40 protein-coding genes and 4 tRNA genes are annotated in these 47229 nt (G+C 42.1%); 31 read left to right on the top strand and 13 right to left on the bottom strand.

Features of this window, described 5'->3' with window-relative positions; all coding sequences use genetic code 11:
• Window positions 1-264: 264 nt before the first annotated feature.
• Window positions 265-1020: a carbon-nitrogen hydrolase family protein gene (locus AABS66_RS20400; protein ID WP_349416026.1), complete on the bottom strand. Its 756-nt coding sequence runs from the start codon at window positions 1018-1020 to the stop codon at window positions 265-267.
• 184 nt (window positions 1021-1204) lie between these two features.
• Here AABS66_RS20400 and rep point away from each other — a divergent pair, with 184 nt between their 5' ends.
• On the top strand, window positions 1205-3232 hold the full coding sequence (gene rep, locus AABS66_RS20395; RefSeq protein WP_206083062.1) for a DNA helicase Rep: 2028 nt from the start codon (window positions 1205-1207) through the stop codon (window positions 3230-3232).
• Window positions 3233-3278: 46 nt separating this feature from the next.
• On the opposite strand, the gene gppA is transcribed toward rep, so the two are convergent.
• Window positions 3279-4784: a guanosine-5'-triphosphate,3'-diphosphate diphosphatase gene (gene gppA, locus AABS66_RS20390; RefSeq protein WP_353168004.1), complete on the bottom strand. Its 1506-nt coding sequence runs from the start codon at window positions 4782-4784 to the stop codon at window positions 3279-3281.
• An 11-nt stretch (window positions 4785-4795) separates the two neighbouring features.
• Complete coding sequence (rhlB, locus tag AABS66_RS20385) at window positions 4796-6082, bottom strand: ATP-dependent RNA helicase RhlB (protein ID WP_430225410.1); 1287 nt, start codon at window positions 6080-6082, stop codon at window positions 4796-4798.
• Between the two features lie 118 nt (window positions 6083-6200).
• On the opposite strand from rhlB, the gene trxA reads away from it, so the two are divergent.
• The 19 genes from trxA (at window position 6201) to AABS66_RS20290 (ending at window position 24211) form a co-directional block, all read left to right on the top strand.
• Window positions 6201-6527, top strand: coding sequence for a thioredoxin TrxA (gene trxA, locus AABS66_RS20380; RefSeq protein ID WP_206083068.1), 327 nt, complete (start codon window positions 6201-6203; stop codon window positions 6525-6527).
• A 700-nt stretch (window positions 6528-7227) separates the two neighbouring features.
• Window positions 7228-8487, top strand: a complete 1260-nt coding sequence (rho, locus tag AABS66_RS20375) for a transcription termination factor Rho (RefSeq protein WP_430225409.1) — start codon at window positions 7228-7230, stop codon at window positions 8485-8487.
• 533 nt (window positions 8488-9020) lie between these two features.
• On the top strand, window positions 9021-10106 hold the full coding sequence (gene wecA / locus AABS66_RS20370; protein ID WP_206083072.1) for a UDP-N-acetylglucosamine--undecaprenyl-phosphate N-acetylglucosaminephosphotransferase: 1086 nt from the start codon (window positions 9021-9023) through the stop codon (window positions 10104-10106).
• Window positions 10107-10135: 29 nt separating this feature from the next.
• Window positions 10136-11194: an ECA polysaccharide chain length modulation protein gene (wzzE, locus tag AABS66_RS20365; protein WP_047755910.1), complete on the top strand. Its 1059-nt coding sequence runs from the start codon at window positions 10136-10138 to the stop codon at window positions 11192-11194.
• A 98-nt stretch (window positions 11195-11292) separates the two neighbouring features.
• Window positions 11293-12423, top strand: coding sequence for a non-hydrolyzing UDP-N-acetylglucosamine 2-epimerase (wecB, locus tag AABS66_RS20360; protein WP_206083074.1), 1131 nt, complete (start codon window positions 11293-11295; stop codon window positions 12421-12423).
• Window positions 12420-13682, top strand: a complete 1263-nt coding sequence (gene wecC / locus AABS66_RS20355; RefSeq protein WP_206083076.1) for a UDP-N-acetyl-D-mannosamine dehydrogenase — start codon at window positions 12420-12422, stop codon at window positions 13680-13682. Before wecB ends, wecC begins: the two co-directional genes overlap by 4 nt.
• Window positions 13679-14746, top strand: a complete 1068-nt coding sequence (gene rffG / locus AABS66_RS20350; protein ID WP_371007568.1) for a dTDP-glucose 4,6-dehydratase — start codon at window positions 13679-13681, stop codon at window positions 14744-14746. The genes wecC and rffG overlap by 4 nt, the downstream gene beginning before the upstream one ends.
• Window positions 14747-14754: 8 nt before the next feature.
• Window positions 14755-15636, top strand: coding sequence for a glucose-1-phosphate thymidylyltransferase RfbA (rfbA, locus tag AABS66_RS20345; RefSeq protein ID WP_272539559.1), 882 nt, complete (start codon window positions 14755-14757; stop codon window positions 15634-15636).
• Window positions 15614-16354 carry a dTDP-4-amino-4,6-dideoxy-D-galactose acyltransferase gene (rffC, locus tag AABS66_RS20340; protein ID WP_206083079.1) on the top strand — a complete coding sequence of 247 codons (741 nt, stop codon included), beginning with the start codon at window positions 15614-15616 and terminating at the stop codon, window positions 16352-16354. The genes rfbA and rffC overlap by 23 nt, the downstream gene beginning before the upstream one ends.
• On the top strand, window positions 16341-17471 hold the full coding sequence (rffA, locus tag AABS66_RS20335) for a dTDP-4-amino-4,6-dideoxygalactose transaminase (RefSeq protein WP_206083080.1): 1131 nt from the start codon (window positions 16341-16343) through the stop codon (window positions 17469-17471). The genes rffC and rffA overlap by 14 nt, the downstream gene beginning before the upstream one ends.
• Window positions 17471-18721: a lipid III flippase WzxE gene (gene wzxE, locus AABS66_RS20330; RefSeq protein ID WP_272573894.1), complete on the top strand. Its 1251-nt coding sequence runs from the start codon at window positions 17471-17473 to the stop codon at window positions 18719-18721. The genes rffA and wzxE overlap by 1 nt, the downstream gene beginning before the upstream one ends.
• Complete coding sequence (locus AABS66_RS20325) at window positions 18718-19800, top strand: TDP-N-acetylfucosamine:lipid II N-acetylfucosaminyltransferase (RefSeq protein WP_206083082.1); 1083 nt, start codon at window positions 18718-18720, stop codon at window positions 19798-19800. Before wzxE ends, AABS66_RS20325 begins: the two co-directional genes overlap by 4 nt.
• Complete coding sequence (wzyE, locus tag AABS66_RS20320) at window positions 19797-21152, top strand: ECA oligosaccharide polymerase (protein WP_206083083.1); 1356 nt, start codon at window positions 19797-19799, stop codon at window positions 21150-21152. The genes AABS66_RS20325 and wzyE overlap by 4 nt, the downstream gene beginning before the upstream one ends.
• Before the next feature lie 9 nt (window positions 21153-21161).
• The gene (gene wecG, locus AABS66_RS20315) at window positions 21162-21914 is read left to right on the top strand and encodes a lipopolysaccharide N-acetylmannosaminouronosyltransferase (RefSeq protein WP_430225408.1); all 753 of its coding nucleotides are present in this window, start codon (window positions 21162-21164) and stop codon (window positions 21912-21914) included.
• 312 nt (window positions 21915-22226) lie between these two features.
• Entirely contained in the window at window positions 22227-23603 is a 1377-nt protein-coding gene (gene thrP, locus AABS66_RS20310) for a bifunctional threonine/serine APC transporter ThrP (RefSeq protein WP_206083087.1), read from the top strand.
• Window positions 23604-23770: 167 nt separating this feature from the next.
• Window positions 23771-23847 (top strand) — tRNA-Arg (locus AABS66_RS20305).
• Between the two features lie 79 nt (window positions 23848-23926).
• Window positions 23927-24002, top strand: a tRNA-His gene (locus tag AABS66_RS20300).
• Between the two features lie 16 nt (window positions 24003-24018).
• Window positions 24019-24104, top strand: a tRNA-Leu gene (locus AABS66_RS20295).
• A gap of 30 nt (window positions 24105-24134) precedes the next feature.
• Window positions 24135-24211 (top strand) — tRNA-Pro (locus AABS66_RS20290).
• A 748-nt stretch (window positions 24212-24959) separates the two neighbouring features.
• Here AABS66_RS20290 and AABS66_RS20285 read toward each other — a convergent pair.
• The 5 genes from AABS66_RS20285 to hemC form a co-directional block, all read right to left on the bottom strand.
• On the bottom strand, window positions 24960-25187 hold the full coding sequence (locus tag AABS66_RS20285) for a hypothetical protein (RefSeq protein ID WP_206083089.1): 228 nt from the start codon (window positions 25185-25187) through the stop codon (window positions 24960-24962).
• Between the two features lie 289 nt (window positions 25188-25476).
• Window positions 25477-26670, bottom strand: a complete 1194-nt coding sequence (hemY, locus tag AABS66_RS20280; protein ID WP_430225407.1) for a protoheme IX biogenesis protein HemY — start codon at window positions 26668-26670, stop codon at window positions 25477-25479.
• A 2-nt stretch (window positions 26671-26672) separates the two neighbouring features.
• Window positions 26673-27929: a uroporphyrinogen-III C-methyltransferase gene (gene hemX, locus AABS66_RS20275; protein WP_206083092.1), complete on the bottom strand. Its 1257-nt coding sequence runs from the start codon at window positions 27927-27929 to the stop codon at window positions 26673-26675.
• A gap of 3 nt (window positions 27930-27932) precedes the next feature.
• A complete protein-coding gene (locus AABS66_RS20270; protein WP_206083094.1) occupies window positions 27933-28688 on the bottom strand; it encodes a uroporphyrinogen-III synthase in 756 nt (251 codons plus the stop codon).
• On the bottom strand, window positions 28685-29629 hold the full coding sequence (hemC, locus tag AABS66_RS20265; protein ID WP_206083097.1) for a hydroxymethylbilane synthase: 945 nt from the start codon (window positions 29627-29629) through the stop codon (window positions 28685-28687). The genes AABS66_RS20270 and hemC overlap by 4 nt, the downstream gene beginning before the upstream one ends.
• A gap of 594 nt (window positions 29630-30223) precedes the next feature.
• Between hemC and AABS66_RS20260 the strand changes: the two genes are divergently transcribed.
• Window positions 30224-32800: a class I adenylate cyclase gene (locus tag AABS66_RS20260; protein WP_206083099.1), complete on the top strand. Its 2577-nt coding sequence runs from the start codon at window positions 30224-30226 to the stop codon at window positions 32798-32800.
• Window positions 32801-32839: 39 nt separating this feature from the next.
• On the opposite strand, the gene cyaY is transcribed toward AABS66_RS20260, so the two are convergent.
• Entirely contained in the window at window positions 32840-33157 is a 318-nt protein-coding gene (gene cyaY, locus AABS66_RS20255; protein ID WP_206083101.1) for an iron donor protein CyaY, read from the bottom strand.
• A gap of 225 nt (window positions 33158-33382) precedes the next feature.
• On the opposite strand from cyaY, the gene lptM reads away from it, so the two are divergent.
• The 9 genes from lptM to AABS66_RS20210 all read left to right on the top strand — a co-directional run bounded on the left by lptM (window position 33383) and on the right by AABS66_RS20210 (window position 41324).
• On the top strand, window positions 33383-33568 hold the full coding sequence (gene lptM, locus AABS66_RS20250; RefSeq protein ID WP_206083103.1) for an LPS translocon maturation chaperone LptM: 186 nt from the start codon (window positions 33383-33385) through the stop codon (window positions 33566-33568).
• Window positions 33569-33589: 21 nt separating this feature from the next.
• A complete protein-coding gene (gene dapF / locus AABS66_RS20245) occupies window positions 33590-34414 on the top strand; it encodes a diaminopimelate epimerase (protein WP_206083105.1) in 825 nt (274 codons plus the stop codon).
• A gap of 24 nt (window positions 34415-34438) precedes the next feature.
• Window positions 34439-35143 (top strand): DUF484 family protein, encoded by a 705-nt coding sequence (locus tag AABS66_RS20240; RefSeq protein WP_206083107.1) that lies wholly within the window; start codon window positions 34439-34441, stop codon window positions 35141-35143.
• Complete coding sequence (xerC, locus tag AABS66_RS20235; RefSeq protein WP_206083777.1) at window positions 35125-36054, top strand: tyrosine recombinase XerC; 930 nt, start codon at window positions 35125-35127, stop codon at window positions 36052-36054. The genes AABS66_RS20240 and xerC overlap by 19 nt, the downstream gene beginning before the upstream one ends.
• A complete protein-coding gene (yigB, locus tag AABS66_RS20230; RefSeq protein ID WP_206083109.1) occupies window positions 36054-36770 on the top strand; it encodes a 5-amino-6-(5-phospho-D-ribitylamino)uracil phosphatase YigB in 717 nt (238 codons plus the stop codon). The genes xerC and yigB overlap by 1 nt, the downstream gene beginning before the upstream one ends.
• 59 nt (window positions 36771-36829) lie before the next feature.
• Window positions 36830-38992 (top strand): DNA helicase II, encoded by a 2163-nt coding sequence (gene uvrD, locus AABS66_RS20225; protein ID WP_206083111.1) that lies wholly within the window; start codon window positions 36830-36832, stop codon window positions 38990-38992.
• Between the two features lie 174 nt (window positions 38993-39166).
• Window positions 39167-39925: a hypothetical protein gene (locus tag AABS66_RS20220; protein WP_430225406.1), complete on the top strand. Its 759-nt coding sequence runs from the start codon at window positions 39167-39169 to the stop codon at window positions 39923-39925.
• Window positions 39926-40131: 206 nt separating this feature from the next.
• On the top strand, window positions 40132-40716 hold the full coding sequence (locus AABS66_RS20215; RefSeq protein ID WP_430225405.1) for a 2OG-Fe(II) oxygenase: 585 nt from the start codon (window positions 40132-40134) through the stop codon (window positions 40714-40716).
• A gap of 179 nt (window positions 40717-40895) precedes the next feature.
• Window positions 40896-41324, top strand: coding sequence for a hypothetical protein (locus tag AABS66_RS20210; protein WP_430225404.1), 429 nt, complete (start codon window positions 40896-40898; stop codon window positions 41322-41324).
• A 52-nt stretch (window positions 41325-41376) separates the two neighbouring features.
• Here AABS66_RS20210 and prfH read toward each other — a convergent pair whose 3' ends face one another.
• Window positions 41377-41985 (bottom strand): peptide chain release factor H, encoded by a 609-nt coding sequence (prfH, locus tag AABS66_RS20205; protein WP_206083118.1) that lies wholly within the window; start codon window positions 41983-41985, stop codon window positions 41377-41379.
• A 2-nt stretch (window positions 41986-41987) separates the two neighbouring features.
• Window positions 41988-43121: an RNA ligase RtcB family protein gene (locus tag AABS66_RS20200; protein WP_206083120.1), complete on the bottom strand. Its 1134-nt coding sequence runs from the start codon at window positions 43119-43121 to the stop codon at window positions 41988-41990.
• A 514-nt stretch (window positions 43122-43635) separates the two neighbouring features.
• On the opposite strand from AABS66_RS20200, the gene AABS66_RS20195 reads away from it, so the two are divergent.
• Complete coding sequence (locus tag AABS66_RS20195; protein ID WP_272539549.1) at window positions 43636-43779, top strand: Hok/Gef family protein; 144 nt, start codon at window positions 43636-43638, stop codon at window positions 43777-43779.
• Between the two features lie 161 nt (window positions 43780-43940).
• On the opposite strand, the gene AABS66_RS20190 is transcribed toward AABS66_RS20195, so the two are convergent.
• Both AABS66_RS20190 and AABS66_RS20185 read right to left on the bottom strand, forming a co-directional pair.
• Window positions 43941-45659, bottom strand: a complete 1719-nt coding sequence (locus AABS66_RS20190) for an amidohydrolase (RefSeq protein ID WP_430225403.1) — start codon at window positions 45657-45659, stop codon at window positions 43941-43943.
• A 102-nt stretch (window positions 45660-45761) separates the two neighbouring features.
• A complete protein-coding gene (locus tag AABS66_RS20185; RefSeq protein ID WP_225820626.1) occupies window positions 45762-47114 on the bottom strand; it encodes an APC family permease in 1353 nt (450 codons plus the stop codon).
• Window positions 47115-47229: the final 115 nt, after the last annotated feature.

Raw genomic sequence — 47229 nt, 5'->3', positions numbered from 1 at the left:
TTTTTTAATGAAAGCCGTATAACAAAGTGTTATGCGGTTTTTTGTTTTTTATTGTATTCAAGCTGAAAAAATAGGGCGGGTGCGTTGGCTATACTCGGTTACCCAAGTCACATACTCATGTATGCTCCTTGGGATAATCTTATTTGCTTCCTACCTAGAACGCGAAATGCTTTGGATAATCATCATATTGTCTATAGTAATAGCTTAGGAAAATATATTTTTAATATAGCGACATTATTCTGGTGAATAGTGTAGTTTCTTTAATTAGATCTTTGAGGAAATAACTTTAGCGTACGTGTTAGTTGGATTGAAGTTGGCGATAATGAGTGACTCTTGAGTCTCGCTGGCTTCAGCCATTAATATGCCATGGTTATCCCAAATAGCACTTCTTCCTGTGCCGAGGAATGAACCAGATACGCCGCAATAGTTTGCCATAATGACAGGAACCTGATGGTTTTTAGCGTAATTTTGTAATTTTTTCGTGTCAGCGTCATAGCCATTGGCTGTAATCAATACAGAGCTTAAGTAAAAAGAGGCGCCTTGATTGATTGTATCATCGGCGTGCTTTTCATGATTAGTATCTGCACATATTGCGAGTCCTAGCTGGTTTCCTTGACAATCAAAAGTGCATATAGCTGTACCTGGCGTGTAGTATTTGTCTTCCCCTGGGTGTAGATAAATTTTGCTGTAGTGGAAAGTAGCTTGATGAGGAGAAAGTACGAATAACCCTATTTGCGGCTGATCTTTTCCTATATTAATCGGTGCACCGGCAATAATCGTTATATTGTATTGATCAGCGAGTATACGTAGTGCTTCTAGCCTTGAGTCATTGTCAGTGAAGGCTAATTTTTGTGCGACATCATGTTCATAGCCTGTTAAAGATAATTCAGGAAAAATAATAACATTAACCTGATTTTTGATTGCTTGAGTGATGAGCCGTTGGTGGATTTGGATATTACTACTAACATCTCCATTGATGGGAGCAAATTGCGCAGCGGCAATGATGAAATCGTTTTGCACCAAATATTCCTTAACAGATGTAATGAACAGAAAAGTAATTATATGTGTATAAAACTAAAAATACACAACCAGGAATATGCTGGCTATAGGGAGCACTAAAATTCTCATTATAGTAACTGCTCAAGACTTTATGGTGTTTCTGCTATAATGCGTTTTTCAGTCTTCTTTGTATGAAAGAGTTCCCATGCGATTAAACCCAGGCCAGCAACAGGCAGTTGAATTTGTCGATGGCCCTTGCCTTGTATTGGCAGGGGCTGGATCAGGTAAAACCCGTGTTATTACCAACAAAATTGCACACTTGATCCGCCAATGTGGTTATCAACCACGGCAAATTGCTGCTGTCACTTTTACCAATAAAGCCGCGCGGGAAATGAAAGAGCGTGTGGCACAAACATTAGGTAAAAAAGAAGCGCGTGGGCTCATCATTTCAACCTTCCATACATTAGGTTTGGAAATTATTAAGCGTGAATATAAAGCATTGGGTATTAAAGCCAATTTTTCGCTGTTTGATGACCAAGACCAAATGGCATTACTTAAAGAACTGACGTTTGATTTACTTGAAGAAGACAAAGATCTGCTACAGCAGTTGATCTCTTCGATCTCAAACTGGAAAAACGATCTGATCTCACCACAACAAGTTGTTGGGCAGGCACGAACGGAAAAAGAACAGCATTTTGCGGAGTGTTACCGTCGTTATGAATTACACCTAAAAAGCTGCAACGTATTGGATTTTGATGATTTAATCAGTAAGCCAACGCTTCTATTATATCAAAATGAAGAAGTACGAGAGCGCTGGCAGCAAAAAATTCGTTATTTGCTGGTGGATGAATACCAAGATACCAATACCAGTCAATACCAACTTGTTAAGTTGCTGGTGGGACAACGCGCTCGCTTTACGGTGGTTGGGGATGATGACCAATCTATTTATTCATGGCGTGGCGCAAGGCCACAAAACTTGGTGCTACTTAGTCAAGATTTTCCTAAGTTGAACGTGATTAAGCTTGAGCAAAATTACCGCTCTTCAGGCCGAATATTAAAAGCGGCGAATATCCTAATTGCAAATAACCCTCATGTATTTGAAAAGAAACTCTTCTCAGAGCTAGGCTACGGTGCGCCGTTAAAAGTTTTAACGGCAAACAATGAAGATCATGAAGCAGAGCGGGTGATTGGTGAGCTCATTGCCCATCACTTTATCAACAAAACGGAATACAAAGATTATGCGATTTTATATCGAGGTAATCACCAGTCGCGCATTTTTGAAAAAATGTTGATGCAAAACCGTATTCCATATCGTATCTCTGGCGGTACTTCATTTTTCTCACGTCCTGAGATTAAAGACTTACTGGCTTATTTACGCGTGTTGACTAACCCTGAAGATGACAGTGCTTTTTTGCGTATTGTGAATACCCCACGTCGGGAAATTGGCCCAAAAACGATTCAAAAGCTAGGGGAATGGGCGAACCAACGGGGAAAAAGCTTATATCAAGCCAGTTTTGATTTAGGGCTAGAGCAAACCCTAAAAGGAAAAGGATTAGAGGCATTACAACGGTTTACCCAGTGGATGGACAGTATTGTTCGAACGTCAGAGCGGGAGCCGTTGATTGCGGTGCGTGATTTACTGCGTGAAATGGATTACGAAAGTTGGTTGTATGAAACATCAACCAGCACTAAAGCTGCTGAAATGCGTATGAAAAACGTCAACCAATTATTTACATGGATGAGTGAAATGGTTGAGGGGGATGAACTAAACGACCCGATGACGCTTGGCCAAGTAGTCACGCGTTTTACATTACGCGATATGATGGAGCGTGGCGAAGATGACGAAGAATCAGATCAAGTTCAGTTAATGACATTACATGCATCAAAAGGCCTTGAATTTCCTTATGTTTTTTTAGTCGGTATGGAAGAAGGGTTACTGCCTCATCAAAGCAGTATTGACGAAAACAATATTGATGAAGAGCGTCGCTTAGCGTATGTGGGGATCACTCGAGCACAAAGAGAGTTGTTTTTCACTCATTGCCGTGAGCGCCGTCAATATGGCGAATTAATTCGACCTGAGCTTAGCCGTTTCCTACTTGAATTACCGCAAGATGACCTTGAATGGGAGCAACAGCGAAAAGTGGTAAGTGCCGAAGAGCGTATGCAAAAGGGGCAATCTGCACTAGCTGATATCAAGGCGCGTTTAGGACTAAATAAGAAAAGCGAGCCATAATCATTTATTGAGGTTCCACACTAGAGTGACTCTAGTGTGGAAATAATTAACAATTTGAACTGTTACGTTCTTCCAATTCTAGCATCCAATTTACATAACCTTGCCATTGCACTTCCTGTTGCAGGTTTTCTGCTCGCAGTGGATGTTCAGATAACCAGCGATATGGCAACACAATCGTGAGTCTATCTGCATTTGCATTTAATCTTAAAGCAGGCAATGTGTCATCACGTCGTCGGCTTGCAAAAATAATGGCTAATCGAAGTAAACGGCACAAACAGTAGGCTTGTTGCATCGGTAGTGCATTTTGTTGGCTAAGCGGCGCTAAATCGACGGGGCCTTGTTGATTTTTTAATAAAGCCGCCAATAGCCGTTTTTGTGCAGGGGTATAGCCAGGTAAATCCAAGTGAGTGATCAAATAGCTGGCATGTTCAGAGCCTTTGCGAAAATCAACACTTAGGCCAATTTCATGCAACGCACATGCGCTTGATAATAAATCACGACAGCGGGTATCGAGTTGCCAAACTTTCGCCACTTGCAGATAAAAATATTCGGCTAACTGACGAACGCGGCTAGCTTGTTCGATATCGACTTGGAAACGACGCTGGATATTGCGTACAGTGCGAGCGCGAATATCTTGCTCAATCGGCAGTTCTAACATGCCATAAACGAGCCCTTCCCGTAGAGCACCGCCTGCAAGTGTCATACTATCAATATCTAGCGCTTCAAAAATGGCAATTAAAATGGATAAGCCGCTTGGAAATACTAAAGCACGCTCAAAGGTTAAACCTTCAATTTCAAGCTCTTCAAGTTTTTGGCATTGAATGGCTTTGCGTTTTAGTTGCTGCAATTTAGGCAATGTAATAAGTTCATCCATGCCTTGTGCAATCATAATTTCTTGGATTGCTTGTACAGTACCTGATGCGCCAACGCAGATTTTCCAGCCGTGAGCTTTTAAGGTATCGGCAACGGGTTCGATAACCTTCCTTGCTGCTGCTTGTGCGGCTGAAAAATTGTCTTCTGTTAAGCTTCTATCACTGAAATAGCGCTCAAGCCATGTCACACAGCCCATCTCAAGGCTATAGAGCTGCTGTGCTTTTGCGCCAGTTCCTGTTACAAGTTCAGTGCTTCCCCCTCCAATATCCACCACCAAGCGTTGGTCGGGGCCGCCTGTCGTATGTGCAACACCTTGATAAATTAAGCGGGCTTCTTCTTCCCCTTGAATGACTTTAACGGGATTTCCTAGGATATTGCTGGCTTTTTCGATGAAAATATCGGCATTTTTCGCTAAGCGTAGTGTTGCAGTCGCGACCACACGAATTTGTGTTGTCGGAATATCTTGTAGATGTTCCGAAAAAAGTCGTAGACATTGCCAACCACGTTCCATCGCTTGTTCAGAAAGGTGATTGTTTTTATCTAACCCAGCAGCAAGACGGACTTTTCGTTTAACCCTAGAAATAACCTGTATGCTGCCAGCGGTTTCACGTACGACAAGCATGTGAAAACTGTTAGAACCTAAATCGATAGCAGCATAAAGAGAAGAAGATTTCAGCATAGCGTTTTTACTCAGCCTGGACGTTTATGGTTATTACGCGGACCATTGTGGCGGCGCGGTGCATTTGAATTGCGGCGCTGGCCTCCAGGGCGTGGGCGATGACGACGTTTAGGTGCGGGTAAGTCACTTAATAATGCATCGCTGTTATATTTACTCACTGGAATCGAATGTTGAATGTATTCTTCGATTGCAGGCAAGTTAAGAGCATATTCTTCACAAGCTAGGCTAATTGAATTACCACTTTCCCCTGCACGGCCAGTGCGGCCTATACGGTGAACGTAATCTTCACAGTCGTCAGGTAAATCGTAGTTAAAGACGTGGGTCACTGATGGAATATGTAATCCACGTGCAGCGACGTCCGTTGCCACTAAAATATCCAGTTGGCCCTGTGTAAATTGTTCTAAAATACGTAAACGTTTTTTCTGTGCCACATCGCCAGTCAGTAAGCCAACACGGTGACCATCGGCCGCTAAATGTGCCCAAATGTCATCACAACGGTGCTTAGTATTGGCGAAAATGATGCAACGCTCAGGCCACTCTTCTTCGAGAAGAGTCTGAAGTAAACGCATTTTTTCTTCATTTGAAGGATAAAAAAGCTCTTCTTTAATGCGATGGCCCGTTTTTTGTAAAGGCTCAACTTCAACATATTCAGGGTTATTCATTTGCTCAAAGGCGAGTTCTCTCACGCGATAAGACAGTGTGGCAGAAAATAACAGATTTAGTCTGTCAGCGGCCTCTGGCATACGACGGAATAACCAACGAATATCTTTAATAAAACCAAGGTCGTACATGCGGTCAGCTTCATCAAGTACAACGACTTGAATGGCGGCTAAATCTACATGGCCTTGTTTCGCATAGTCAATAAGACGGCCAGTCGTTCCTATGAGGATATCGACACCGTTTTGTAACACTTTTAGCTGTTCATCGTAGCCATCGCCACCATAAGCGAGCCCGATTTTCAGACCCGTATATTCTGCCAACTCTTTGGCATCAGAGTAAATCTGAACAGCGAGTTCACGAGTCGGTGCCATCATGAGTGCACGTGGCTGATTCGCTTTTTTCCCTTCAATAGCAGGGTGAGTTAATAGATAATGAAACGTTGACGTTAAGAATGCTAACGTTTTACCTGTACCTGTTTGCGCTTGTCCCGCAACGTCTTTGCCTTCGACAGTGAAAGGCAATGTTGACGCCTGTATAGGCGTGCAATAATTGAAGCCTTTCTTGTTCAGAGCTTCAATGACTTTAGGGTGCAATGCGAAGTCGGAAAACTTCTTTTCTGTCAAGTGTGCTTTACTCATAGTATGTTAGAATATCAGTTAACGGTTGGTTTACGAAAGTGTATCTTTTGAAATAAAGCATACTGCTGCCAATAATGTTACACTAAGTCTGCAAAAAGATGATTCTTTGGAGTACAACATGAGCGACAAAATTATACATATAACTGATGCAAGCTTTGAAACTGCAGTTCTGAAATCAAATTCACCTGTTCTCGTCGATTTCTGGGCAGCATGGTGTGGTCCTTGTAAAATGATCGCGCCTATTCTTGATGAAGTTGCTGAAGAATATACAGGCAAATTGACCATCGCAAAACTGAATATTGATGATAATCCGGCTACTGCTCCAAAATACGGAATTCGTGGTATCCCGACATTATTATTATTCAAAAATGGTAGTGTAGCAGCGACAAAAGTTGGTGCATTATCTAAAACGCAACTGAAAGAATTTCTAGACGAAAATCTGTAAGTTATCGTTATATGTGATCTAAAACGTTTAGCGGCGTATCTATTTTATCAAGAGAGTCGCTAGACGTCCTCATCTAAGCATGATAAGTTATCACTATTCCTCGTGTAGCACCCGTATGAATTACTCTGTATTCCATTGCTCTTATCTTATATATCAAGCTAGTTAGTTCAGTATTTTAATGATTTTTGATTATCAAAACTAATGGCACAATGATTTTAAATATGAAAACTGAGAACATAGACATTGAGTTAAGCACCCGCTAGATTCAATATTGTTGTTTCACATGAATTTTTCATATACCTTAAAGATAGTGCATAAGCAGTAGTATGACATAAGACGTTGTTAAGTCTTCGGATGTAAAAACGTATCGGGAAAAATTTAGTGTGCAGGGAATGTGTTTTTAAATGCGAAGCTGAACCTAAATTTGCGATCTTGGGATAGATGTTGTCCTAAATGTACAAAAAACTATTGCTAATGTTGTGTGTGTTTCTAATAATATGCCAAACATCGTTCAGATGAGCTATGGTCATATGTTAAAACAGATTTAGCAGTGGCTAGCACAAATTTTTATGCATTGTTGTTGGCTTTATTGAGTTGGCTACCAACAGGGCAGTTAAGTTAAACTGGCACTTAATAAATAAGTTGCCGTCAATTAACGTTCATAGTTCGAGAATTACCCCGAGTTAAAGAACCCACCATTATGAATCTTACCGAATTAATAAATACGCCAGTATCAGAATTGATTACGTTAGGCGAAAATATGGGGCTAGAGAACTTAGCCCGTATGAGAAAGCAGGATATTATTTTTTCCATTTTGAAGCAGCATGCGAAAAGTGGTGAAGATATTTTCGGCGATGGCGTACTGGAAATATTGCAGGATGGATTTGGTTTCCTCCGTTCCGCAGACAGTTCTTACCTCGCAGGTCCCGATGATATCTATGTTTCTCCTAGCCAAATCCGCCGTTTTAACCTACGTACAGGTGACACCATTTCAGGAAAAATTCGACCTCCTAAAGAAGGCGAACGTTATTTTGCTCTCCTGAAAGTCAATGAAGTTAACTTCGACAAACCTGAAAACGCACGTAGTAAAATCCTTTTCGAAAACTTAACACCATTACATGCAAATAGTCGTCTTCGCATGGAACGTGGTAACGGTTCAACAGAAGATTTAACGGCGCGAGTTTTAGACTTAGCTGCACCAATTGGCCGTGGTCAACGTGGGCTGATTGTTGCTCCGCCAAAAGCAGGTAAAACGATGTTGCTGCAAAATATTGCCGCTAACATTGCACACAATTATCCAGATTGCGTTCTGATGGTTCTGTTGATCGATGAGCGTCCTGAAGAAGTAACAGAAATGCAGCGCTTAGTTAAAGGTGAAGTTATCGCTTCTACTTTTGATGAGCCAGCTGCGCGTCACGTTCAAGTGGCTGAAATGGTTATCGAGAAAGCAAAACGTCTGGTTGAACATAAAAAAGACGTCATTATCTTACTCGACTCCATTACACGTCTTGCTCGTGCGTATAACACCGTGGTTCCTTCATCTGGTAAAGTTTTAACAGGTGGTGTGGACGCAAACGCCTTACATCGTCCTAAACGTTTCTTCGGTGCTGCCCGTAATGTCGAAGAAGGTGGAAGCCTGACAATCATTGCAACTGCACTGGTTGATACAGGTTCGAAAATGGATGAAGTTATTTACGAGGAGTTTAAAGGTACAGGTAATATGGAACTGCACCTTTCTCGTAAAATTGCGGAAAAACGTGTATTCCCAGCGATTGATTACAATCGTTCTGGTACGCGTAAAGAAGAATTACTTACTTCACAAGACGAACTGCAAAAAATGTGGATCCTACGTAAAATTATTCATCCAATGGGTGAGATTGATGCGATGGAATTCCTCATTAGTAAGCTCGCAATGGCAAAAACTAACGAAGAGTTCTTTGATTTTATGAAGAGAGCTTAGTTGTTTTGGTTTCTAGCTTCAACGAAAGGTGCCTACATGGCACCTTTTTTTGTGCGTATATCACATCATGATATATTTGAATTAAAATCTTTTTGAAAATCCATCACTCATATTAATTTGATAGATTAGTATCTAATTTTAAGATGAGAGTATTGATAATAAGTATTGTTGGAGTAATTCAATGCTGTTTATCAGGTTTACTATTTTGACTGAAATTAGTTTTTTGGTTTATTAAAAGATGTGGGGTGTCGTGAAGGCTACTAATTGATTAACACTATTTCAGTGTATTGCTTTTATGGCATGCATCTTGCAGCTATTAAGTATAAAATGTGTCAGATTCCATTATTGAATGAGCAACACGAATAAAGTGTGTTTTTTAATAATGTTACAGTTATCTCTTTATGAATATAGATTCGTCTTATAGTAGATTTTATTACTGAGATGATAATGCAGTAGCGATTGCATTTTTATCGGCATTCGCCAATAAAAGTTTAGTATTGATAGTTAAATAAAAATATTAAGAGAGTCAAACAGTGGACACCATACACTTTGTAACCAACCTCTTCTACGTCTTCTTGTTTTCGTTAGTTTTTATTTTCTTCGCCCGTATCGTTGCGATAAAAATCGGGTTAGTTGATAAGCCTAACTTCAGAAAGAAACACGTAGGGCTTATTCCTCTTGTTGGGGGAATATCCGTTTTCTTTGGGATCTGTTTTGCATTTTATATCACAGAGGAATATATCCCTCATAAGTGGTTATACATTGCGAGTGCTGGGTTATTAGTCTTTATCGGTGCATTAGATGACCGATTTGATATTAGCGTGAAGTTAAGAGCAGGGGTTCAGGCGATTGTCGCGGTCGTTATGATGACAGCTGCAGGGCTTAAACTGGAATCATTGGGTCATGCTTTTGGCCCGTGGGAATTAGTATTGGGTCCGTTTGGTTATATTGTCACTTTATTTGCAGTATGGGCGGCGATAAATGCCTTTAATATGGTGGATGGTATTGATGGGTTACTTGGCGGGCTTTCTTCTGTTTCCTTTGGAGCACTAGGTTTCTTACTGTATCAAAATGGTAACTATGCATTAGCATTTTGGTGTTTTGCTTTTATTGCAGCTATTCTTCCTTATATCCTTTTAAATTTAGGTGTATTAGGCCGTCGATTTAAAGTCTTTATGGGGGATGCGGGAAGTACTTTAATTGGGTTTACGATTATTTGGATTTTGGTGGCTTCAACACAGGAAGAGGTTCACCCAATCAACCCAGTTACGGCACTGTGGATTATCGCAATCCCTCTGATGGATATGGTTGCAATTATGTATCGTCGAATCCGTAAGGGAATGAGTCCGTTTTCTCCAGACCGTCAGCACATTCATCATTTGATTATGCGCTCAGGTTTTACACCAAAAGGGGCTTTTGTTCTGATTACGTTGTCAGCCGCATTTTTAGCTTGCATTGGTATTATCGGTGAACGCTTAGCATTTGTACCAGAATGGGTAATGTTGGCATTATTTTTGCTTGTATTTATGATGTATGGTTATTGCATCAAACGAGCTTGGAAAGTCGCCCGTTTTATTAAACGAGTTCGACGCAAAGCGCGCAGGGGTGCAGTACGGTAACGAAAAAACGAAAATAGAGGTTCTGTGCAGTGAATAACTCAGAAACACAACCGAGTCAGCATCAAACACCAATAGAGCCAGAGTTGGATATCCGCGGTTTATGCCGCTCCTTGTGGCAAGGAAAAGTTTGGATCGTTGCATTTGCCGTGATTTTTGCGGCAATTGCATTGGGAGCATCCTATTTTATGCAGCCCAAATGGAGTGCGACAGCGATTACGGATTTACCAACTGTAAATAATTTGGGAAGTTATTACTCTCAGCAACAGTTTCTGCGCAACCTCGATTCCCGTATTAATAGTACTGGGCAAGAAGGGCAATTGCCGACAATTGCAAAAGAAGCTTATCAAGAGTTTACTAAGCAGCTCGGTTCTTACGATACCCGCCGCCAATTTTGGTTGAGCACAGATTATTACAAGCAACGGTTAGAAAATGATCCAAAAGCGGATGCTGCATTATTGGATGAGCTCATCAATGATATTGAGTTTACACCCGCTGATGAAGTGAAAAATCTAACGGATAGTATTAAATTAGTGGCTGAAACATCAACAGACGCAAACCAGTTGTTACGCCAATACACGCAATTTGCGAATCAACGTGCAACCGCGAATCTGAATGATGAAATTAAAGGCACTTGGGCAACTAAAATGCAATCAATGAAAGCGTTGGTTAAACGTGAAGACATGGTGGCAACCGCCGCTTATGAAAGACGATTAAACGCGTTGGAACAAGCACTAAAAGTTGCTGAAAAACAAGGTATTGTGCGTAATCAAAGCGCAACACCAGTCGATGAAATTCCTGATTCTAAAATGTTTATGTTAGGTGCCCCATTATTACAGGCACAAATTGAAACATTAAAAGCAACGGGCCCAGATCATGACTCAGATTATGACCAAAACATCGCAATGTTATCAACATTAAGCGTTGGGCCTACTCTCCAAGATAATTTTCAAGCTTACCGTTATTTGCGTACGCCTGAAGATCCTGTCAAACGTGATAGCCCACGTCGAGCCTTTATGATGGTTCTATGGGGCGCTATAGGGTTATTAGTGGGTGCCGGAGTGGTACTTTCTCGCCGCCGTCCATCTTGATTTTGGGATAAGCCACTGACACATTTATCAGTGGCTTGATAAAGTCATTAAGCTTAAATAAGCAGCACACTGCAAAAGATAAATATAAGAGAGTCATCGTGAAAGTATTGACTGTATTTGGCACTCGACCAGAAGCCATCAAGATGGCGCCGTTAGTTCATGCACTGGCGAACGATGCTGATTTTGAAGCAAAAGTTTGTGTCACTGCACAACATCGTGAAATGCTTGATCAAGTACTGAAATTATTTGAGATCACACCCGATTACGATCTCAACATTATGAAACCAGGGCAAGACTTAACGGATATTACCTGTCGTATTCTTGAAGGGCTGAAAAGTGTTTTTGCCGATTTCCAGCCTGATGTTGTTCTTGTTCATGGCGACACTGCAACTACTATGGCAACGAGCCTCGCTGCCTTTTACCATCGTATTCCTGTTGGGCATGTTGAGGCAGGGCTACGTACGGGGAATCTTTATTCTCCTTGGCCTGAAGAAGCTAACCGCAAAATTGCGGGGCACTTAGCGATGTATCACTTCGCCCCAACAGAAAACTCACGCCAAAATTTATTAAAAGAATCGATCCCTGATAGCCACATTTTTGTGACTGGCAATAGCGTGATTGATGCGCTGTTATGGGTGCGAGATAAAGTCATGAGCGACCAGCACATGATGGAAAAGTTGGGTGCAAACTACCCATTTATTGACCCTAATAAGAAAATGATTTTAGTGACAGGCCACCGCCGAGAAAGTTTTGGTGGCGGTTTTGAGCGTATTTGCCACGCATTGGCTGACATTGCTCAGGCTCACCCAGATGTACAAGTTGTTTATCCTGTGCATCTGAATCCAAATGTGAGTGAGCCTGTAAAACGTATTTTGCATAATATTGATAATATTATTTTAATTAGCCCTCAAGAATATCTTCCATTTGTCTACTTAATGAATCATGCCTACTTGATTTTGACTGATTCAGGAGGAATTCAAGAAGAAGCGCCTTCTCTCGGTAAACCCGTTTTAGTCATGAGAGATACCACTGAGCGACCTGAAGCCGTTGACGCAGGTACAGTTCGTCTTGTGGGAACAGATACACAAAAAATTGTTAACGAAGTTAATCGGTTACTGACAGATGATGCGGAATATCATGAAATGAGCCGCGCACATAACCCGTATGGGGATGGTCATGCTTGTCAGCGTATTCTTACAGCATTAAAAAGTAATCAGGTGAAATTATGAGTTTTGAAACTATTTCTGTTATTGGCCTTGGTTATATCGGTTTACCAACAGCAGCAGCCTTCGCATCACGTAAAAAACAGGTTGTCGGTGTGGATGTTAACCAACATGCGGTGGATACTATTAATCAAGGGAAAATCCACATCGTGGAACCTGAACTTGATATCGTGGTGAAGAAAGCCGTTGAAGAAGGTCATTTGAAAGCTTTTACAAAGCCACAGCCTGCCGATGCTTATTTGATTGCTGTTCCAACACCATTTAAAGGTGATCACGAACCCGATTTAGCTTATGTCCGTTCTGCGGCAGAGTCGATTGCGCCTGTGCTGAAAAAAGGTGATTTAGTGATCCTTGAGTCTACTTCTCCAGTAGGTACAACGGAGCAAATGGCACAGTGGATGGCGGAAGCTCGCCCAGATTTAACGTTTCCACATCAAGCGGGTGAAGACGCGGATATTGATATTGCTTACTGCCCAGAGCGTGTATTGCCAGGGCAAGTGATGGTCGAATTAATTAAAAATGACCGTGTTGTGGGCGGCATGACACCGAAGTCTTCACTGCGAGCGAGTGAGTTATACAACATTTTCCTTGAAGGGGAATGCGTGATCACCAATTCAAGAACCGCAGAAATGTGCAAATTAACGGAAAACAGCTTCCGTGATGTTAATATCGCATTTGCGAACGAATTATCATTAATTTGTGCAGAGCAAGATATCAATGTGTGGGAGCTGATCAGCCTAGCAAACCGCCACCCGCGCGTGAATATTTTACAACCAGGCCCTGGTGTTGGTGGTCACTGTATTGCCGTTGACCCATGGTTCATTGTTGCTCAAAATCCGAAACAATCACGTTTAATCCACACCGCACGTTTAGTGAATGACGGCAAGCCAATTTGGGTCGTTGATCAAGTGAAAGCAGCTGTTGCGGATTGCTTAGTGGAAACAGGCAAGAAAGCCAGCGAAGTGACGATTGCGTGTTTTGGCCTTTCGTTTAAACCGAATATTGATGATTTACGTGAAAGCCCAGCAATGCATATCACTAAAATGGTGGCGAACTGGAACCCAGGTAAAACTTATGCGGTTGAGCCACATATCGAAGAATTACCAACATCGCTGAAAGGCATTTCTGAATTAGTTTCAATTGAAAAAGCGGTGAATGAAGCGGATGTGATCCTAATGTTAGTTGACCACAATGTTTTTAAAGGCATTCAAGGTTCAGCAATCCCACAAAAATGGGTTGTGGATACAAAAGGAGTCTGGCGTTGAAACGCATTCTAATCACTGGAGGTGCGGGGTTTATTGGCTCCGCAGTGGTGCGTCATATTATTGAGAATACGAACGACAGTGCGATTGTGATTGATTGCCTGACTTATGCAGGCAACCTTGAATCCCTCGCGCCTGTCGCGAGCAGTGAACGCTATGCGTTTGAGCAAGTGAATATCTGCGACCGACAAGCACTTGACCACGTTTTTGCTCAATATCAACCCGATGCTGTTATGCATCTGGCGGCGGAAAGCCACGTGGACCGTTCTATTGACGGTCCTGCCGCTTTTATTGAAACCAACATTGTGGGTACTTACACACTGTTAGAAGCCGCGCGTCATTATTGGTCTGTGTTAGATGAAGGGAAAAAAGCGGCATTCCGTTTCCACCACATCTCGACAGACGAAGTATACGGTGATTTGGATGGTCCTGAAGGTTTCTTCACAGAAACAACACCTTATGCGCCAAGCAGTCCATACTCTGCCTCTAAAGCATCCAGCGACCATTTGGTGCGTGCGTGGCAAAGAACTTATGGTTTGCCAACGATGATCACCAACTGCTCAAATAATTATGGGCCATATCATTTCCCTGAGAAATTGATCCCCTTAATTATTTTAAACGCCTTAGCGGGCAAACCACTGCCAGTGTATGGCAAAGGTGAGCAAATTCGTGATTGGTTGTTTGTGGAAGATCATGCACGCGCTTTACATTTGGTGGCAACAACGGCGCAGCCAGGCACAACGTACAATATCGGTGGGCATAACGAACGCCGTAATATTGAAGTTGTTGAAACCATTTGTGAGCTGCTGGAAGAGTTGCATCCGCAAAAACCACAAGGTGTAGCACATTACCGCGATTTAATTACTTATGTGAAAGACAGACCTGGTCACGACATGCGCTATGCTATTGATGCAGCAAAAATTGAGCGTGAATTGGGCTGGAAACCTGAAGAAACTTTCGAGTCTGGTATTCGCAAAACAGTGTTGTGGTATTTGAATAACGAAACGTGGTGGCGTCGTGTACAAGATGGCTCCTACGCAGGTGAACGCTTAGGCCTTGGCAATTAGGTGAAACCATGAAAGGTATTATTTTAGCGGGGGGATCGGGAACGCGTTTACACCCAATTACCCGTGGTATTTCTAAACAATTATTGCCTATCTATGATAAGCCAATGATTTATTACCCGCTTTCTGTCTTGATGTTAGCGGGTATTCGCGAAATTTTAATTATTTCGACTCCCGATGATTTACCGATGTTCAAGCGCCTATTGGGGGATGGACATGAGTTTGGTATTGAACTGAGTTATGCAGAGCAGCCATCACCAGATGGATTAGCACAAGCCTTTATTATTGGTGAAGAATTTATCAATGGTGATAGCTGTTGTTTAGTCTTAGGGGATAACATTTTCTTTGGTCATTCGTTTAGCCCGAAACTGAAATCAGTCGCAGAACGCCCCCATGGGGCAACGGTATTCGGCTACCAAGTCATGGACCCAGAGCGCTTTGGTGTGGTGGAATTTGATGATAATTTTAAAGCGTTATCTATCGAAGAAAAACCGACAAAACCGAAATCAAACTGGGCGGTAACAGGGTTATATTTCTACGACTCTCAAGTGGTTGAATTTGCTAAGCAAGTCAAGCCATCTGAACGCGGTGAATTAGAAATTACGTCTATCAATCAAATGTATTTAGAGCGCGGGCAGTTAAATGTTGAACTGCTTGGCCGTGGTTTTGCTTGGTTGGATACGGGCACCCACGACAGCTTGATTGAGGCAGGTACATTTGTACAAACCGTTGAAAAACGACAAGGTTTTAAAGTTGCCTGCTTAGAAGAAATCGCATGGCGTAATGGTTGGCTAACCGACGAACAAGTCGCAGCTTCCGCGCAGCAACTGAAGAAAACCGGTTATGGGCAATATTTAGAGGATTTACTCCGTGTCCGTCCGCGCCAGTATTGATGGTTTGCAGTGGGAGAGCGACTTCTTTCATCGCTCAACCGCAAAATTAAATTTCTCGGGGGAAAACCTCGAAACTGTCCTTGCTTATCAAATGGATGCGTACGATATCATCCAAGCCAAGGTTGCAGCATCTGAAACGTTATTGATTGATGACTTAACCAGTATGGGGTTTGCATTTGTCGAAGGTGAAATTGATTTTGCCCTCACTATTGGCACAGAAAATGCTTATCTAAAGGCGGGGTTAACGGTGGCAGATAGCATCGTTGCGGCGCAAGTGGATGACGTCCCTTTACTGCAACAAGCAGCTGCCTCTGTCTTTAGTAATAGCCGTTTTCGCGCGCCTTGGTATCGTGAAGGGGACAGCGGGCGGTTTTACGCGTTGTGGATAGAAAAAGCCGTGCTTGGTACGTTTGACCATACTTGCTTATTAGTCAAAGACGCCTCTGACCGCATTTTAGGTTTTGTGAGTTTGCGCCATATTGATGATGATACTGCACGCATCGGGCTTTTAGCGAAAGTGCCTGAAGCGCAAGGGCGAGGAATAGGTCGCAAGTTAATGTCTGCGGCATTCGACTGGTGTGTGCAACACCAAAAAAGACAGTTAAATGTTGCCACCCAAATCAGCAATGTTGCGGCATTAAATCTTTATTCACGTAGCGGTGCGGCGATTGCCAGTACCGCCTATTGGTTATACAGGGGACAACATGATTCCATTTAATAAACCACCCGTTGTAGGCACTGAATTAGAGTATATGAGACAAGCCATGGAAAGTGGCAAGTTGTGTGGTGATGGTGGTTTCACAAAACGTTGTGAAGAGTGGATGGAAAAACGTTTTAATTGCCCAAAAGTGCAGTTAACACCATCTTGCACCGCGTCATTAGAAATGGCGGCAATCCTGATTGATATTAAGCCTGGCGATGAAGTGATCATGCCGAGCTTTACCTTTGTATCAACCTCAAACGCATTTGTTCTGCGCGGCGCGAAAATTGTGTTCGTTGATATCCGTCCAGATACGATGAATATTGATGAAACGAAAATCGAAGCGGCGATTACTGAGCGTACGCGTGCGATTGTGCCTGTTCACTACGCAGGGGTTGCCTGTGAAATGGACACCATCATGGATATTGCCAAAAAACATGACCTATTCGTCATTGAAGATGCGGCACAAGGCGTGATGTCAACCTATAAAGGCAAGGCTTTAGGGACAATTGGCCACATTGGTTGTTACAGTTTTCATGAAACCAAAAACTACTCTTCCGGTGGGGAAGGTGGCGCGACGTTAATCAACGATAAAGACTTAATCAGCCGTGCTGAAGTGATCCGTGAAAAAGGGACAAACCGTAGCCAATTCTTCCGCGGACAAGTGGATAAATACACATGGCGTGATATCGGTTCAAGCTACCTGTTGTCTGATTTACAAGCGGCTTACCTGTGGGCTCAATTGGAAGAAGCAGACAAAATCAACGAACGCCGTTTATTGCTATGGAAACGTTACTACGAAGCGCTGCAACCGCTGGCGGATGCAGGCCGTTTAGTATTAGCGACTGTGCCTGAAGGTTTAGTGCACAACGCCCATATGTTCTACATCAAATTGAAGGATGTGGAAGAACGTACTGAATTCAATGAGTTTATGAAATCTCACGGCATTTTAACTGTGTTCCACTACGTTGCACTACACACAAGTCCTGCGGGGCTGGAGTTTGGTCGCTTCCATGGTGAAGACAAATACACTACGAAAGAAAGTGACCGACTGGTGCGTTTGCCGATGTTCTACAACATGACGGATGCAGAACAACAAACAGTTATCGAACAGATTAAGGCGTTCTTTGCCTAATGTCGTTAGCTAGAGCCTCTGTTTGGACTGCTGGGTCTACCCTGATTAAAATCGGGGCAGGCCTGCTTATCGTTAAATTACTGGCGATTGCATTTGGCCCGAGCGGTGTTGGGTTGGCGGGGAACTTCCGCCAATTGATCACCGTTCTGGGTGTATTGTCTGGTGCGGGGATTTTCAATGGTGTCACAAAGTATGTGGCAGAGCACCATCAAGACCCCGTCAAGCTTCGTGCTGTTTTAGGGACATCATCAACGCTAATCCTCGGCTTTTCAACGCTGTTAGCCATTGTTTTCTTATTATTCAGTGGTGCTATTAGTCAGGTATTATTTGATAGTCCTGATTACGCCTCTGTGATTTATGCTGTGGCTTTTATTCAGATGGGGATAGCCTACGCAAACTACTTTTTAGCCATCCTAAAAGGTTATCGAGACGCATCGGGTAATGCTCAAGCTATCATTTTAGGGAGCTTAGTGGGTGTTGTTGCCTATTATTTGTGCTATACCTTGGGAGGATATGAAGGTGCGCTTGCAGGCTTAGCCCTTGTACCAGCCTTAGTTGTCCTGCCCGCAGGCTTGATGATTATTCGCCGTAAACAATTTGCACTGTCAATGCTTAAACCCGCGTGGGACAAAGCCATTGCAACGCATTTAGGTAAATTCACTGTTATGGCGCTATTAACGTCAGTGACATTACCTGTTGCTTATATCATGATGCGAAATCTATTGGCGGAGCGTTATAGTTGGGATGATGTCGGGTTATGGGCGGGGGTTAGCACCATTTCAGATGCTTACTTGCAGTTTATTACCGCATCATTTTCAGTGTATTTGCTGCCAACACTTTCCCGTTTACAGCATAAAAGCGAAATTTCATCTGAAATTATCAAAGCATTAAAATTTGTCTTACCCGCTGTCGCGGTGGCCAGTTTTATGGTTTGGCTCCTGCGTGATTTTGCCATTTGGCTGCTATTTTCTGAGAAGTTTACAGGAATGAGAGACCTTTTTGCTTGGCAATTGGTGGGGGATGTCCTGAAAGTTGGCGCATATGTGTTTGGTTATTTGGTGATAGCCAAAGCCGCATTGCGTTTTTATGTTCTGACAGAAGTGAGTCAATTTGTGTTGCTGATGGGTTTTGCTCACTGGCTTATTCCTGAGCATGGCGCAGTTGGTGCGACACAGGCCTATATGGCTACTTATATCGTATACTTTATTTTATGTTGTTGCGTATTTTTGATTTACCGTAGGCGAGCATGACAACCTTAATACATGTACTGGGATCGAACCTCCCACACCATAATCAGACGGTTTTGACGTTTTTTAATAGCGTAATTAGCCAGGAAATGGCGCCGTCACAAAAACTGCATTTTATGGTCGTAAGCGATGATGCGCGGCTTGCTGACGCTTATCCGCAGCTCGAAATTGATATTTTTGAGAGTAAAAAAGCCATTGCAAATAGTGTGATCAAGCGGGCGAAAGCAGATCGCCGTACCCGTTTCTTCTTCCATGGGCAATTTAATGCACCGATTTGGCTGGCACTGTTATTTGGCCAAATCAAACCTCACCAATTTTGGTGGCATATCTGGGGTGCGGACCTGTACGAAGAATCCAATTCACTGAAATTTAAACTGTTTTATGTTTTACGCCGCTTAGCGCAAAAAAAAGTTGGGCATGTTTGTGCTACGCGTGGCGATTTATGTTATTTCCACCAGTCGAACCCGAAAGTGCCTGCTTCAGTGCTGTATTTTCCAACACGGATGGATCCTGCTTTAACGATAAGCGAACGTAAGCCACGTGAAGGCGAGCAATTGACTATCTTGCTCGGTAACTCAGGTGATCGCTCTAATCGCCATGTAGAGGCTCTGATTGCGATTAAACAGCAGTTTGGTGATAAGGCTCGCGTGATTATCCCAATGGGGTATCCTGCGAACAACCACGTTTATATTCAACACGTGGAAGACGCGGCAAATAGCCAATTTGCAGCGGGCCAGGTAGAAATCCTTAAAGAGCGTATGGAATTCAGTGATTATCTTAACGTGTTGAAGACCTGCGATCTTGGCTATTTCATTTTTAATCGCCAGCAAGGTGTTGGGACGGTTTGTTTATTAATTCAATTTGGCATCCCATTTGTGATCAGCCGCCAAAATACGTTTTGGCAGGATTTAACGGCACAAAACGTGCCTGTATTTTTTTATGGTGATGAATTGACGACCTCGCTGGTGGATGAAGCGCAACGTCAAATGGCTTTGTTGGATAAAGCTAATATCGAATTTTTTGCTCCAAACTTTACTGAGGGGTGGAAAACCATTCTCAGTATCGCGGAGGGGCGAGCATGACGCTAATGGAGTTAGGTGGCTTAGCGTTGGTCTACCTGATATCAATCATCTTTATTGGCACTTTGCTCTATAAAGAGTTTTTACGTGTTCGCTTTAACTTCAACATTTTCTTTTCAATGTTGTATTTATTGACATTTTATTTTGGTTTTCCGTTAACCTGCGCCTTAGTGTTCCAGTTTGATGTGGCGGTTGTGACAGCCGATTATCTCTTGTATGCGCAGCTTGCGGCGACCAGTTTTTATGCCATTTATTACGTGGCTTATAAAACGCGGCTATCGCGCAAAGTGGAGACTTCACGGCGTGCGCTGTTTAGTATGAACAAAGTCGAAACCAATCTCACTTGCATGTTATTAATCGCTATTGCGGTAGTGACGGTAGGTATTTTCTTCATGCAGAACGGTTTTTTACTATTCAAGCTGAAATCCTACAGCCAAATTTTCTCCAGCCAAGTTTCAGGGGTCGCATTGAAGCGGTTTTTCTACTTCTTTATTCCTGCCATGCTGATTGTGTATTTTCTGCGACCAACACAAAAACGCTGGATTTTCTTCCTTGTCAGCACCGTAGCTTTTGGTTTTTTAACCTATGTTATTGTGGGTGGGACAAGGGCGAATATCATCATCGCTTTCGCACTATTTTTATTTATCGGTATCGTCAGGGGGTGGATCACTCTGTGGATGCTGGGTGCGGCAGGTGTCGCCAGTATTGTTGGGATGTTCTGGCTGGCATTAAAACGCTATGGCTTGGATGTGAGCGGCTCCGAGGCGTATTACACTTTCTTATACCTGACTCGAGATACGTTCTCGCCATGGGAAAACCTCGCTTTATTACTCAGCCATTATGATGAGATGGATTTCCAAGGACTTGCACCGATTATTCGTGATTTTTATGTGTTTATCCCATCGTGGGTATGGCCAGAGCGACCAGATACCGTACTAAACTCAGCGAACTACTTCACTTGGGAAGTGCTGAATAACCATTCTGGATTAGCCATTTCACCGACTTTGATTGGTTCATTAGTGGTGATGGGTGGGGTGATTTTCATTCCGCTCGGTGCAATCGCGGTGGGGTTGATCATTAAGTGGTTTGACTGGATTTATGGAATGAGTTTGCAAGAGCCAAACCGCTATAAAGCCGCGATTATGCAGGCATTTTGCTTCGGTGCGATTTTTAACATTATCGTATTAGCGCGTGAAGGCGTCGATTCTTTTGTCTCACGGGTGGTTTTTTTCTGCTTAATTTTTGGGTTATGCCTGATTCTAGCAAAACTCCTGTATTGGTTATTTGAAAGTGCGGGGCTTATCCGCACAAAAACAGCTTCTTTTTTAAGAAGCCAACAACGTGAAAGTCGTTAAGGAAGCATCATGGAACCGTCATCAACTCAATCTTCATCTGTTCCTCAGTATTCGATTCGTGGACATAATATTTGGGGCTTCAAAGATATGGCCCACTTTTTGAATTATTTGTTTGCGAATGGTGAAACCAAAACGGGTACTTTGGTCGCGATTAATGCGGAAAAAGTGATGATTGCGGAGAAAGACACCGCGTTAAATACCTTATTAGGCCAAGCTGAATATCTGTACGCAGACGGGATCAGCATTGTGCGCGCCATTCGCCGTAAATACCCAGAAGCTCTGGTTTCCCGTGTTGCAGGTGCAGATTTGTGGGAAGGACTGATGGAAAGAGCTGGGCGCGAAGGTACGCCTGTATTCTTAGTCGGTGGTAAGCCAGAAATCCTCGAACAAACCGAAAGTAAACTGCGCGCTCAGTGGAATGTGAACATTGTTGGTTCGCAAAATGGCTATTTTACCGCCGAAGACCGTGGTGCTTTGTTTGAACGCATTCATGCGAGTGGCGCTAAAATTGTCACAGTCGCGATGGGGTCACCAAAGCAAGAACTCTTTATGCGTGATTGTCGCGTTATTCATCCAGACGCACTCTATATGGGTGTTGGCGGGACTTACGATGTTTTTACAGGTCACGTGAAGCGTGCTCCGAAAGTGTGGCAAAACTTAGGCTTAGAATGGCTATATCGCTTATTATCACAACCTTCACGTATTACTCGTCAGTTTAAATTACTGAAGTTTTTAGGCTACTATTATGGCGGTAAGCTGTAAGTTTATTTCCGAGTAATAATATATTGATAAAGCGGGATTTTTCCCGCTTTATTTTTGTTTACTTATTAGGTTTTTTATCTTTCCTTGCTGATTGTAAAATCACTCAGTGGCGTATTCGCTGGTCTCCTTCCTCAAATATTTCTATAATTCATCAAAAATAAATGTAGATCATAGTTTTTCTCTATAATTTGGGTCTATGACATGCTTTTCAGTCGACGAGTCGGCTGTTTTTAATAAATTACAGTAATTATGACTAATTTCGTTCCAATTCACGCTGTGGTTTAACGATAATAATTGATGACAGGGGTATTTATGGGGAATCCACAACAGGGACTTCAGCGCGGGTTAGAAGCTCGGCATATTGAGCTTATTGCGCTAGGTGGAACAATTGGTGTTGGGCTATTTATGGGCTCAGCCAGTACGCTAAAATGGGCAGGGCCTTCCGTACTGCTCGCATACATCATTGCGGGTATTTTTGTTTTCTTCATCATGCGTTCCATGGGGGAGATGCTTTTTCTGGAGCCTGTCACTGGGTCGTTTGCTTCTTTTGGTTATAAGTATCTGAGCCCATTTTGGGGGTGCCTCACCGCATGGGGTTACTGGTTTATGTGGGTGGCTGTTGGGATCTCAGAAATTACCGCCATCGGTGTTTACGCCGAATATTGGTTCCCAGATGTACCTCAGTGGATATTTGCCATTGTTGCCGTGGTTTTAGTCGCATTGGCCAACCTTGCCGCCGTTCGTTTGTATGGCGAGTTAGAGTTTTGGTTTGCGATGATCAAAGTCACCACCATCGTGGTGATGATCCTGATTGGTTTAGGGTTAATTTTTTTTGGCCTTGGGAATAACTTCGAGCCGATAGGGCTGGCTAACCTGACGGAACATGGTGGCTTCTTTGCTGGGGGCTGGAAAGGCTTTTTATTTGCTTTGTGTATCGTTGTGGCTTCCTATCAAGGCGTTGAATTAGTAGGGATCACCGCAGGCGAAGCGAAAAATCCGCAAGTCACGCTGAAAAAAGCGATCAATAACATTTTATGGCGCATTCTGATTTTTTATGTTGGTGCGATTTTTATTGTTGTTACCTTATTTCCGTGGACTGAAGTCGGGCAGCAAGGGAGTCCATTTGTCTTAACGTTTGCGAAAGTGGGGATTGTCTCTGCGGCAGCGGTGATCAACTTTGTAGTACTCACTGCGGCGCTGTCTGGGTGTAATAGTGGGATGTACAGTGGCGGTCGTATGTTGTACGCATTAGCGCAAAATAAGCAGCTTCCCAGCGGGCTACTGAAGCTCACAAAAAACGGAGTTCCTGCACGTTGTGTTGGTTTTACAATACTGTGTCTCGTTGCAGGCTCTAGCTTGAATTATATTATTCCAAATCCAGAAAAAGTGTTTGTGTACGTGTACAGCGCAAGCGTTTTGCCAGGAATGGTACCATGGTTGGTCTTGCTCACCAGCCAAATTCGTTTTCGCCAGCAAAATAAAGAACAATTAGTGGGACACCCGTTTAAATCAATTTTATTTCCATGGGTCAACTATGCGACGTTACTCTTTTTGGCCTGTGTATTAGTGGGCATGGCGATAAACCCAGATACACGGATGTCATTAATTGTCGGAGCACTCTTTTTAGGGGCAGTTTCCCTGCTTTATTTTTTAATTCAGGCGTTAAACGGCCGCAGTAGAAAAGCCTAGGCAAGATATTTTCTCGGCGCTTTTATGGGTGTCGAGCAAAAAAGAGGGCAAAAATGCTCTCTTTCTCGGCGAAATGGATAAAAGGCAAGCAATCGATATTTTTATTTCAAAAAGGACTAGACAGCGGGTAGATAAATCCGTACTATCCTCTCCCGCAACGGCGTTAAGCGCCCGTAGCTCAGCTGGATAGAGCGCTGCCCTCCGGAGGCAGAGGTCTCAGGTTCGAATCCTGTCGGGCGCACCAGTTTTAGCACGTCGCTACGGTTGGCAAAATGACGTTGTATGTAGTATGATAGCAACGCTTTGAAAAAAGTGAAGTTATGGTGGCTATAGCTCAGTTGGTAGAGCCCTGGATTGTGATTCCAGTTGTCGTGGGTTCGAGTCCCATTAGCCACCCCATTTTTTTTGTGACATTGCGAGGGTGGCGGAATTGGTAGACGCGCTAGCTTCAGGTGTTAGTGTCCTATGGACGTGGGGGTTCAAGTCCCCCCTTTCGCACCACGAAAAAAATTGATGTGAAGCAGTACATTTCGGCGAGTAGCGCAGCTTGGTAGCGCAACTGGTTTGGGACCAGTGGGTCGGAGGTTCGAATCCTCTCTCGCCGACCAATTTAAAGAACCCCGCTTAATAGCGGGGTTTTTGCATTTTTAACCCGATGTTGATTTTTTTATACTCACTGTTGGACGAGCTTGCTCGCTATCTTTTAAACCCCTTCTTTTCTGTTCCTTTTGAGTGCATGCACGTCATTAATTCGCTATATCACACCATAATCTTTAACGCATTGTTTTTTATGTAAAAAATAAGTGTCGTAATTTTTATACAAACCCATACTTCCGTGTCGCCAAAAAGAGACATTTTACCTATTGATTTATAAGGTTAAATTTATAAGTGAGTTAAGGTGTCTCTATATTGAGACAAAGAAATACGCTTTCATTCATGCTAAAGGTTAAAAAAAGTGAGGTGAAGGGAGCGTGCAAATTTTCTGGGTTCAAAATACCCCGTAAAACTAAGATATACAGAAACGTTAGGAATAGCAGGGAAAAAATAGGATGATGGAAAAAGTTGGCACGCATCCTGCATTATTAAATATGTAGATGCTCATCTCACTTCTTATGATAGCAATGCTTCATAAACCCAGAGATGACGCAAAGCCGATTATCGGTGCCTATTGTCCAACTTAGATGATCAAGAGCTCATCCTCTTACCATCAACGAACGGGCGAAACGTTGAGTGAGGCACCATCCGTCTGTAGACCTGATTGTATTTTACACCTGCCTAGTGCAGGTGTTTTTTTTTGCATTTTTTATGGTAGGCCTCTTATTTATAGGAATAAGAGGCTGAAATCAAATAGGAAGACTAATTTTTACCTTTGCTAAACCATTTGCTGAGCCAGCGAGTAATGTAGGTATAACAAAGAATAATAAACGTAATGATGAAAATATCTTTACTGAGGTCTTCAGTATTAAAGCCGATGATCATGATAAAAACAAAAGGTGATAAAACTAACAGAAGTAGGTCAAAAAAGATTTGCAAACGGTTTGGTGTCGCGATAATCCAGCGCCAAATAGCTTTAACTACATTCATATATATTTCCTAAATTCATTCAAGGCAAAAATGCATATAGTGTTTTATACACTATGTGTTTGTTTTATGACATAGCTGAACTTGTTTTGTTTGCAATGAATTGATTATGTTTTTTAGCGATAGGCATTTCTTCATGCGGTATACCGACGATAATACTTTATTTGTCTTTTTTAGATATTAATGGAGTCACAAAGTGGGGCGAAATGACCCTTTTTGTCAATTTATCGGCAGTTGGAGGACGAAATAAAAACGCCACTTCAGAGTGTGGCGTTTTTATTTTGAGGAATAACTAAGTGCGTTCTTGTTTCAAGGAATACGTTAGGGCTTCTTGGCGGATCTTAGCGGCTTCGTTTGGTTTATGTAGCTTATCGTAGGTATCGGCGAGCCATGAAGCATCTTGAACATCAAAGCGTTGTGCTAAAACTGCTTTGAAGTAGGATTCTGCTTTTTCCCATTGGGCATTATGTAACGATAAAACACCTAGTGTGCTGTTTAATAAAGGTGTGGCACCATTTTGTTTTTGCAAATGCAGTAACGTTTTCTCAATAGCTTCAGGGTGATCGCTGTTAACTTTTGGTATTAACAAGAGTAAGCGCTCATCATATTGTTGCTTTAAGCCATCAATAATCATTTTCTCTGCGCTTTTGGTATCACCACACTCAATCAAGTGTTCAGCCAAGAAGGCTTGAAGTGCGGTTTCATGGCGGACACGGCGAGGTTGTGATTTCCACCAATCTTTAAGGCCATCACTTCCACCTTCAGCCATACATTGGTTCATTAACCCTTTGTAAGCTTTAAGTTTTAATGCATCAAGCTCGTCTTCATTATGAAACTGAACTTTTGCCATCACGGGAAGTAATTCGATTAATGCTTGGTAAGCGCCTGAACGTAAGTAAGCTTGTTCGGCAAGGCGTAGAACTTCGGGATGCCTTGGGGCTTTATCAATTAGTTTATCGATACCATTACGGGCAGCGTGGACTTCACCTTCAGCAAGCTGAATACGCACACGGCAAATATCGACAGGGAGTTGGTCACTACCAGCGGCTTCAGCCGCGCGGTCTAAATACTGGTGAGTGCGGAACTCATCACCACGTTGCTGCGCCGCTTCAGCGGCCATCAAATAGTTAATCACCGGCTGCTGAGAGAAATCAGCGTGCTTACTCATCAGCTTTTCAACTTGCTCAAAATCACCTTCAGCTAATTTCAGCAATGCTTTTTGAGTTTGAGTGTGGGCTTTATGGTATTTACGACCGCTTACCCATCCTTTCGTGCGTGAAGTGGTGCTCATAAAACGGCGATAACACCAACCAAGGAATAGCAGTACAAATTGAAGCAAGATGAAGCCTAAAACTAAACTCGTGACGCTGGTAGTGATGTCATAATTATCTGTACGAATAAAGACATACCCTTGGTGACCTGCCAAGAGAGGTCCTAAGATCACACCTGCAATCAGGACTAGAAAGAGGATTAATACTTTAATCATCATTACCCCCTATTGCCCGCAGGCTCTGCGGATTCAAAAGGGTGCTCTGTATCCGAAGTTTGTGCATCCGTCGCAGGCATTGCATCTTCCGCGGCTTTTGTCGTGTCTTTTACCGCCTCAGCTGCTGCATCAACTGCGCCATCAGTAGATGGGCTTGTTTCAGACTGTGAAAGCAAACTGCGAACGCGTGTTTGCATCAGTTTTTCCAGCTTTTCTTGGCTTTCGAGTGCCTCTGGCATGTCAACATCAATAGGTTGATTGATGAGCTCATCAATGGTGGATAAAAAAGCTTTCGTAGCTGGCGCCTCAGTATCAAAATAAGCCCTTACCCAGGTAGAAGCTTGTTCTAATGACTGTTTATATGTTTCTTCTTGGTAACGAGGAACAGCTTGAGCGGCAATTAAAAGCTGAGAACGAATATTTTCACGTAAATAAATATCTTGGTTTGGCGCTAATAATGGTGCTTCTGAACCATCACGTGCTCGGACCGTAATAAAGTCACTGGTAAAGCTTTTCCAACTACGTGACAAGTTTTGTTTCCAATCGGAAATATCATCACTCACGTCATTGTTATTGTCGTCTGTTGCATCACCGCTGTTTAAATCCGCTAGACGTAAGTTATCAACTTCATTACTGAGCTGGTTTAATTTTAAGATAATGCCGTCATAGTCAATTTGGTTAATCGCAGCCAGTTTTGCCATGTCATTATTGATGGATTTACGAATATCAAGCAGGCTTGGGTCGTTCATTTCCGCTAAGCTGGAGTCTGCGCTTTTTAGTAAAACAGCCGCAGTAACAGGATCATGATCATTCCACAATTTACGGCCAGCCATTTTTACCATGAAATCCGCTTGGGCGATTAACCAGCTTTTGACATCGGTACTTGAAAGCGCCGTAACATGAGCTTGCAGCTCCTGCATACGGCGATTTAGTCTGTCTTCGTATTCAAGTGCATGATTTTTGATATCTTTATTTGCGGCAATTAAAGCATCTACACGTTGCCTATCTGAGTTTTGCTGGTCAATTAAATCACTTAGCTGCTGTTTTAGTTCATTGTTTTCATTGACTAATTTTGCATTGCTTTGCTGAGTGAAATAATAGAGACCACCACCAATGGCGATGATAACCGCAATCGCAATAATCCCGCCTACGAGACCAGAACGTTTTTGTTCCGAAGAGGGCTTAGTTCCGCGATGAACTGTTGATTTTTCATCTGTTTTTGGCGTCACCGTCTCGGTTGTTTTATCGTGTTCCGTCATAAATTAGCATCCCATATCGGTTGAGATTAATGCTTTAATTAAAGCATTATTATCTGCGCTATTCGCTACACAGACCTTCTGCCATCCACTTTGGCGGGCGAGATCTGCAATCCGTTCACTGACAACAAGCAGGCGGCGGGAAAACCACCATACCCGATATTCATCGGTGATTAATTCTTCAAGTAAGGCTAACATTTGCCCGCTGGTGATCACGACATCAGTAATATCGGTTTGCACCCATTTCTGATTGAACTGTGTTTTGTCGTAATGCACTGGCAACCTTGTGTAACATTCGCAATAATCAACGTGGGCACCACGTGAGCGTAATGTGGATGCGAGAAGCTCTCGCCCACCATTTCCCCTCAATAAAAGGGCGCGTTTACCCTCTAAAAATTGGAGTTCAGGAAGCGTTAGAAGTACTTCGCTGGTTTCCCCATGTTCAGCCCAACGTGCTATTTGCCCAGTCGTATGCTGAAAATACTGCCCAGTAGAACGACCTATTCCATAGTAAGATAACTTATCAGACCAGCTACGTCCTATTTGTTCAAGTGCTAAATTTGCGTACTCGACTGCATTTTTGGACAAAAGAAAGACCAGATCGTTCGTTTCTAAGGCATCTAGCTGGGTCGTTAAGGTATTGAGCTCAGCACCTGGCCCAATACAAATTAAAGGAGCAGCATAAGCTTGCCCACCCATTGAGGTAATTGCCGTTATCAGCTCTGAACCAGCGGGCTCAGGGCGTGTGACAAGGACTCTCATGCAGGTGGATTTCCTTTATAGACCTCAGCCAAAATTTCTCTCGCGCCTTGTGCTAACAGCTCTTCAGCCAGTGAAATACCTGCTTGGCTAGCCTCTTGTGGCGCGATAAGGCGTTCACCGCGAATAATTACGCTACCATCTGGCGCACCGACAAGGGCACGCAACCAAATTTTATCATCCTGCCAAATCGCATAGCTACCGATAGGCACTTGGCATCCGCCTTCTAATCGCATATTCATCGCACGTTCGGCAAGTACACAAATAGAAGTATCATCATCGTTGAGTACCGCAAGTAACTCACGGGTTACCACATCATCCAAGCGACATTCAATGCCAACAGCACCTTGACCAACAGCGGGTAAACATTGTTCAGGTTCGAGCGCAGTACGAATACGCTCTTCAAGCCCTAAGCGTTTCAAACCAGCAACGGCGAGGATAATGGCATCGTATTCGCCGTTATCAAGTTTTGATAATCGTGTGCCCACATTACCGCGTAAATCACGAATGACTAAATCAGGGCGAAGCTCTCTGAGCTGGCATTGGCGGCGTAAACTTGATGTGCCAACGATACTGCCTTTCGGCAAAGCGTCAATATTGTCATATTGGTTAGACACAAAAGCATCGCGAGGGTCTTCGCGTTCACAAATAGTGACTAAACCAAGCCCTTCAGGGAATTCAACGGGTACGTCTTTCATTGAATGAACGGCAATATCAGCACGTCCTTCTAATAGTGCAAGCTCTAGTTCTTTAACAAATAACCCTTTCCCACCGACTTTTGCCAGTGGGGTATCAAGAATGATGTCACCCTTTGTGACCATTGGGACAAGTTCAACCTGTAAGCCAGGGTGAAACTGCTCTAATTTGTCTTTGACAAAGTGCGCTTGCCATAAGGCGAGAGGGCTTTTACGCGTTGCAATACGCACGATATTTGTTGATGTCATTTTGCTGTTTTCTCTGGCGAAAATTGCCGTGTATTAACCATACAATTGGCATTAGTTTTAACATGTTAAGGATTTTTTTTCCAGTTGGGCACAAAATCGCCATTCAGATTATTTGTAACAGATTTATATTTGTAATCATGATGCAGGAAAGTGATTCAAAAGATGATGACTTGAGATAGCTATTCGATTATTTTTTTAGCTTATCGTGCTATTTATTGAGTTGGCAGGAGGGAAGGCAGTATAAATTTGTGTTGAAGCGTGCAAGCACAGGCTCTGTGCGTATTGTACTTAATATCGTTTTGAATTGTTGCTTTATTAAACAATTCACGTGAGTGATATTATTCCATTGAAAAACAAGGGATATTCTATCGAGTTAAAAAATAAAAAGTCTTTTTATACAATATGTTGAAAAGCATTTTGTATCAAAAATAAGCGTATAAAATTATGTGATCTACTTTACCCTTTTGCTCCAAGGTGTTAAATTGATCACGTTTCCGACAATTCATTTGAAAACTTTTTTAAATCTATCTCTATCTGTTGGGTGCTGGGAAATTTCCAGATTTGTATTACATTCATTACAGTCAGGCGTAACCTTTGTATCTCTATATTGAAACCTTAAAGCAAAGACTTGATGCGATAAACCAATTACGGTTAGAGCGCGCGACGGCGTCTATGAGCGAGACTTTTTCTCAGGTTTATAGTTTGCTGCCAGTCTTGTTTCATTATCATCATCCAATGATGCCTGGTTTTATCGAAGGTAGTGTGCCCCATGGTGTGTGTTTTTTCTCCCCAGATACAGAACAGATGAAATGGTTAGGGCAATTTGAACGCTTCTTACCTATTGATTCAAGTGCAAATGGTGAATTACCTATCACTGGAATTTATTCGATGGGCAGCACATCTTCTGTTGGGCAGAGCCACTGTTCTGATATTGATGTGTGGGTCTGTCATCCTTCATGGCTCGATCACGAAGAAAAACGTTTTTTGCAAAAAAAATGTACATTAATTGAGCAGTGGGCAGCTTCTTTAGGTATTGATGTCACTATCTTTTTAATCGATGAAAACCGTTTTCGTCATCATGCGAGTGGGCATATTGGTGGGGAAAACTGTGGCTCAACGCAGCATATCCTGTTATTAGATGAATTTTATCGCACAGCAGTGCGCATGGCAGGAAAACGTTTGCTATGGACGATGGTGCCTGTCGAAGAAGAGCAACATTACGATGAATACGTTATTGGGTTATATGCACAAGGTGTGTTGACGCCCAACGAGTGGTTAGATTTAGGGGGGTTAGGTGAGCTATCCGCTGCTGAATACTTTGGCGCTAGCTTGTGGCAGCTATATAAAAGTGTCGATTCCCCTTATAAGGCCGTCCTGAAAAGTATTTTGCTCGAGTCTTATTCTTGGGACTATCCGCATGGTAAATTGCTGGCAATGGAATTTAAACGCCATTTACATGCAGGTGAAATTGTTAGCTACGGTTTAGATTCATACTGTTTGATGTTAGACCGTGTTACGCGTTATCTCACTGAAATCAATGATTCTACCCGCCTTGATTTGATCCGCCGCTGTTTTTACCTCAAAGTCTGTGAAAAACTCTCTGAAGACGATGGCAACGCCTGCTCTGGTTGGCGCCGTGATGTGTTATCTCAACTCGTTGAGTCATGGGGATGGAGTGCGGAACGTTTAGCATTACTTGATTCGCGTAATCAATGGAAAATTGAACGGGTTCGTGAAGCGCACAATGAGTTACTCGATACGATGATGCAAAGCTATCGAAACCTTATTCGTTTTGCTCGTCGAAATAATTTAAGTGTTAGTGCGAGCCCACAGGATATTGGGGTATTAACACGTAAGTTATATGCGGCTTTTGAAGCCTTACCAGGTAAAGTAACATTGGTGAATCCACAAATTTCACCTGATTTAAGTGAATCTCACTTAACTTTTATTTACGTACCTGCAGGGCGCGCGAATCGCAGTGGTTGGTATTTGTATAACCAAGCTCCAAATATTGACGCGATTATTGGTCATCAGCCTCTTGAATATAACCGCTACTTGAATAAGTTGGTGGCGTGGGCGTATTTCAACGGGTTACTCACTGAAAACACGCAAGTGTATATGCACAATGGGAAATCCCAGTGTGATGAGCGAAAACTGCTTGAGTTAATGCATGACGTTTCCAGCCACTTCCCGATCCGTTTGCCTGCACCCACACCAAAAGCGTTGTATAGCCCATGTGAAATTCGCCACCTTGCCATTATCGTTAACTTAGAAAAAGATCCAACGCAGGTTTATTCTGAACAAGTGGTACACGTGGATTTCAGAAAGCTTGATATTTTCAGCTTTGGTGAGACGCAACAATGCCTTATCGGCAGTATTGACTTGTTGTACCGCAATTCATGGAATGAGGTGAGAACTCTGCATTTCAGTGGTGAGCAGTGCATGTTAGAAGCGTTAAAAACCATCTTAGGTAAGATGCACCAAGATGCGGCACCGCCTGAAGCTGTTGAAGTTTTTTGTTATAGTGAGCACTTGCGTGGTCTGATTCGTACTCGTGTACAACAGTTAGTTTCTGAGTGTATTGAGTTGCGTTTATCCAGTAATCGCAATGATCCAGGGCGCTTCAAAGCGTTGCGTATTGCGGGTCAAACATGGGGGCTGTTTTTTGAGCGCCTAAACGTTTCTGTACAAAAACTTGAAAATGCGGTCGAATTCTATGGTGCAATTTCGCATAATAAATTGCATGGTTGGCCAGTAAAACTGCAAGCAAAAAGTGATAATCATTTACCTGCAGTCGTTGATGGCTATGCAAGTGAAGGTATTGTGCAGTTTTTCTTTGAAAACACACCAGACAATACGGGCTTTAATATTTATGTTTTAGATGAAGCAAACCGTGTTGAAATCTATTCCCATTGCGAGGGGTCAAAAGAAGACTTAGTGCGTGATGTGAGTAAGTTTTACTCCTCTTCCCATGACCGTTTCACCTATGGTGCAAATTTCATTAATTTTAACCTACCTCAATTTTACCAAATTATTAATCAAGAAGGTAAAAACCAAGTGGTGGCGTTCTCTGGCGCGACATGGCCGTTTGGTACAGAAGACGACAGTGATGAAACTGGGCATGATATGCGCTCAACGCTATTAGGGCAGCAACAAGCGCACTATTATTAAAGGTGGGTTGGTTCTCAATAACTAACAGGTTACCGTTTCTTAGAAAGAAAATGGCTCTTGGCTTTGAAACGCGATAGCCTCTGCTAATTTTGCTTTAAACTCATGACCAGAGCGGTCACAAACCCAATTTCCATCTTGGTAATCATAGTGATACCCACCTTGTTTGGTCGCTAACCACATCTGGTGAAAGGCTTCTTGCTTATTAATAATGATCTTGCTGCCATCTTCGAAGCTCAAGGTCATCACGCCGCCATTAATCTCACAATCAATATCGGCATCGCCGTCATAATTATCTAAATGCTCTTCAATTGTGCTAAGCAGCGTTTCCGCTAGCTGGTGAAATTCACTATCATTCACGGTTAAGTTCCTGTTTGCTCACAATTATTTAATTGAAGTTATTATTGTTAATTGAAATTATAGGGGGGAACGAGCGGTGAGGGAAGCCCTTAAAATTTTCAGATTAAATTTAGCCTAAAGTATATAATGTCAACATGCTTGATAAACGGACGTGATTTGCGGGTTCACTCCTGCTATTGTGTAAAAATATCAGATGTCAAAAGTGAGTATTACAGGCGAAAAAGAATGAAAAAAAGTTTAATTGGGCTGAGCGCACTTGTTGTTTTATTTACCCTTTCTGGCTGTGGCTTAAAAGGCCCACTTTATTTCCCACCAGAAGAAAATGCTGCACCTACGCAAGCGTCTGATGTGCAACCTAGTGCCCCAAGCAGCTCGGCAAAAGAGCCTGCCCAAGCAACTAGTCACCAGTAAGTTGTCGCTATGGAGCGTGAAATGCAATTCTCTAAAATGCATGGCTTAGGCAATGACTTTATGGTGGTTGATGGAGTAACCCAAAATGTGTACTTCTCCCCAGAAATGATTTGTCGCTTAGCTGACAGGCATACAGGGGTTGGCTTTGATCAGCTTTTGTTGGTCGAAGCGCCTTATGATCCTGATCTCGACTTCCATTATCGTATTTTTAATGCCGATGGTAGTGAAGTCTCACAATGCGGTAATGGGGCGCGTTGTTTTGCACGTTTTGTTCGTCTTAAGGGCTTAACTAATAAGCAAAAAATTAAAGTTAGCACCCAATCTGGACGTATGACATTAACCATTAATGAAAATGATGATGTTAGCGTTAATATGGGTGAGCCTGATTTCGAGCCGCAAAGAGTTCCATTTCGCGCTGTTAAAGAAGAAAAAACCTATATTATCCGCGCTCAAGAACGTACAGTATTATGCGGTGTAGTTTCAATGGGTAACCCACATTGCGTTATTCAAGTGGAAAGCATCCATACTGCAGAAGTCGAAATTTTAGGACCTGCACTTGAAAGTCATGAGCGTTTTCCTGAGCGTGCTAATATTGGTTTTATGGAAATAGTTAGCGCAGAGCATATCCGTTTGCGTGTTTATGAACGTGGTGCAGGGGAAACTCAAGCGTGTGGTAGTGGTGCGTGTGCCGCCGTTGCTGTTGGGATTTCTCAAGGTTTATTGGCTAAGCGAGTCAGAGTTGATTTACCAGGGGGGTCCCTTGCTATTTCTTGGGATGGACCTGGAACGCCTTTGTATATGACGGGCCCTGCGGCACATGTTTATGATGGAGTGATCCACGTCTAATCTTGAAAGGGCTAAGAGGATAGTATGGATAAAACTGAAAAAGCATCCGAACAAATTCATCAAATGGATGAACATGGTGTGATGCAGTATTTAAAGGACAATCCTTATTTTTTTCTGCGCCATCCAACGCTTGTTGAGCAAATAAATGTTCCTCACGTAGTGAACGGAGCGGTTTCCTTGCCTGAGTTAGTGATGAGCCGTCAACGGATCAAAATTAAACAGCTCGAGCAAGATATCCGTTTTATGGTTGAACAAGCACATGAAAATGTGGAGCTTTTTGATGAGTTATTACTGCTGGTGATTGAAATGTCATCATCAAAAAGTTTACAAGAAATGCTACAAGCGCTGAATCGTTGGGCAAAAAAACTCGGTTTATCAGGTGCTTCGGTTCGCTTATTTAGTGATAGCTGGCGCTTGTCAGCCCCCCTCGATGCGCATCAATTAGTCATTTCCCGTCGCGTTTTTGAACCTGTGAGGATTCAACGGTTTGGCGAACGACGCAATTATCTTGGTCGCTTAAATGGTCCTGAAATTCAGTTGTTATTACCTGATGCGTTGAATGTCGGCTCTGTTGCAATTTCACTATTTGGCCAGCATGGTGAATCGGGAATGGTCATTTTTACTAGTCGTAATCGTGAACATTATCAGCATGGTATGGGCACCGTCATGTTAGAAAAAGTCGCGCAAATTCTTCCGAGGTTATTATGCCAATGGATAGAGCGCCTGTAGGGGTTCAGCCAGAAGGGCTGATGATCCAAATTGAAGCCTTTCTACGTTACCTGCGTGTTGAGCGTAGATTAAGTCCTGTAACGATAACAAACTATCGGCGTCAGCTTAGTGTCATTGTTGAAATGCTGGTTTCGTTGAAAATTGATGAGTGGCAGAAACTCGATACTACGTTAGTTCGCAACATTGCAGCAAAAAGTCGAAAAGCTGGCCTTCAAGCAGCGAGTATGGCGCTACGGCTTTCTGCCTTAAGAAGTTTTTGTGATTGGATGGTTCATCAAGGTGAACTGCCAGCAAACCCAGCAAAGGCGATTCAAGCGCCGAAGGCCAAAAAACGCCTACCGAAGAACATGGATGTGGATGAGGTTTCCCAGCTTCTCAATATGGACAGTGGTGATCCACTGGTTGTTCGAGACAGAACCATGCTCGAAGTGATGTATGGTGCAGGGCTGCGTTTGTCGGAACTGGTCGGGTTAAATCTCCGTCATCTTGATTTAACAACGGGTGAAGTCTGGGTGATGGGTAAAGGCAGTAAAGAACGCAAAATTCCACTGGGAAAAACTGCCGTAAGTTGGTTACAGCGCTGGTTAGAAATGCGCGAATTGTATGAACCAGAAGACGACGCCGTATTTATTTCTACTCAAAGTGGCAAGCGAATTTCTAATCGAAATGTTCAAAAGCGGTTTGAACAATGGGGTATCAAACAAGGGGTTAATAGCCATATTAACCCGCACAAATTACGCCACTCTTTTGCGACACATATCCTTGAATCAAGTGGTAATTTACGTGGAGTGCAGGAACTTTTAGGGCATGCGAACTTATCGACAACACAAATTTATACGCACCTAGACTTCCAGCACTTAGCAAACGTTTATGATGTGGCTCATCCGAGAGCAAAGAGGGAGAAACCTTAATGCATTTTTACCGTCCGCTATCGCCAATTAAAGCGATTACGTTTGATTTGGATGACACGCTTTACGATAACCACCCTGTTATTGATAAAACGGAAGAAGAAGTTTTACGTTTTGTGCGTGAATATGACCCACAATTCAATCATTTTAGTAACGATGATTTATATGCTTTTCGTCGTTTAGTGGAAGAACAAGAACCTGAAATTTTCCACGACATTTCACGTTGGCGCTGGCTTTCATCGAAAATGATGTTTTGCCATTATGGTTATTCGCGGGAAAACGCCGAAAAAGGTGCGGATGATATTATGGCGCATTTTACCTATTGGCGTAATCAAATAGATATCCCTGAATCAACACACAGAACATTAATTCAGCTCGCTGAGAAAGTCCCACTTGTTGCTATCACTAACGGCAATGCACAGCCTGAAGCGTGTGGTCTGGGTGAGTATTTTCAGTTTGTTTTAAAAGCTGGTCCCGATGGACGTTCCAAGCCTTTTTGTGATATGTACCGGTTAGCGGCACAGCGCTTAGATATCGAACCACAATTTATTTTACATGTGGGGGATAATTTACTCACTGATGTTGAGGGGGCGATTAATAGTGGTATGCAAGCTTGCTGGATAAACCCAAGTCAAAAAACACTGATGGAAGAAAAAGACGTGCGTTTATTACCACACGTTGAAATTTCCCAGTTGGAATCTCTCTTATCATTGGTATAATCATTTTTCATGTATAAAAATACAGTGGTGTTTGCCACTGTTTTGCTTTGATGGTAACTATGGACGTCTCTTATCTGCTTGAAGGTCTAAACGACAAACAGCGCGAAGCGGTTGCAGCCCCGCGTACCAATTTACTTGTTCTTGCGGGAGCAGGGAGTGGGAAAACGCGCGTATTGGTACACCGAATTGCATGGTTGATGTCCGTTGAAAATGCTTCACCATTTTCAATTATGGCGGTGACATTTACCAACAAAGCCGCGGCTGAAATGCGTCATCGGATCAATCAATTGATTGGAAGTAGTGAAGGCGGCATGTGGATTGGTACATTCCACGGTTTAGCACACCGTTTGTTACGCCAACATTATATGGATGCGAATTTACCGCAAGATTTTCAAATTTTAGATAGCGATGACCAATACCGGTTAATTCGTCGCTTGCTTAAAGCGATGAACCTTGACGAAAAGCAATGGCCTCCTCGCCAAGGAATGTGGTACATCAATGGCAAAAAAGATGAAGGCCTTCGTCCGCAACATATTGAAAGTTATGGTAACCCTGTTGAGGCAACATGGTTAAAAGTCTACCAGGCTTATCAAGAAGCGTGTGACCGCGCAGGTCTGGTGGATTTTGCAGAGTTGCTGTTGCGGGCCCACGAGTTATGGCTGAATAAACCCCATGTGCTGCAACATTATCGTGAACGTTTCACCAATATTTTAGTGGACGAATTCCAAGATACAAATAGCATTCAATATGCATGGATCCGTGTGCTGGCGGGTGAAACGGGCAAAGTCATGATCGTTGGGGATGATGACCAATCAATTTATGGCTGGCGTGGTGCGCAAGTTGAAAATATTCAGCGTTTCCTCAATGATTTTCCAGGTGCAGAAACTATCCGTCTTGAACAAAACTACCGTTCAACTAACAATATTCTAAAAGCCGCAAATACGTTAATTGCCAATAATAGCGACCGTTTAGGGAAAAATTTATGGACTGAAGGCGGAGACGGCGAACCGATTTCTCTTTATTGTGCATTTAATGAATTAGATGAAGCTCGTTATGTCGTTGGGCGCATTAAACAATGGCAAGAAAATGGCGGTGCTTTACAAGATTGCGCCATGTTATACCGTAGTAATGCCCAATCTCGTGTACTTGAAGAAGCCTTAATTCAAAGTGCGATGCCGTATCGTATTTATGGTGGGCAGCGCTTTTTCGAGCGCCAAGAAATTAAAGATGCGCTGTCCTATTTAAGGTTGATTGCTAATCGTAATGATGATGCTTCGTTCGAGCGAGTCGTGAATACGCCTACGCGTGGGATTGGTGAACGTACATTAGATACAGTTCGCCAAACTGCACGTGACCAGCAATTAACATTATGGGAAAGTTGCGAGTACTTACTTCGTGAGCAAGTCCTTGGTGGTCGCGCAGCGGCTTCTATCGAACGCTTTTTAGAGCTTATTGATGCGCTAGCGAAAGAAACCCAAGATATGCCATTACATGTCCAAGCGGATAGAGTGATTAATGACTCAGGCCTACGTGCAATGTATGAACAAGAAAAAGGTGAAAAAGCACAGGCTCGAATTGAAAACTTGGAAGAGCTCGTCAATGCGACTCGTGATTTCAGTTATCAAGAAGAAGACCAAGATCTCATGCCATTACAGGCTTTTTTATCTCATGCTGCACTTGAGTCAGGTGAAGGGCAAGCAGATGTAAGCCAAGATGCCGTTCAATTAATGACTCTGCACTCTGCCAAAGGTTTGGAATTCCCCGTTGTCTTTATTGTGGGAATGGAAGAAGGGATGTTCCCAAGTCAAATGTCGATGGATGAAAGCGGTCGTTTAGAAGAAGAGCGCCGATTAGCTTACGTCGGTATCACCCGAGCCATGGAAAAGCTCACCATCACGTATGCAGAAAGCCGCCGTTTATATGGCAAAGAGGTCTATCATCGCCCATCGCGTTTTATTGGTGAGCTACCAACGGAATGTGTGGAAGAGGTTCGTCTTCGGGCTACAGTTTCACGTCCTGTGAGTCATCAACGCCTTGGTACACCTATCAGCCAAAATGATTCAGGTTATGCTTTAGGGCAGCGTGTGATGCATCCAAAATTTGGTGAAGGCACGATTATTAACCTTGAGGGAAGTGGTGAGCATTGTCGCTTACAAATTGCGTTTCAAGGCCAAGGTATTAAGTGGCTGGTAGCTTCTTATGCAAGGTTAGAAACCTTATAGATTTGTTTTCTTAACACCGCCAATTGGCGGTGTTTTTATATCAATTATTCGTAAATAAAAATAATCATTCTCAGTTTTATATATAAAAACTAAATTAGTAAATTCTTTGTAATTCAACTAATATTTTATGGTTAGTTCACTTTGTTTTTTATATTAATTAAAAGGAATGGTTATATGGACATTAAATTTTCATTAAGTAATGAGAAAATGGGAAATATTGATATTATTTTAAATAAGCTAAATAAAAGGCTAACACGTTTAGAGAATTCAATATCAAAAGCTCATTTTGAACTAAAGACTATCGCGCATCAAATAGATAAAACGGGCAAGTCAAACTCAGGTTTGTCAATATTAGAGGCTCAATCAATATCTAATCAATTAAATATAGTTTTAGAAAAACACCGTAAAAATATAGAGAGAATGAAACGGGTTGTTTTGAATAAAAAATCAGAGCTGGAAGAGGGGGTAGTATCATTTTCAAATCAGAATTTTGATGGAAAAGAGCTAGCTTATGAAATAAAAAAAACGCAAGAAGAGATTAATAAAAACCACAGTGCATCAGATGAAAAAGTTAAAAACACTATTTTAGTTGAAAAGATATCTCACCAATTAATTAATTCGAAATCTAAAAAATTGAAAGAATATATTATTCAAGTTAATAATGAAAGTATACATATCAATGGATTATTAATCGATGTGAGAACATCAACAGTTCAACTGATAAAGGAATATAACCAAGCGAGGCTTGAAGCGCTAGAACATGCTAGCCTACAAAGTGTAAAATCGAGTGCTGGTCAGTTATTGAGTGATCAAATAGCAAGCTTTAAACCATTGCAATATGGGGTTAGTCTAGTTTTAGAAAAGAATGATGCGATTCAAAGCAAGCCTCGTTTATGTTTATATGGTGGTAGAGAAAGAACAGCTTTCTGCTAGTTATTTGAGGGTATTTTAGATGCCCTATATTTAGTTTCAAGCAGGCGGCTTATAGATATCAATGAGTTGCCTTATTGAAGAGGGCGCTTTGTAGTAGTGATAGAGTTTGATTTATTGGGCTAATCATCAAGATTTAAGTTTTTAATTTTATTTTTTTTGCGCCATGACGTATAAAGTTTTACCGAATAACCTTCCTAATATTCATCATGTCAATTCATAAACTTATTGATTCACTTTCCTCACAAGGTTGGTATGTGTGGGATGATTTTCTGACCCTGTCAGATATCCAAAAAATAAAACAATGTATACCAAATGCATTGCAAGATGCGCGTATTGGGCATCGAGATTCATTACAAAGCAACAAAGCGGTTCGCGGTGATCAAACCGTTTGGTTAGAACCAGAGATGGGAACCCCCATTGCTTTTTATATGGAAAAAATGGAGGAAATACGGCAAGCACTAAATTGCCAACTGTATTTAGGATTGCGGGACTTTGAAACTCATTTTTGCCGTTATCCCAATGGTGGTTTTTATAAAAAACACGTTGATAACCCTAGAGGTGCTGGTCGTCGTAAGGTAACAACAGTTTTATATATGAATGAATTATGGAAATTAGGGGATGGTGGTGAATTAGTTGTTTTTGATAAAGAAGATAATCATTTGTTTAAGTTAGAGCCTTTAGCGGGAAGAATGATCTTTTTTATGTCAGAAGAGTTCCCTCATGAAGTACTACCTACAGAACAAAAACGTGAAAGTATAGCTGGTTGGTTTTTAACTGAAAAAAATCTCTAGCATATACCCCTCTATGCCGCCTCTGAAAGGAGGCAGGCAGTTAACTGTTCATTCGATAATGAAATAGATGTTGAATTCCTGAATAATTTGGTTATTTTAATTTTGCCATTTACATACGGCTATAAATAACGACTAATTTATCATTAATTTAAATAGAAATTATAAGGGTGGATTAAGTTATGAATTTATTTTTTAATAGAGATAAGTATCTAAATATTTTAAATGAAGAAAAAGAATATCGAAAAGAACTTGAAGACTTAATCGGTTTTAATAAAAAACAAATAAAAAATGAAATTAAATCAGATAATAAAGATGAGAATTTAATTAACTATCTTGAAGCAGAAAACAAAGATTATCAAGTGACGCTCGATGCGGTGAATAAAAAAATAGAAGAAATTGAATCAGCTTTTGAATTAATTTATCACACATCTTGTGACTTTAAAAATGAGTTAATGAATAATGGCTTTGTTCAGCAATCATGCAGTGATGTAATGCTAAGAGAGCAAATAGCCAGCTTTCCATTACAAGACGGGGTCACATTGGGTGGAACAGAGAGTTCTATTGCAAGGCAATCTGTAGAGACATACTCGATGTTGTGTAGAGCATAGTTAAGTTTGTCCAATTAGCCACCCTATAAATCAAGGGTGACTAATTTTTATTTTATATCAATCGCTTAAATTCTTTACCTTCAAAGATAATGGTCGCATTTCCTCTCTCAATTTGGTAATGAGAAAGATGGCGCTGCTTATCCAATGCATTTAATTGTTGTGATTGATGCTCATTAAGCTTCCATTGTATCAACTGTTTAGCCAATTTTTTGTTCGCATGTTGGCTACGTTCAGATTGAACTTTTACGGTGATCCCCGTTGCAACATGCCTTGCTCTAACAGCAGATGAGGTTTTATTCACATGCTGCCCTCCAGCACCTTGAGCTTTAGTGAATTCAAATTCGATTTCATTGTCTTCAATCGGTTGAATTGGTGAAAAAGTGGTTACACTCATAAACCAATTTTTTCGTTTGTGACGAGGGCGTAAAGGGCTCTGGCATTGCCATTGCACCGTTCCACACCAAGTTTGGAGTAGCTGTTCCGCATGCTCTCCTTCAAGAGAAAGCAAAGCGGATTTTAACCCATGTCTGGAGGGGAATGACTCTAGAATATCAATGGTTACCCGAAGATTTGTTGCTTCTTGTAAAAAACAGGCTAGGGCTTTTTCAACCGCAATGCAGCATTCTGCAGGGCCTTGTGCAGAGGAAAATTGTAATAACATAATTAACATTCTCCACTGGTTTTATACGTGATAACGGGCTTTAGCCGAGCCACGACCTGAATAACACCCATATTCGCCATACTTTCAATCACGGTATCAATAGACTTATAAGATTGTGGGGCTTCTTCGTAAATCAACTGTTTATTTGCACAAATAACACGACTACCTAATGCAGTTCGAGAGAGCTGAAGCGGTGTATAACGGTGTGATAATCGTCCTTTGCATTCAGTTCGCATCCACTTGCGACCCGCGCCATGAGCAAGAGAATTAAGACAAGCTTCATTCGGCTGAGGGGCGACTAAATAACTGTAATCCCCTCGTGAGCCTGGGATTACAACAAAACCTCGATCAGAAGGCGTTGCGCCTTTACGATGAAGCCAGCCATCAATCCCGTTGATATTATAGGGCTCAACTAAATTATGGTTGATATCTAAGCTCAGCTCCCCTGTTGCTTTAACTTGTTGCAACAGGCGTAAGCCAATTAAACGTCGGTTTACCTGTGCAAAATTGAGTGCACACTGATGCGCATGTAGGTATTCTTTTGCATCATCAGAGTCTTCATAAAGTCCGTTGTGGCTGTGACGTTCCACATGTTGACGTAAGATAGTTTGCCCTAAACCACGGGAGCCACTGTGAACGAGTAACAGCAACTGTTGTTTATTTAAACCGCTTTCGGCAAATAATTTAGGCTGTAATATTTCATCGATTGATTGAAATTCAGCAAAATGATTACCGCCACCAATAGAACTTAGTGATGCCATAAAATCATGTGATTGCATGTCATTAGGGACATGCTCATCAAGCCATGCTAACGGGGCGTGGTCTGGCATTTCAGAAAGCTGTTTTTCCAGTTTATCGAGGTTAACTTTAGATTTTTTGATATCTGTTTGAAACAAACTCATTCCGCAGCCAATGTCATTGCCGACAAGGGCAGGGTAGAATCGTTTGGCGGAAAAAAATGCTGCACCAACTGGGTATCCACGGCCAGGATGGAGATCTGGCATGCCAACAACGGATACCATATCAGGTAAGTTAGCAGTAATTTGTAATTGTTGGATTGCTTTACTTTCAATCCATGTTGCTTCTGTGGCGATATAACTCACGTGTTCGCTCACAGAATGAAAGGTATTGCCCATAAGTCATTAACTCATTTCTAATTAAAAAATAAGGTGAATTAGCAGGCAAAACTGAATAGAAAAAATCTAGTACTGAGTATGCCCGCAAAGAGTGTGATTAGTTGTTGTCATGATAAACCTCCTTGCAGTTTGTTATTGAATAGAAAACGCTGCGGATATTATCGAGATATATTTTTTTTTGCAAGCGTTATTTTTTTTAATGAAAAATTAAGCCTTTTTCCTAAAGTTAATAACTTAAATAACAAGTTAAAAATAGATTTTTATTTAAATCGATATTTAATTATTTTTTTTAATATCTAAATCAAGTGTTTTGAATAAATGCTTTTCTGAGATTAAATGTGCTAAAAATATAAAATTTTGCTACTTTACTGTTGGGTGATTGAGCCTTTCTGGTTCAAGTAACTTATTTTGGATCAGAAATGAAAAAGCCCCGTTGTTATTATTCACCAACGAGGCCCGATCCAAACCTAGACAGTTAGGATAGTGCCTCTTAACAATTAAGAGGTCAAGGGAAATGAGCAAGTTCGCAGTGATTGCGTTTATATCAGCGTGTATTACCGTGTTAGGTATTTCGTTATTAATACGCGACAGAGTATGTTATGTCGTGATTAGTCATGGAAATACGGTTGTTCAGACAATATTTTCTTACGAAGAATAATGTTGTATTACGAAGGCGTTAATTCCCTCGTAATTTCTCTTTTTAATTGTGTTAGGTTTTGGAATTAAGCACTCAATTAAAAACACCCCAAGGTTTTATTTAATCCATGGGGTGTTTATTTTGTCATCGCTTTATTTTAAATAATTAAATAAAGACAACTACTAAGCAATATGAACCGTTTTTCCGCCGATAATCGTACGCAGTACTTTTACATTTTCAATATCATCCGCAGGGATTTCAAATACATTATGATCCAATACAATCATATCTGCGAATTTACCTGCTTCTAATGAACCAAGGACGTCTTCTCGGTGCTGTGCATAAGCCGAGTCAATCGTTGCGCTGCGAAGAACTTCAGTCACAGTCAGGTTACGGTCATTATCTAGTCGTGGTGCTTGTTGGCCATTAATATCACGGCCTCGGCGTGTTGCTGCCACTTTTAAGTCATACCACTCATCAAAGTCATCGATAGGCCAGTCGCTACCAAATGCGACAACTGCACCAGCATCAACAAATTTAGCGATTGGCTCTAATTGCTCAAAACGTTCTTCACCCAGCATATTCTTTTCAAATGCAGCCAACTCAGGTGTTGGTGCTGCCCACTGGAAAGACAAGCAAGCAATGGTTTTTAAGCGAGCAAAGCGTGCGTAATCATCCGCATGAACAAGTTCGTTGTGTGCTAAGCCTGGGCGAATATCTTTTTCAGGGTGAGCTGCACGCATTTTTTCGATGGCATCTAAAACAATCGAAACGGCACCTTCGCCAACGGTATGCAAGTGTGGGTCATAGCCTGCCGCTGCAATTTTTTCCATTAGCTCATCGAGGATTTCAGCAGTGAAATAGAGGTCGCCATAGTTGTCGGTTTCAACCCAATTTGGTGCATCATCGGTACCTTGGTTAATGCGATAAGGCTGTAATAATGACGCCGTCATGGTTGGAAATTGCATCACACCATCGACAAACATCTTAATATTATTTAAACCGATACCTGGTGTTGGAGTCCAATCAGCTTGGTGCCATTTTTTAGCGAAGGCAACCGCTTTCTCAACTGCAGCAGCAACAGAGGCCACATTAGGCGTTTCATCTGGCGTGATTTCACGAGCCGCTTGGAAACGAATTGTGAGGTCACCGCGTTGTTGTAATTGTGCAAATGCCTCGAGTTGTTGCTCAGAAACTCGGGCGTCCATCACCATGGTAACACCTTGCTGATTAAGCACTTTTTGCACGAGCTCTGCAACTTCAATCGCTTGGTCATCACGAATAGAAGGGATGCTATCAGCAGCACGCATCGCAGGGGCATCTTCTAAAATACCGTTAAGTTCACCATTTTCATATTTACCAATTTTACCATCTGGTGGCTCAGGGGTGTCTTTGGTAATACCGAAGAGCTCGAGAGCACGGCTATTGGCAAGCAATGTGTGGCAATCGTTCGAAAAGAGCACGACAGGGCGTTTGGTATTCAGTTTGTCCATGTCTTCGCGGTACATATCAATACCTGCGGGGATCATGCCTTGGCGTAACCAAGCAGTGACTTTTAACCAATCATTTTCACCCGTACGTGGGTCTTTATCTAAGTGATCTTGTACACGTTCGAGAATTTGATTAATGGTCAGTGATTCATAGTTTAAATGGCAGCCGAATAATTGAATTCCCCCCCAAAAAGGGTGCATATGGCCATCAATGATGCCAGGCATCATCATTTTGCCTTCTAAATCGATACTTTCCGTTTCTGGCCCAACGTATTGATGAAGCTCATCAGACGAGCCTGTGGCTAAGACATAACCATCACGAACAGCAATCGCATCAACGATGCGGTCTTGAGTATCTGCGGTATAGATATAACCGTTAAAATAAATAACGTCAGCAAATTGATTATTCATTGTAAACCGTCTGTATCAGTGGCGCTTGAGAAGAGCCAGAGCTAAAAAAACAACGGGGAAGGCTAATGCTTTCCCCGTAATCATTTATTAGGCTTTGAATGATTAGTTAATAATCATCTCAGTTTCATCGTCAGAAATTGCAGGTGGACGACGAGTAAAGCCATGGGTGAGCAATGCCAAATAAACGGCACCTGCTGCTAACCACCATAAACCGACCTTAAAGGCTTCGCTATCAAGGCTTGTCCATAACCATAAGGTGAGAACAACACCAATGGAAGGCATGATAAGGCAGGTAATCATTTTTGTATTATCTAATGACGCTTTGCGATCAATATAAAAATGCTTAATGACCGATAAGTTCACGAAGGTGAATGCAATAAGGGCACCAAAGCTGATCATCGAGGCGACCATGCTTAAAGACAGTACTAGCGAAAGCAAGGACGCAACCGCAACAAAGATAATTGAATAAATTGGTGTATTAAGCCTTGGGTGCAAATAAGCAAACAGTGAACGAGGTAGTACACCCTCACGGCCCATTGCATAGAAAATCCGAACGATACTGGCTTGTGATGTCATCGCAGAAGCAAAAACACCAATCACATAAGCGGTAATAAAGCTGGATGCCATCATCGCACCGCCAACTTGTTTCATCACCGCAAGGCTAGCAATATCTGTATTCGGAATGAAATCTTGCCACATTGGGTACACTAAATGCGCACCATAGGAAATAACCACAAATAAGGTACCAGCGATAAATACAGTGTATAAAATCGCTTTTGGTAATGCGTTACGTGCATCTTTGGTTTCTTCCGCCATGGTTGAAATCGCATCAAAGCCTAAGAATGCTAGACATAAGACGGCGGCTCCCGCAAAGAGTCCTGGTACTTGATCTGCCATGACTGTAATTGGCGCTAATAAGGCATCAGTATCCAATACAAATGATGTTTTAAAGCTTAAGTATAAAAACACGCCAATAAACACAATTTGCATCAAAATGATTAGCATATTCATTGAGGAAACTAACTTAATTCCCAAAATATTCATAATGCTAACAATAGTGATGGTACTGCAAATAATCACATACATTGGAATATCAGGGAAAGCTTCATGAACGAAGATCCCAATGGCAATGTAGTTGATGATCGGTAGAAATAGATAGTCGAGCAATTGTGCCCAACCCACTAAAAAGCCGAGTGTGCCGCCAAAGGTTTTTTGCACATAAGAATAGGCCGACCCCGAAAGTGGGAGTGCGCTAGTCATACGACAATAGCTCATAGCAGTGAAGAAGACGGCAGCTAATGTAATTAAATAAGCGACAGGGAGATGCCCTTCACTTAATACAGTGACTTGCCCATAGGTGGTGAAAATCCCGAGTGGCACCATATAGGCCAGCCCGAAAAAAACTAACGCAGGAGTGGTCAGTACGCGTTTCATTTGAACGGTATTCTGTTGCATTTTGAAGCCCTTCCCAAAAGCCCTTAACAACGTCAACTCTGTCTGAATGCACAGGCGGAGTGAACCTAAAATGCAGCCGTACTCGTCATACTTCGAATCACAACGTTGTTGGCTT

Origin of the sequence: Providencia sp. SP181 (assembly GCF_050446505.1) — a bacterium.
In the GTDB taxonomy this organism is placed as follows: domain Bacteria; phylum Pseudomonadota; class Gammaproteobacteria; order Enterobacterales; family Enterobacteriaceae; genus Providencia; species Providencia vermicola.
The sequence above is the reverse complement of the archived record's forward strand: the minus strand, read 5'-3'. Positions and strand labels throughout refer to the sequence as shown.

Coding starts and splice junctions, on each gene's coding strand:
- rep (WP_206083062.1), top strand. CDS start 1,205: ATGCGATTAAACCCAGGCCAGCAACAGGCAGTTGAATTTGTCGATGGC.
- gppA (WP_353168004.1), bottom strand. CDS start 4,784: ATGCTGAAATCTTCTTCTCTTTATGCTGCTATCGATTTAGGTTCTAAC.
- rhlB (WP_430225410.1), bottom strand. CDS start 6,082: ATGAGTAAAGCACACTTGACAGAAAAGAAGTTTTCCGACTTCGCATTG.
- trxA (WP_206083068.1), top strand. CDS start 6,201: ATGAGCGACAAAATTATACATATAACTGATGCAAGCTTTGAAACTGCA.
- rho (WP_430225409.1), top strand. CDS start 7,228: ATGAATCTTACCGAATTAATAAATACGCCAGTATCAGAATTGATTACG.
- wecC (WP_206083076.1), top strand. CDS start 12,420: ATGAGTTTTGAAACTATTTCTGTTATTGGCCTTGGTTATATCGGTTTA.
- rfbA (WP_272539559.1), top strand. CDS start 14,755: ATGAAAGGTATTATTTTAGCGGGGGGATCGGGAACGCGTTTACACCCA.
- rffA (WP_206083080.1), top strand. CDS start 16,341: ATGATTCCATTTAATAAACCACCCGTTGTAGGCACTGAATTAGAGTAT.
- wzxE (WP_272573894.1), top strand. CDS start 17,471: ATGTCGTTAGCTAGAGCCTCTGTTTGGACTGCTGGGTCTACCCTGATT.
- AABS66_RS20325 (WP_206083082.1), top strand. CDS start 18,718: ATGACAACCTTAATACATGTACTGGGATCGAACCTCCCACACCATAAT.
- wzyE (WP_206083083.1), top strand. CDS start 19,797: ATGACGCTAATGGAGTTAGGTGGCTTAGCGTTGGTCTACCTGATATCA.
- wecG (WP_430225408.1), top strand. CDS start 21,162: ATGGAACCGTCATCAACTCAATCTTCATCTGTTCCTCAGTATTCGATT.
- thrP (WP_206083087.1), top strand. CDS start 22,227: ATGGGGAATCCACAACAGGGACTTCAGCGCGGGTTAGAAGCTCGGCAT.
- AABS66_RS20285 (WP_206083089.1), bottom strand. CDS start 25,187: ATGAATGTAGTTAAAGCTATTTGGCGCTGGATTATCGCGACACCAAAC.
- hemY (WP_430225407.1), bottom strand. CDS start 26,670: ATGATTAAAGTATTAATCCTCTTTCTAGTCCTGATTGCAGGTGTGATC.
- hemX (WP_206083092.1), bottom strand. CDS start 27,929: ATGACGGAACACGATAAAACAACCGAGACGGTGACGCCAAAAACAGAT.
- AABS66_RS20270 (WP_206083094.1), bottom strand. CDS start 28,688: ATGAGAGTCCTTGTCACACGCCCTGAGCCCGCTGGTTCAGAGCTGATA.
- hemC (WP_206083097.1), bottom strand. CDS start 29,629: ATGACATCAACAAATATCGTGCGTATTGCAACGCGTAAAAGCCCTCTC.
- lptM (WP_206083103.1), top strand. CDS start 33,383: ATGAAAAAAAGTTTAATTGGGCTGAGCGCACTTGTTGTTTTATTTACC.
- dapF (WP_206083105.1), top strand. CDS start 33,590: ATGCAATTCTCTAAAATGCATGGCTTAGGCAATGACTTTATGGTGGTT.
- AABS66_RS20240 (WP_206083107.1), top strand. CDS start 34,439: ATGGATAAAACTGAAAAAGCATCCGAACAAATTCATCAAATGGATGAA.
- xerC (WP_206083777.1), top strand. CDS start 35,125: ATGGATAGAGCGCCTGTAGGGGTTCAGCCAGAAGGGCTGATGATCCAA.
- yigB (WP_206083109.1), top strand. CDS start 36,054: ATGCATTTTTACCGTCCGCTATCGCCAATTAAAGCGATTACGTTTGAT.
- uvrD (WP_206083111.1), top strand. CDS start 36,830: ATGGACGTCTCTTATCTGCTTGAAGGTCTAAACGACAAACAGCGCGAA.
- AABS66_RS20220 (WP_430225406.1), top strand. CDS start 39,167: ATGGACATTAAATTTTCATTAAGTAATGAGAAAATGGGAAATATTGAT.
- AABS66_RS20215 (WP_430225405.1), top strand. CDS start 40,132: ATGTCAATTCATAAACTTATTGATTCACTTTCCTCACAAGGTTGGTAT.
- AABS66_RS20210 (WP_430225404.1), top strand. CDS start 40,896: ATGAATTTATTTTTTAATAGAGATAAGTATCTAAATATTTTAAATGAA.
- prfH (WP_206083118.1), bottom strand. CDS start 41,985: ATGTTATTACAATTTTCCTCTGCACAAGGCCCTGCAGAATGCTGCATT.
- AABS66_RS20200 (WP_206083120.1), bottom strand. CDS start 43,121: ATGGGCAATACCTTTCATTCTGTGAGCGAACACGTGAGTTATATCGCC.
- AABS66_RS20195 (WP_272539549.1), top strand. CDS start 43,636: ATGAGCAAGTTCGCAGTGATTGCGTTTATATCAGCGTGTATTACCGTG.
- AABS66_RS20190 (WP_430225403.1), bottom strand. CDS start 45,659: ATGAATAATCAATTTGCTGACGTTATTTATTTTAACGGTTATATCTAT.
- AABS66_RS20185 (WP_225820626.1), bottom strand. CDS start 47,114: ATGCAACAGAATACCGTTCAAATGAAACGCGTACTGACCACTCCTGCG.